Genomic DNA, 57,671 nt, shown 5'->3' on the forward strand with positions numbered 1-57,671 from the left:
GGGTTTCTTGCTTCCCCTGCTCGTCTGGATCGCCTCCATGATCAGGTCTACCGGCGATACTGCTTCAAAAAGTCGACCGCGAGCTTGATGTCCCGCTCGGGGCTCGCGCCGACTTCGCGCTCGATCGTCAGGAAGCCCTCGTAGCCGATATCCTGCAGCGCCTGCAGGTAAGCGGGCCAATCCACGCCGCCTTCGCCCAGCGGCACCTCGCGGAAGTACTCGCCCGACTCGCCCTGCTCCGCCAGCTTCTCGTGCGACATCGCTTCGTAGCCGAGCGCCCCGTAGATGTTGCGCGGGTCGGTCTCCTGCAGCCGGATGCCGTCCTTCGCATGCGTGTGCACGATATACTCGCGCAGGTTGTAGACGCCCTGCACCGGGTCGTCGCCCGTCACCATCACCATGTTGGCCGGGTCGAAGTTGACCGAGACGCCCTTGGTGCTCATCTTGTCCAGGAAGCCCTTGAGGCGCGCCGAAGTCTCGGGACCGGTCTCGATCGCGAAGTAGGCGCCCCGCTCGCTCGCGTAGCGGCCAAGCTCTTCGACCGCGTCGCGCATCGCGGCATACACGTCGCTGGATTCGTCCTCGGGCACGATGCCGATATGCGTCGTGACCACGCCGGTGCCGAGATCGAGCGCCAGGTCGAGGATCCGCTTGGACTTCTCGACCTTCCAGCCGTTCTCCCGCCGATCCTGAAAGCCGTGTCCCGCAAGATCCCCGACCAGCGCGGAGATGCGCAGGCCGAGCGAGTCCACGTAAGCGCGAAGCTCGGCTCTGGCGGCCGCGTCCAGCTTGTCCGGATCCATCTCGCCTTCCACCGCGTAGATCTGCACCCCTTCGGCGCCAATCTCCTTGGCCTTCAGCAGTCCGGCGCGCACGCCGACCCGGAAGCTGTCCACGATCACGCCGATTGGGTTCGCTATTTGTACCATGCGGATGTCCCCCTTTCCGATCGCCAAGTTTACTTATACCTCCGACCAGATGCGCCGCGCGTTAGCCAATCCGATGCGCGAGCCCTGCTTGCATTCTTCCATGCCCTCGAATTCCAGCGAGAGATAACCGTCGTAGCCCGAAGCCTTCACGACGCGCAGCACCTCGCGCACGTCGATGTCGCCCTGGCCGAAGATCGCGCCGCGCAGATAGTTGCCCGCCGCCGTATTGAACCAGCCTTCGCCCGGATCGCGGTCGCCGCGACGCAGATAGAAGTCCTTCAGGTGCACGATCGAAGCCTCCCCGACCGAACGCCCGACTGCGGCCGCAGGATCCTCGTCCAGGCACATGAAATTGCCGACGTCCAGCGTGAGGCGGAAGTTCGGATGGTTCGTCTCCGCCAGCAGCCCTAGTACCCGCTCGCTCGACTGCATGTAGTAGCCGTGATTCTCCACGCTGGTCACGACGCCTTGGGACGCCGCATATTCCGCTACGCGGCGGCAAGCCTCCGCCAGCCGCGGCAGCTCGCGCCAGAATTGCGCGACCGAAGCGCCCTGCCGGGAAGCGACGTCATGGCGCATCTTCTTCACGCCGAGCGCGCGCGCGATGTCGACCTCGCCCTTGACGCGCTCGATCTCCGCCTCCAGCGCCTCGTCGTCGTCGACCGCGAAGTTCGCGCCCACCGCGTAGTTCGAGATCTCGAGCCCCGCTGCCGCGGCGCGGCTGACGATCTCTTCGATTAATCCGGGCGTCCGGATGTCGAAGCCGATCGGCACGATCTCGATATGCTCGCAGCCCTGCTCCGCCACCCAGTCGATCGCGCCGGGCACGGTCAACTCGCCCGACTCGATCGCGCGATACAAACTATACGTGCTGAGTCCCAGCTTCATGATAACGTTCGCTCCTTTATGTGCCTTGCGCGTATGTTACAGCTCGATCTCTTTGCCTTGCTCCGCCGACTCGTAGATCGCGCGCAGGATGCGCATCATCGTCAATCCGTCCTCGACGGGGCTCAGCGGCTCGGTGCCGGCGATCGCCGAAGCGACGAAGCTGTCGATCTCGGATTGGAACGCCTGGGCGAACTCGAACTTGCGGCTGTCGACCTGCGGCGTCACGTTCAGGATCGTATCATGACGCTCCGAGACGATCGTCAGCTCCGGATCGATCTCGAAGCCGCCCTTGGTGCCGTACAGCCGGACCGCGGACTCGTCGCTCTTGGCGTGCAGCGCGTAGCTGACGTCGACCAGCAGGGAAGCGCCGTTCTCGAACCGGATCAGCGCGTTGGCCAGATCCTCGACCGTATTGCGCGAGGCGTCGTAGTCCGCAGCCCGGTAGAAGGACAGCCCCTTGACGTTGGAGCGGTTGCCGAGCTTGTTATACACGTTGCCGCTCACCGACTTGACCTTCGGGCGCCCCATCAGGTACCAGGTCAGGTCGATCACGTGCACGCCGATATCGATCAGCGGGCCGCCGCCGGAACGGTCCTTGTCCGCGAACCAGCCGCCCGGATTGCCGAGGCGCCGGATCAGCGACGCCTTCGCGTAGTACAGCTCGCCGAACTCGCCCTGCTCCGCGAAGCGCCTCGCCAATTGGGCGTTGGCGTCGTAGCGGCGCACGAAGCCCACCTGCAGGATCCGGTCGGTCGCGCGGACCGCGTCCCGCACGGCTTCGGCTTCCTCCACCGTCATGCTGAGGGGCTTTTCCACGAGTACGTGCTTGCCTGCCTTGACCGCCGCGATCGCGATCTCCGCATGCGTGTGGTTCCAAGTGCAGATGCTGACCGCATCGACCTCGGGGTTGGCGAGCAGCTCGCGATAATCCGTATAAATATGCGATGCGCCGTACTTCGCCGCCGCCTTGTCCGCGCGCTCCCGGTTCAGGTCGCAGACCGCGACGATGACCGCGTCGGGGTTGGCCGCGTATGCATTCATGTGCGATTCGGAGATCGAGCCCGTGCCGATGACGCCGATGCTGAGCTTATTCACTGGTGTTGCCTCCCTCTACTCATTTGTCTACCTGTACTATAAAATGAATGGAGAATGCCAGCCATGAATAGCTATGCTCGCGATTTGTAATATTGTGCGATATGGAGGTGCCGCCGCATGGACCGCAATCCCGATCTGCTCGAGCCGATGGATATGCCGGATCCCCAATTCCCGCTCAAGCTCCATTACTGCCGATACGAGCGAGTGGGCACGCCCACTTTTTATCCGCATTGGCACGAGCACATGGAATTTCTATATATCGTCGAAGGCCGCGCCCGCATCTCTTGCAACGCCGACAGCTACGATGTCGGTCCCGGAGACCTGATCGTCGTGAACTGCGCCGATCTGCATCACGGCGTATGCCTGTCGGATCGTTTGTTTTATTATGCGGTGATCTTCGACCCGGATCTGCTGCACAGTCATCGGATCGACTCCGCCGAAGCCAAGTTCATCACGCCGATCGTCCGCTCCCGCATCCGCTTCGCGAACAGGGTCACGGGAGACGCCGCTATCAAGGACAGCCTCGACGAGTTGATCCGCGAGTATGAAAAGAAGGACTTCGCCTACGAGCTGTCCGTGAAGTCCTGCCTGTACCGGCTGCTCGCGGCCATGCTGCGCGGGCACGTCGCGGAGAGCATGCCCGAGGGCGAGCTGGCCTCGCGCATCAGACGGCTGACCCGCATCGAGCCCGTGCTGCAGCATATCGAGGCCAACTACGCCAAGCGCCTCGACGTGGAGACGCTGGCGGGGATCGCCGGCATGAGCCGCTACCATTTCAGCCGCGTCTTCAAGGAGCTCACGAGCCGCTCGGTCACCGACTACGTGAACTTCGTACGGATCGGCCGCTGCGAGCAGGAGCTGCGATATACGAACAAGACGATCTCGGAGATCGCGCTCGACCACGGGTTCAGCGACATTTACTATTTCAGCCGCCTGTTCAAGAGTTACCGAGGAGTCTCCCCTTCGTCCCTCCGACGCCGGACGTCGCCCGCCTGAAGGTCCCCTTATCGAGGATGCCGACGATCCGAATCGAGTTTGCCAACCGATCCAAGCCGGAAACGGAGCCGTTTAAATAACGGCCGTTCCGGCTTTTTTGTCGCATGCGGGCGATGTGTCGAAAATCCTGTCGGGCAGCCATTCGCTTTCTAATTTTCCTATATCAACAAAATGTATCATTATGTATACTGTTTGTATCAAAAGATTGAAGGAGGCCGCCCTATGATCAAAAACAGGGCAGCGACGGCGCAGCTCGACACGGTCCCCGACCTGCTGCAGCGCCGCGCCAGGCGATCGCCGAACGACATCGTATACAGCTTTCCTGGGTTCGATCAGCATTACTCTTGGCGCATGATCTGGGAGGAAGTCCGTCAGCTGTCCGAAGGGCTGCTGGCGCTCGGTATTCGGAAGGGGGACCGCGTCGCCCTGCTCATGCAAGGCCGTATCGAGCTCGTGCTCCTCATCTACGCCGCCGCGTGCATCGGGGCCGTCGCGGTCCCGCTTAATACTTACAGCAAAAAGGACGAGCTGCGCGCCCTCCTGCGGGACTGCAAGCCCGCCGCCTTGTTTCTGGACAAAGAAGGGCAGCGGCAGTCGTATCTCGCGATGGTCGCCGAGCTGCTGGCGGAGACCGGCGGTCCGGATCCGACCGCGGACGGCCCGGATGAGACAGCGGACGGCTCGGACGCCGATGGCCGATTGCCGGCCCATCTGTTCGTGCTGGCCGACCCGGCCGAGACGCGCGCCCCGTTCCGCCCCTTCGCCGAGCTCGCAGGCGAGGCGGCGAAGGCAGAACCGCATGCGTTCCGGGACGCCGCCGCCGCGCTTAACCTTCGCGATCCGCTCGTGCTGCTCTACACGTCCGGCACCTCCGGCAAACCCAAAGGCGTGCTGCGCTCTACCGCCTCCTTCTTGTCCGCCGCCCGCGCGCCCAAGCGGACAGGCTTCGCCTCGGGCGCGCTGCTGCGACTGACGGATCGCCTCACGCGCAGGCTGTCCATCATGAGCCTGCTGCCGCTGTACCACATGGGCGGGTTCGCGACGATCTTCACCGCCCTGAAAGCCTGCTCGATCCGTATCGTCATGCTCAGCCACTACAGCCCGAACAACGCTCTCGCCTTCATTGAACGGTTCAAATGCCGGGTGCTCGTGGGCACCCCGTTCATGATCGAGCAGATGCTGTCAGCCGAAGCGAGAGACCGGTACGATCTTCGCAGCCTCCTCGGACTCGTCTTCACCTCGTCGGCCGTCGACCGCCGCATCCTCGAGCGCATCACGCGAGAGCTGCACATTTATTTTTTCATGGTCAGCTACGGATCGACCGAAGCCGGCGCCGTCGCGAACGGCATCTGCGTGACCGACCGCAAGCCGCATCCGCTGCTGTCGCCGCTCTACGGGCTCCTCATGCAGTCGCGCCTGGTGAGCGGGTTCATCGGCTTGCAGCAGTTTTTGGAATGCGAGTACAGCCTGGCAGGCAAGGTGGACCCGCATGTCGAGGTGGGGATCGTAGACGCCGCGACCGGCAGCCGCCTGCCTCCCGGAGAGCAGGGCGAGATCTGCATCCGGAGCCACCGGGTCATGCGCTACGCCGGACAGACGGACGCTGCGGATGCGGGGCCATCCGCGGACGGCTGGTTCCGCTCCGGCGACCTCGGCTATGTGGACGCGCGCGGACATCTGGTCGTCACCGGCAGGATCAAGCGCATCATCTCCCGAGGCGGCGAGAAAATCTCGCCGGTCGAGATCGAGCGCGCCCTGCTGAAGCTGTCCGGCGTCGAGTCCGCGTTCGTCGTAGGCGTGCCGGACGAGAGATACGGAGAACAGGTCTGCGCCTGTATCGTGCCCCGCCGGGACGCGGCGCTCATCGCCGAGAAGATCCGGCTGGACCTCGCCGGCAGCCTCTCCGCCTTCAAGATCCCCGCGCATATTCTGTTCGTGCCGTACTTGCCGATGTCCCCGACGGGCAAGATCTCGGTCGCGGACGTCAGAGAACTGGCGCTTGGGCAGCTCGCGCAGGCAGGGGAGAACAGGCTGAATGCGTAACTATTATCCGGGGATCACGCTGTTCAAGGCGCTCGGCTGCGTACTCGTCGTCTTTTCCCACGAGTTGTTCATCCCGCTGATGGCGACGATGGAGAACCGGCAGTTGTCCTTCGTCGGCCTTCCCTTGAGCACCGTGGTGCCGGGGTTCTATCTGGTCGCCGGCTTTCTGGCTTATCAGGGCTGGACGCGCGCGGACGACCCGGGGCGGTACGTGCGCAGGTACGTCTGGCGGATCGCGGCGGTATACGGGCTGCTATGCTTGCTCAATATCGGGCGGCAGGTCGCGGGCGCCGTGCTGCACGGGGATACGAGCGCGAGCGGACTGCTCGCGCTGGGCAAGAGAATCGCGCTTCGCGTATTCGTGGAAGGCGCATACCAGCAGCTATGGTTCATACCGCCGCTGATCTTCGGGATGCTCGTATCCTACGCGCTCATCTCCAGGCGGCGCTTGCGGCTGTGGGCCGTCATCGCCTCCCTGTCGTTCGCGGCGGCGCAGAGCGTCGCGGGCACGCCGAGCGGACCGGTCAACGCTGCGTTGTCCGGCCTTTTCGGCGGCGAAGGCATGGATGTCATCTCCGCGGTCGCAGTCAATTACGGCGGCTTCGGCCTCGTGTTCGTCGGCGCGGGCGTTCTCCTGGCCCGACATGAGGAAGCTTTCAAACGACTCCCGGTCCTGCGGCTGCTGGCCTTTACCCTGCTGCTCGCGTCCGCGGAGACCGCTTATCTCATGTCGGCGGTGGACTGGAACGAGGCTTACAGGCTTGCGTTTTCCACGCTGCCCGCGTCTGTCCTGATGTTCTACGGCATTCTGCGCATCCGCTGGGCGGCGGTCAAGCGGCATCACCGCCTGCTCAACCGCTTCAGCCTGGTCACATTCTTCGGCCACACGCTGTTCATCAAGCTCGACCTGCTCGCGCTCGGCTGGACCTACGTCGAGACGGACGCCTGGCAGGGCACGCTCGTGTCCTGCGTCACGCTCCTTCAATGCGCGGCCGTCACGTATGCGTGGATGCGCATCGACGGGCGGCGGCGCAGCCCGCTCGCGTCCACGGGCGCAGAAAAGCCGGCCGCGGTCTCCCGCGCCGGATAATCGCATTGATCCAGCACGGTTCAAGCCGTCCCCCGGACGACGCCGCCCTCCGCGGATGCTTGCAGGATCGATTACCCTTAACGCTTCGATAGCTTCCGCGCCCCGCTTAGGCATATAATAGAGGCAATCGAAATGGCTGCGAGCGAGCGGAGGGGTTACTCACTTGACCTATCAACCTTTCACCTGGACCTTGTCCGACGGGACGGTCATGGCGGCCGGCGAATGGACCGCCGGCGGAGCGAAGAACGAACGGGGCGCGAGCGAACGGACGAATGAGCGCGGGCCGGCCGCCGTCGTGCTGATCGTCCACGGCATGGGCGAGCACATGGGACGTTACGATCATGTCGCGGACATGCTGAACGAGGCAGGCTACGCGGCGCTGGGCTTCGACCAGCGCGGACATGGCCGCACGCTCGGCAAGCGCGGGCATACGCCGAGCTACGATGGGCTGCTGGAGGGCGTGGACCTGCTGTTCAAGGAGGCCGCGAGGCGTTATCCGGGCTTGCCCGTCATTCTGTACGGGCACAGCATGGGCGGCAACGTGGCGCTGAATTATCTGCTGCGGCGCAAGCCGGACGTCGCCGGCGCGGTGATCGGCAGCCCGTGGCTGAAGCTGGCGTTTGCGCCGCCGCAGGCGCAGGTGGTCATCGGACGGCTGGTCGAGCGCGTGTATCCGGGCTTCACCAACAAGCGTCCGATGAACGTCGACCACCTGACGGCCGATCCCGGGATGGCGGAGCGATATCGCGCCGATCCGCTCGGCCACGGCCACATCACGGCGCGCTTCTTCTTCGGCGTGCAGCGGGCGGGATCGTGGGCGATCCAGCATGCGCATGAGCTGAGCGCTCCCGTGCTGCTCATGCACGGCGACGACGACCGCGTCACCTCGATCGCGGCCAGCAGGCAGTTCGCCGAGCGGGCGGGCAAGTTATGCGAATACAGGGAATGGCACGGCTACAAGCACGAGCTGCACAACGAGCTTGAGCGCGGACCCGTGCTTGCGGTCATGCGGGATTGGATCGCGGCGAGGCTGGCACCGAACGCGGATTAGAACCGCGAATCGTTGAAGGGGGGCTGTCCTATGGCAAATACGTTTTTCATCTCGGACCATCACTTTGGACACCGCCACATCATCGACTTCGAATCCAGGCCCTTCGCGAGCGCCGAAGAGATGGACGAGGCCATGATCGAGCGGTGGAACGCCGTCGTGGGCCGCGACGATTCCGTCTTTCATTTGGGAGATTTTTCGTTTCTGAATATGGAAAAGACGCGGGGGATCGTGAGCCGGCTGAACGGCCGGAAGACGCTGATCCTGGGCAATCACGACCGGGGCCGGTCGCGAAGCTGGTGGCTGGAAGCCGGATTCGAGGAAGTGAGCGTTTATCCGATCATCTACAAGGACTTCTTCTTCCTCTCGCACGAGCCGATGTACATGAACAAGCACATGCCGTACGTTAACGTCCACGGCCATATCCACGGCCAGAAGTACGAGGGCAAGAACTATTTCAACGTCTGCGTGGAGCATTGGGACTACACGCCGCTGACGTTCGAGCAGATCCGGGACGCGGTCGTGGCAAGCGAAGAGCAGGACTGATCGAATCGCTAAGGACGGACGCCAGCGGACCGAGGACTAAAGGCTGACCGAGCAGAGCCGCGCGCGCGCTTACTTGAACCAGCCCTTTTCCCTGAACCGCTTGATCGCTTCGATCCGGTTGCTGACGTCAAGCTTATCGAGGATGACCGAGATGTAGTTGCGGACCGTTCCGTTGGACAGGAACAGCTCGCTTGCGATTTCCTTCGTGTTCTTGCCGTCGGCCATCAGGCCGATGACTTCCTTTTCCCGCTCCGTGAGCGGGTTTTCTTCTTTGTACGCCTCGTCTACGAGCTCGGCCGCGTAGATCCGGCGACCGGACATGATGCTCCGCAGCGAATGGGCGAGCTCCTCGCTCGGGCTGTCCTTCAGCAGATAGCCGTGCGCCCCCGCCTTTACCGCCCGCTCGAAGTAACCGGCCCGCGCGAACGTCGTCAGGATGACGATTTTGCAGCCCGTGCCCTTCAGCTCTTCGGCAGCATCCAGACCGCTCTTGAGCGGCATCTCGATGTCCATGATGCACAGATCCGGCTTGAGCAGCTTGACCAGCTTCAGCGCTTCCTCGCCGTTCTCCGCCTTGCCGACCACTTCCATATCGTCCTCTAGATCGAGCACGGACGCGAGCGCGCCTAGCAGCAGCCGCTGGTCCTCGGCGATCACGATTCGTATCATGTCTGCGCCACCTCCTCCTCATCCGATTGGATCAAGATGTTCGGCACCTTGATGACGATCTCCGTACCCTCGCGGGAGACAACCTCCATCGACCCGTTGACGAATTCCAGCCGCTCCTTCATGCCGCGCAGCCCGTTCCCTCTATAAAGAGGCGGCTGCGCGCCCATTCCGACGCCGTTGTCCTTCACGCGGATCCGCAGCTCCGCGGGCGTCTGTTCGATCTCGATCGCGCAGACGGTCGCCGAGCTGTGCTTCACGACGTTCGTCACGGCTTCCTTCAGGCACATGCTCGCCACGTTCTCGTTGAGCAGCGACGTGTTCGCGAGCCGCGGCTCGCCCTTCAGCGTGAACTCGATGTCCGCCGCCTTCAGAATTTGGCGCAGACGGCCGATCTCGTCCTCCACGTGCGTGCCCCGCATCTGCGTCACCAGCTCGCGGAGTTCCTTGAGCACATTCCTGGCCGTATGCCGGACGTCGTCGATCTCGGCCTCCGCCCGGTCCGGATTCTTGCGGATCAGCTTGGCGACCAGGTCGCTCTTGAGTCCGATCAGGGCGAGCTTCTGGCCAAGCGTGTCGTGGAGGTCCCGGGCGATCCGCTGGCGCTCCTCCAACTTCACCAGCTCCGAGATCCGTTTGTTGGCGTCCTTCAATTCTACCTGCAGCAGCTCGCTTTTGTTGCGGTTGTAGGTCGTGACCGGCAGGAGCGTCACCGCGATCAGGCAGACGAACACGAAAGGCGCCTGCTCGATCAGGACCGAGTTGGCGTGCATGTAGCCGACGTACACCGACAGCAGCGTCACAGCCAGATGAATCGTATATAACGTGATGAAACCGGCCTTCCGCTGCATATTGCCGACAAAAAACGCCGTAAAGATCGAAAAATAGACGTACCCGAACATCAAGGTCATCGCGATCGAAAATAAAATCTGCACGGAGGTCCAAAAATAAACGAGCCAGCCCTTTGAGCTGAACGATAGCAGATAGCAAACAAAAAACGCGACGATCATGAAGATGCCGATCAGCGCGTGGTACATCGTCGAGGAGCGGAATACGAAATAAAAAGGGAGGATGTAGAAGACGACCCATATATAAGGACTGAGGCCCGTGCTTCGTTGGAAAATGTGATACCACTTCTGCACGGAAACCTCTCCCCTCTTAATGTTCGTCTCCCTCCCATTGTAGCCTAATTCAGACGATCGCATAAAGCGATTTACCCGAATGCGTTAACCCTGGCTCTGACCGGCCTTCTTGATCGAGACCCCGGATGCATGCACGCCGACGGACGGACGCTTGACCTTGCGATAGCCGACGAAGGTCTTGTTCGTCTCGTCCCACAGACGGAATCGCAGCGATTCAAGGCTGGTCGCGAGCGTGAGCGTTGCGGCGCGTTGGAGCGGCGGCGTGGCCATGTGCGCCTTCTCGAGATTATAATTGGGCACCTTCGGATTCAGGTGATGGACATGGTGGAAGCCGATGCTGCCGGTGATCCATTGCAGAACGCGGGGAAGCTTGTAGTACGAGCTGCCTTCGACGGCCGCTTGTACGTAGCTCCAATCGGGATCGTTCTCAAAGTAAGAGTCTTCGAATTGATGCTGTACGTAGAAGAGCCAGATGCCGAGCAGTCCCGCCACGAAGAAGATGGGCAGCTGTACGAGGAGGAACGCTTCCCAGCCGATCGCCCAGATCATGCCGGCGTAGAGCGCGACGATGAGGGCATTGACCAGGTACGTATTCATGCGCTCCTTGCGCCTTGCGCCCTTCACGTTGAAACGATATTGGAGCATGAAGACGAAGATCGGTCCGAACCCGAACATGACGACCGGATTGCGGTAGATACGATACGAAACTCGCTTCCACAAGGGAGCCGCCGCATATTCGTCCACCGTGAGGATCCAGATGTCGCCGTCGCCTCTTTTGTCGAGGTTGCCGCTGGTGGCGTGATGCTTGGCATGGCTGTTTTTCCACTGTCTGTAAGGGACCAGCGTCAGGACGCCGAGCAGCGTGCCTGCGATGTCGTTGGCCCGCTTGCTCTTGAAGAACGAGCCGTGGCAGCAGTCGTGAAACAAGATAAAGCTACGTATGACGAATCCCGATGCGACGATCAGGATGGGAAGGGCGAGCCAATAAGATACGGAGAGGCTGGCATAGCCGGCATACCAGAGCAGCGCTAGCGGCCCCAGCGTGTTAATCAGCTGCCGGATGCTGGACTTCGCGTCCGTTTTTTCAAAAGGAAGCATGCTTTTTTTGAGTTCGGCGATTTCGCTTGCGTGTTTCATCTGTGCATTCCCCCTTGATGGGCGTTTAGCGGAAAAGAGCTTCCGCAACGTTATCTCCATTGTAAACGGCCGAAGGATGGCGTTATAAGTCACAAGCGTCATGATCGCATGTGACAAGTGTCATGCCATCGGCGGCGAGCCTGCAAATAAAGAGCGTTCCCGCAGGCATCACCCGAGGAACGCTCTATTCGGTAGACGGTCGGCGCCGATACGGTTCCGGCTCTCCCGCGCTGATTATTCCGTCGCTGCCGCAACCTCTTCGTCCCGCGCCTGCCTGCCCAGTACTTTGACCAGCATGACGGATGGATCCGTCAGCACCTCGACGCCGTCGTGGAGCTCAAGATCGGAGACGAGCAGCTGATCGCCGACGCCCAGCTTGCTGATATCGACCTCGAAGGCCGCGAACAGCTTGTCGGGCATACACCGGATCGCGACCTCGTGAACCTCGATCTGGAGCATGCCGCCCTCGACCAGGCCAGCGGGTTCGCCGGTGAAGTGGATGGTTGCCTTAGTATCGATGCTCGCATCCATATTAATCTGGTGAAAATCCACATGCAGCCACCTGCCCGTCAGCGTGTCCTTCTGGATCGCCTTGACGAGAACGGGAAATTCTCCCCGCTCTCCGATGGTTGCCCGCAGGATCGCCTTGGGATTCTTCTTCAGCGCGGCGGCCAGCTCGTTGCCGTTCACTTCGACGGACAGGTTGGATACGCCTACGCCGTATACGACCCCAGGTATAGATCCTTGCGCTCTCGACTGCTTCACTTGCGAAGAAGAAAAGTTGGAGCGATCCTTTAAATGGATATTCTTGCTCATATACTCAACTCCCTCATGTGCTTCCAGTTAAGCCTAGCACAGTTATCTTTCGATGTACAAGGACCACGCGGATTGACACGATGGCTTTCCGGTGCTAAGGTTAATAGGGAGAACATTTTCCCAAAATATTTTATAATAACATGTTGGAATATTTAAATCAATTACTTTTAGTTGGAAATGTCACTCCAATCTCATATTCCGTTCGTGCCGAGAAATGAAGACCCTCTTTATTTCTTTTTTTGTTGTCCTCATATGGAATTAATTATTAAATCAGGAGGTAATTGTTTGTTAAACAAACCGAACAAAAGAACGAACGTAGCTTTTCTGGGCACCTATCTTCCGCGAGAATGCGGTCTGGCGACCTTCACGCATGACCTCATCCAAGAACTCGGACGACTGGGAGACTTCAATCCGCCGCGGGTCATTGCCGTCAACAACAATTCCGCCTATGCTTACGGAAAAAACGTGATGATGAGCTTCGATCAGGAGAATAAAGGCGAATATATCCGGACCGCGCACGAGCTCAACCGTTCGGACGTCGACTTGCTCGTCATCCAGCATGAATTCGGCATTTATGGCGGCGAATGCGGAGAATACGTGCTAGAGCTGGCCAAGCGGTTAACGATCCCTTTTATCGTCATCTTCCATACCGTGCTGACCGCTCCGAGCCCCTCCCAGCTTCGCATCGTCTCGCTACTGGGCGAGTGGAGCGACCGCTCGGTCACGATGGCGCAGAGCACGGTGGCCGATCTTCATCATATATACGGCATACCCATGGACAAGATCCGCATGCATCACCACGGTGTGCCCCGCCTGTCAGCCGAATCGCGAGATACGCTCAAAAGCCGGTACGGCTATGCCGGAAGACAGGTCGTGTCCACATTCGGTTTTCTGAGTCCCGGCAAGGGCATTGAATACGCCATCGAGGCGATGAGCGGCGTCGTGTCCAGCCATCCGGACGCGCTGTACGTCGTATGGGGCAAGACGCATCCCGTCGTTAAGCAGGAGGTCGGCGAGGTGTACCGCCGACAGCTCGCAGAGCAAGTCGACCGGTTGGGGCTGAACGGGCATGTCCGCTTCGTCGACAAGCTGCTGACGCAAGAGGAGGTCGTCCATTCGCTGGTGCTGTCTGATATTTATATGACGCCTTATCTGGGCCGCGAGCAAGCGGTCAGCGGCACGCTCGCCTACGGCGTCGGCTACGGGAGGGTCATCGTCTCGACGCCTTACCGCTATGCGACCGAGATGCTGGGAGGCGGCCGGGGGCTGCTCGCGGAATTCCGCGACGCCAAGTCGCTGGAGACGCAGCTGCTGGACATTATGGACCATCCGGACAAAAAGCTCCGAATGGAGGGCAGAACTGCCGAGCTCGGACGACAGATGATGTGGGATCAGATCGCCCTGGAGTATGCCGCGCTCATTCGCGATGTCATCGGCATGTCCTATCCCGTGCAAGGGAGCGTGGTCTAATGATGCCAACCCAGGCGAAGGCGCTTAAGGCCGACTACTTGCGCAGCCTGACCGACGATACGGGCATTTTCCAGCATACGAAGTTTGGCGTCCCCGACCGCGGCCGGGGCTACACCTCCGACGACAACGGACGCGCGCTCATCGCGGCCGCCCTGCTGCACCGCAACCACCCCGGCGAGGGTTGGCTCGGCTTGGCAGGCACTTATCTTTCCTTCATCCACCACGCGCAGAACGAGGACGGCAGCTTCCGCAACTTCATGGACTATAACCGCAGCTTCGTCGAACCGGTCGGGTCGGAGGACTGCCTCGGCCGCTGCGTATGGGCGCTCGGCTTCGCGCTCTCCGAGCCGACCTTGCCGGACAATCTTCACAACACCTGCAGGTTCATGATCGACCGGGCGCTCCCGCGCATCGCGGAACTGCGTTCCCCGCGGGCGCTCGCTTATGCGCTGGTCGGCCTCGCCTATATGCTCGAGACCAAGGACTCCCTCCGCTATGCCTTCCCTTACGCCGCTGACGACAAGCGCGAGGTGGCCGTATCGTTCCTGCCGCACAGGAAGATCCGCGAGCTGGTCGAACAGATTGCCGACCGTCTGCTGGCGCAGTACGAGCAATATGCGACGGCCGACTGGCATTGGTTCGAGGATAGCATCACCTACGGCAACGCGATGCTGCCTTGGGCGCTGCTTAAGGCTGCGCGGCTCAGCGGGAGAGCCGACCTGCGGCATACGGCGCAGACGAGTCTCGCCTTCCTGACGTCGCATACCTTCGCGAAGGAGGGCTACTTCAAGTCTGTCGGCAGCGAAGGATGGCTCGTACGCGGCGAGCGGGCAGCCCCGTACGACGAGCAGCCGATCGAGGCTTGCGAGACGCTGCTCGCCATGTACGAAGCCCACGACATGTTCGGCACCCCCTCTTATCTGGATCATGCCAGCCTTTGCCTCGATTGGTTCCATGGACGCAACTCCGCCAATCTCTCCATGATCGACCCGCAGACGGGCGGCTGCTACGACGGTATCCACGCCAGCGGGCTCAATCTTAATCAGGGCTCGGAGAATATCGTGTCCTACTGCATCGCGCATTCGGTGATCCACCATGCATAGGTTCGCGACGATTCTGGCCGGCGGCGGCGGAACCCGCTTCTGGCCGCTGTCCAGGCAGGAGATGCCCAAGCAGCTGATCAACCTGAGCGGCAACGACATCATGCTCAATGATACGATCGACCGGTTCAAGCACGTCATGCCGCTGGAGAACACGATCATCGTGACGAACTCGTCGCAGGCCGTCCAGCTGGAGAGCATCATGCACTTGAGCGTGCCGGCGGCCAACGTGCTGGTCGAGCCGGTGGCGCGCAATACGGCGGCCAGCATCTTGTTCGCGGCCATGCATATCGATCGGCAATTCGGCGACTCCCTGATGGTCGTTTCCCCCTCCGATCACCATATTACGGATGTGGACGAATTCAAGAAGACGCTGACCGAGGCCTGCACGGTCGCCGAAGAGACCGATAAAATGATCACGATCGGCATCAAGCCGACCTTCCCGTCCACGGGCTACGGGTACATCTCCCATGCCTCCAGTCCGATGCGAACCGAGCCTTGCCAGGTCTACGAGGTATCGGAATTCGTGGAAAAGCCAAGCTTTGCCATTGCCCAAAGCTATTTGTCCTCCGGCAATTACCTGTGGAACAGCGGCATTTTCGTCTGGAAAACGTCGGTTATTATCGATAATTTCAAACGTTATCTGCCCCGCTTGTATCATGCGATGCTGCCCTTCGCGACATGCGAGGACGAAGAGCGGCGAATGGACATCATCCAAGCGATCTATCCCGCCCTCCATAGCACCTCGATCGACTATGGCATTCTGGAGCGCAGCGTCGATGTGGCGGTCATCCCGGGCAACTTCGGTTGGAACGACATCGGCAGCTGGGACGCGCTCGGCGCGATCATTCCTCCCGACGAATACGGCAACATCGTCAAGGCGGAGCATCTGGGCATCCAGACGCGCGACTCCATCGTCTACGGGGACGAGCGGCTGATCGCCACCATCGGCATCGAGGGCCTCATCATCGCGGACACCAAGGACGCGCTGTTGATCTGTGCCAAGGACCGCGCGCAGGATGTTAAGGACATCGTCGTGCTGCTTAAGAATAAGGGAATGACGGAGTATGTGTGAGCGGACCTAATCTCCTACCTGAACGGCCTTACCGCATGAGAACGGGACGAAGCGCGTTGCTGCGCTTCGTCCCGTTTTTTTCTGCGTTTTCCCGCACTTCAGTCGATTAACGAGATCCCCGCCAGCTTGGTCGACGCGTCGCCATGATCCATGAGGATCGTCCCATCGGTCTCGACCAGCGTGAATTTATCGAGCATCAACCGGTAGTGGGAGGCGCTCGGATTCTTGTCTTTGGCCGTCAGGCGGAACAGGTAGCTGCCCGGATGGCTGAAGTTAAACGTTCCCAGCGACAAGTCGCGGTAAGTCTCCGATGTCGTCCAATAGCCGTCCCATTCAACGCCTTGATCCGCGCCGTTGATAGACAACTGGTAGATCCCGTTGGAGGTTGCTTTGCCGATCCGCGCGAATACTTCGTACATGCCCGGCTGCGGCACGTCCAGGCTGAACTCCGTATAGTCGCCTACGGCATTGTTGATAAGGCCCAGCTTCTTGGCCCCGCTCGCATTGTTGTCGTTGTAGACCGTGACGCCGTCGGTCATATTCTGAATCGGCAGCGTCTCCGCCTCGTACGCAGCCGGGACCGGGATCGGCGCCGGATTGGCGGCCTGCGTACCCGTCAGGTTGAACTTGACCTTGAAGGACTTACCCGCCGCTTTGTTCACGTCGACCTTGAACTTGATCGTCGGGCTGTACTGCAGCACCGTCACTTGGCTGTCCTTGGAGATCAGATCCTTGGCGCTTTTGGCGACCTCGAAGTAAAGCATACCCGCATTGTCCTGCGTCGGATCGGAGACCGAGAGCTCGAATTCGTCCGCCGTCTCCCGCGTCATGACGGAAGCCTTCGCATACGAGGTGACGAGTCCGGACGTTTTGGGCGCGTCGGTCCAGAAGTTAATGCCGGTTATATTCAGTCCGTTCTCCTTGACCGCCTGCGCCGTTTCCGAATTTTCCAATATCGTAATATCAGGCGAGCCGGCATAGCCGCCGACTTGCGCGCTCGTCTTGTTCGGGAGCAGGACGTAGGCATAGCTGCCGTTCGTCGGACTCACGCCGTGGTCCAGCCACAAAGTCATGTAATTGCGGGTATACGGCGTGTCCGACCATCCTGCCGCCCCGCTCAGCTGCTTCCAATTCCCAGTCCTGGCTTCGCGGAGCGCCTTAACGGTCGCGCCGCCCGGGAAGTAATAACCGACGTCCGAGCCGGGGACATTGCCGGCGAGATGAATATAATTCGTGCCCGCGAGCGTGTCCGACCATCCCAAGGAAGAAGATAGCGCCGCTCCGTTGACCGTCAGCGCATTGTCTCCGGCGGCATCCAGCTTGCGGTTCTCCACGATCGTCTCGGTCGTGATGCCGTCCGTGCTCGTAATGCCGGCCCCGAGCGCGACGATCTCGTCGTCGAACACGAACCATGATTTTTTGGCGCTCAGCGTGCGGGCGGTCGTGGTGCCTCTGTCCTTGGCGGCGACATATTGCATGCCGCTCGTACCGTACAGGCCCAGCATGTCCGAACCGCCGGCCCAGCTGCTCGGGGGCTTCGTATTGGCATCTTGAACGTGATCCTTAAGGACGGTTGTGCCGGGCAGCCGGAAGCTGTTCACGGTCGGCCAGAAGTTATCGTTGAATTGCGTGAGATCGGCCGTGTACAGATAATTCATTCCGTCGCCCGTATGATAGCCCTTGTTGTTGTCCGCATTCGACCATTCATAATTGCCGATGCGGTCGGAGGACATGCTGATGCCCAGTCCGTATCCGGGCCTGAGCGCCACGGCCCGGTCCATGCCCGCGAACTGCCGATACGCGATCAGTTCGCCCCGCGAGACGATTCCGGTATCGCTGAGCATCTCCTGCGCTTCTAAGACGAGGTCGATGGGGATGCTTTTCAAATAATCTTTTTCCGGATCCTCCTGCAGCCAGTATTTGACCATGCCTTTGAAGTTCGCCGCATGAGGGGCTGGCGCGATATCGGACAGGCGGACGATCGCCGATAGGATCGGCACGCTCGCCACGTTATCCTGGTTCGCCCATCGCGACATCTCTCTGCCCCGCACCATGTCCATCAGATTGCCTTTATAGATGAGCGGCTCGTAAGAATCATAGATCCATTGATAGACATTGCCCATGTTCGGGTCGCTGTAGGACCAGGATGAGCCGTCGAACAAGTACAGGATGTCGGCGAGCGAAGAGATGAGACTTGCGCCGTATCCCCCGGTGTACGCAAAGTGGGTATGCTGGATAAACGAGCCGTCGACGTAATAACCGTCGCCCTTGAGTACGTAGGGCAACAAGGCGTCGATCCCGTCTAGGGCTGCCGAGATTTTGGCGCCGTCCTTCGCATTCATGCCTTCGAGCGCAATGACTTGAATCTCCCACATCCGGTTCGCGCCGGTCATCGCCACGCTCGGCTGCATATAGTTAATGGCCGCCATATAATCGGCGATTTGCGTCCCGGACAGCTCGTCGTACATAAGCGCGACCGCGTCGTTCAGCGCCGTCGGACCGCCGATCTCCCAATGCCACCAGTTCTGATACTTCGATTTGCCGACGTAAAATTGATTCGCGTTCATCCAGGCCAGGGCGTCGAGGATATCCGCCTTCAGAGCGGGATCTCCCTCGAGCGCCGAACCTTCCGTACGGTACGCCAAAGCCATATCGCGGATATGGCGGTACGTGAACGTAATGCCGGCCGAATCGCTGCCGAGCGCGGCGTCCGGCCAGAGGCGGTTGCGCGTCGGCGCCCTGTACATTTTCGTCTGCGCATCCGAGGCCGTAGCCGTAATGTCCGCGATACGCACTGCCACGTCAGGGTCCTCTGCGTCGTACGAGGCCCCGCCTGTCAGCATTTCCACGTACTTTTCTCTTAAATCGTCGTATGCATCCGTTGCGTGCGCTTTCATTTGACCGTGCGGAAAAATTGCCCCCATGCATGCGAGCGCGATCGCGAGACAAACGGTTGCCGTACGTCGAACAGCTTTCTTCCACATATAATTGCCCTCCCGCGATTAAAAAAATCATTTCATAGCCATGCTGCGAACACGATCCACCTCCTCCACATTTCAAGTATAGGTATAAAATAAAGGCAAAACGATGATCTATACTTAACTTATGTGATCTAATCATCTCGGTTTTCGGCGCAGCTCAAACGAGCTGTTCGGCATGCGCAGACCATCGCGCCTTCGCCGATTTCAGCACGTTCAGCACGACCGTGCCTATTCTAGCATTGGCCTCGCGCCGAATGATACAGCTGAGCAAATGCTGCCGGGGATCATCGACCCTTCGTTTCTTGTCGAATTTCCCCGGAAATATCCTCTCAAAAATAAGCCTTTCCACCCCCTATGCCCCGGCAACAAAACGGCTGTTTAAAACGTCTTCTAATTGTCTAAGTATTATTGATACATAACACCTTGTTTTTAACCGGAGAGAGGGGCTGGACCGATGCGCAAACTGTTGTTGTGTGTCGTATTGTTGGGGATCTGCCTGATCCCGCTTAGCGTGTCGGGCTTGAGCGACAAACAGGAGACCGCCGTCGCCGAGGAGAATGGCGTAAAGGCGGTCGATTATGCATCGGCCCCTTCTTATCCCGCTTATATTAGCAAGATGACTACAATGGACGGCGTCACTTACGTGACCGTCGACTACATTCAGTTCTTGCAGGGCGCGGAGGCCGACCGGGTGTTCCGTCAGCAGGAGCCGGATGCAGGCATGGATGAGGCGCCGGACGGCTACTATATCCTCAACGAGGAAAAGAAGGCGTACACGCTGCCCGTCGCGGCCGACGCGCAGGTCCTGATGCAGATCTACAATCGTTCGGGCAGCTGGGACGATGCCGATATCGTGGAAAACGAGCCGATCAGCATCGGCAAGCTCCGCTCGCTGTTCAGCGGCGACAATGAAGAGCAGATGGCGAACTTCCCGTACTACGTCACGGTAGCGGATGGCAAGATCGTGCGCATCGTGCAGCAGTTCGTGCCTTGACCGTCTTTTAGCTCAGTCCCCTCTCATCAGATAATGCAAAGAGCCGGCTTCCCTTGGGAACCGGCTCTTTTTGCTTCGCGTCATGCCCTGACGGCCGCCTCCAGCAAGGTCAACGTCCCCGCGTCTGCATCCAATCGCGCGTACGCCCCGATCGGCACCGCCGCCTTGAAGACGTCATGCCCGCTGGCGAACCCGGCGACGAGCGGCTTGCCCAGCGGCACGAGCACGTCGCGGATCAGGTCCGCGTAGGTCCTGCCGTAAGCGTCGGGGCATTCGTGGCAGCCGCCCATGACGATGCCTGCGCATGCGTCGAACTTGCCGGCGAGCCGCAGCTGCTCCACGTAGCGGTACACGGTGTTCACCGGCTCATGCGTCTCCTCGAGCAGCAGGATCTTGCCGCGCGTATCGATCTCGTACGGCGTGCCGAGCGAGCCGGTGAGCGACGTGAGGTTGCCGCCGGCCAGCGGTCCCGAGACCGAGCCGGACACGAGCGGCCGGATCGGCAGTTCCGGTGGATTGGCGATGGGCCGCGGGACGACGAGAGACGAGGTAGCGGCGTAGAACTGCTCGAAGTTGTACGCCGGCGTCTCCGGCTTGAAGTCGATGAGCAGCAGGCTGTGCAGCGTGACGACATCGGCCAGTTGCGCCAGCGCATTGAGCAGGACCGTAATGTCGCTGTAGCCGGATACGATCTTAGGGTGAGCGCGGATATAGCCGTAGTCCAGGTAAGGCAGGATGCCCTCGACCCCCACGCCGCCCCGCGACGGCAGGATCAACCGGACCCGCTCGTCCTCGAACATCGCCATCAGGTCGGCCGCCCGCTCCTCGTCCGTACCCGCCAGATAGCCGTCAGCGTCGTATACATGGCGGCCGATGATGACATTCAACCCCATTTGCCTCAGATAGCCGATGCGGGCGTCGATCGTCTCCCGCGCGAGCGGGCTGCCCAGCGTGACGACGCCCACCGTGTCTCCCCGTACCAGCGCGCGTGGCTTGATCGCCATCTCCCCTCCCCCTCTCCTTCTTACAGCTTATGAACGAATCACTTGGGGCATCGTATCTTTTTTCGGTTAAAAAGAAATGATGAGGATAAAACGCACCACCCGAGGAGGAATTCGCCATGCAGCTGCCTGAATATCCCGAATCTTATTGGCGCCGGACCGCGGAGCTTCCCGTTTTCCCGAAGCTGACGCAGAACCTTGAGACCGAGTTCGCCGTCGTCGGCGGCGGCATCACGGGGCTCACGACCGCCTATCTGCTGGCCAAGGAGGGCCGCCGCGTCGCGCTGCTGACGGCGGACCGCCTGCTGAGCGGCACGACGGGCTATACGACCGCCAAAATCACGGCGCAGCATGACCTGATCTATGACGAGCTGATCTCGAATTTTGGCGAGGATAAGGCCCGGATGTACTACGAGGCCAATGCAGGCGCGCTCTCGTTCATGCGCATTCTGGTCGCGGGACAAGGCATCGCCTGCGACTTCGTCGACGAGGATGCCGTCGTGTACGCGACGGGCGAACAAGGGCTGCACAAGCTCGAGAAGGAATACGAGGCTTATCGGAAGCTCGGCATCGAGGGCGAGCGCTACGATACGCTGTCGCTGCCGTTCGGCGCTATAGCGGCCCTATCTATGAAGCGCCAGGCCAGGTTCCATCCGGTGCCTTACGCGGCTTTTCTCGCCAGCGAGATCGTGCGGATGGGCGGGGAGATCTTCGAGGAGACGACCGTGGACAAATTTCACGATGGCGAGCCCGCCAAGTTGACCACCAAGGACGGCGATACCGTGACCTGCGACGCCGTGGCGTCCTGCTCGCATTTCCCGTTCTTCGACAACGGCTTCTACTTTGCCCGGCTGCACGCCGAGACTTCGTACGTCATCGCGGTCAAGTCGCCCTACGACTATCCGGGGGGCATGTATATCAACGCGGACGAACCCAAGCGTTCGGTACGCGCCGTGACCTACAACGGCGAGCAACTGCTCCTGATCGGCGGCGAGTCGCACAAGACCGGACAGAGCGATTGCACGATCGAGCATTATGAAGCGCTCAAGCGATTCGCGGAGGATGCCTTCGGCGTGGACGAGATTCGCTATCGCTGGTCGACGCACGATCTCGTGACGCTCGACAAGATGCCGTATATCGGACTCGCGCGCGAGGGCACGCCCAACCTGCTCGTCGCGACAGGTTACCGCAAGTGGGGCATGACGACGAGCGCGCTCGCGGCTAGACTGCTGGCGGATACGCTGCTAGAACGCGATAATCCGTACAAGGAGCTGTTCGGCCCGTCGCGGTTCCATGCGAGTCCGGACGTGGGCACGCTGGCGAAGGAGACGGCGGACGTCGCCTACCACTTCGTCAAGGGCAAGCTGGAGTGGTTGAGAAAAGACCCCGAGGAACTGGGGCTCGACGAAGGCGCCGCGGTCCGTATCCACGGCCGGCGCTGCGGCGCGTACCGCGACCACGAGGGCAAGCTGCATAAGGTGGACACGACCTGCACGCACATGGGCTGCGAAACGGAATGGAACGCGGGCGACCGTACCTGGGACTGCCCGTGCCACGGCTCGCGGTTTACGTTTTCCGGCGAGGTGCTGAACGGTCCGGCGAAAAAGCCGCTTCAACGCTTGTAGCCGAGCGCCTATAGAAGGGCTGCTCTTCTTTGCGCATCATACTCTCCTTTGTTTCAATCCGGCGGGCGAAGGGGAAATGTCCGCATACGCAAAGGAGGAGATTCGCATGAACGAATTCGAGCGGCCGCCGGATCTGGACGAGAAGGGCGCCGGCCCGCAGGGCGAGCGCGATCATCCCGAGCAATATCCGACGGACAAGAAAAGCTTGTTCGACAGCTTCCTCAGCGAACGCAACGTCGATGCGATCCCCGTGGAGGACGTCGGCATCGAGAACCGGGACGAAGCGGACAAGTCCGACAGCAAGGACGACTCTTCGAGCGAGCGGAAATATCCAGATTAATGCGGAAGGCCGTCCGGCAGGGACGGCTTTTTGTTTGCACGAATACCATCCCCTCCATCGCGGCTTTCCTGCATTCCGATCCGGACGATGTTCGTGCGGGCGGCATATGCTGCTATGCGAAGGGGGATTGGTCATGGCATACCGAATCATCGTCGATCTGTCGGACCGTATGTTATACCTGCTGGAAGAGAATACGGTCGTCAACGGGTACCCGGTCGGCATCGGCCGGATGGTGACGCAGACGCCGACGGGAGATTTTCGCATCATCAACAAGCAGGCGCATCCCGGCGGACCGTTCGGCGCGTTCTGGATGGGGTTGTCCAAGCCGCACTACGGCATTCACGGCACGAACGATCCGGCCTCGATCGGTCATCTCGTGTCGCACGGATGCATCCGGATGCACAACGAAGACGTCGTTGCGCTATCGCGCATCGTCCCGATCGGTACGCGGGTGACGATACGTCCATAGCAGGCGCCGGCATCCCGCAGATTAACATTTCCTGAGAAACTCGAAACCGCGCCCGATCTTTGGTAGGATAGGAGGAATTCGAGTGTAAAGGTTGGGATGACATGACGGAAGCTGCCGGCACGGAAGAACTCGATCTTCAGGAAGCGGCCGAATTGTTCAGATTGATTTATCCCGCTTTTGCGGCGCTTCTCGACAAGGCGGAGGCCGCGAGAGGGCCGCTCAAGGAATTCCATCTGGCGATGGCCGCCGAGCATGCCAAGAGCGGGGTGCGCATCCTCGGATGGGACAGCCGCAGGGCGATCAATGCGATATTCGAGCTGTACAAGGAACATTACCTGGCGGAGGGGCGCATCGCGGCGGATCTTTGGGCTGCCGACAGTTTCGGCTGCGACCTCGAGGCCGCCATCGTCGAGTCCGAGGACGTCCGGGAGCTCGAAGAGCGGATTAAAGCCGTCGTGCTGCAAATTCGGCAGCGCGAGGCCGAGATGCAGCGGCTCCGCCGCGAATTGAGCCAGTTGGAGGAGCAGCGTGCCGAGCTTAGCCGGCCGGTCGTCCTGCACGGCTCGATCGCAGGCGCCGCCTGTGGCACCGAATCCGGCGATGCTTCAGAGACGGGCGGTCCCGGCGGGCAGCATGGCACGGGGGCTCAGGATGACGCTCGTGACAGCGATTCAAGTTCATTAGTCAGATCACGCGGGCAAGCCAGCCAGTCGGATGCTGCCTCCTCACCGGCGTTGCCGCAATTATGAGATTATAAATGGGACAAACGGCGGGTCGGTCAAGTTGTGACCGCCCGCCTTTTGATTGTCCAGTTGGTTTGCGCCCTGCCGTTGAGCTTCCATATTTATACATATGAACCTCCCCATACACCTCTTTCGCCCGTTTTAACAAAATCCCCTTCGATCAGGAACAAGAACGCCGGCCACCAGATTGCCTCGCCTCCTCCCCCCTCGATTTTCATATAAAAGTCGTGCACAAGAACCCAAAATCTGCTATAATGAGAACAAACGTTCTGTTCGGAGGGATCGTTATGCCCAATCGCTTCTCGATTCGGGATTCTGTGCCCGACTTCAATAAGGAAGATTGCGAGCAAGCGCTGTTTGCCGCCAAGTGGCCGCACGGCTTCCGCTGTCCCCGCTGCGCGCATACGCAATATTACGATGTGTCGACGCGCAGGCGCCCGCTGATGGAGTGCCGCTCTTGCTCTCATCAGACCTCGCTTACGGCCGGCACGGTGCTCGAGGGCTCGCGTACGCCGTTGACCAAGTGGTTTCAGGCGATGTTTTTGATGCAGATCGGCATTAGCGCCCGCCTGCTGGCCGAGCTCATTGGGGTTACGTATAAGACCGCCTGGCTGATGAATCACAAGCTCCGCCATGCCATCGGAGCCTGGGATCGCGAACGGCCGCTGGATGGCGACCTGCAGCTGCTCGGCGAATATTACGGCTATGAGTACCACCGCTATCTCGGCAGCCCGATCATTCAGGAGGCACTGAAGCCACAGCCCGTCGTCATCGGCGCTTCTTTGGACGGAGCCGGCGATATTGTCCATTTGAAAATGAAGGCCGTCGACGGGCCGGAAGGCGACGGTCGGGCAAGGCGCGGAGTGACGGACGGCGAGGAAGCCGTGGAGCGTTTTGTACAAAAACACGTCGCTGGCGGGGAAGCAACCGGCAACGTGGAGCATCTTGCGCGCGGCCGCCGCGGGCGGAAGGCACCGCATATGGCCTGGCGGGAGGCCGTACAGTGGTTGACCTGGACGTTCGGCGGGATCGGCCCCAAGCATCTTCAGGCCTACCTGAACGAATTCTGCTTCCGCCGCTTATTCCGCAATGACATGCTCGCCGAACTCATCGCTTGCTGCGGAACGACGGAGACCATCACCTATCGGAGTTTGGTCGGTGCCCGCTCCGGTGTCCGGCCGATTCCCTGGGCATTCCGGCGTCCGGCGCTCAGCCATCGGCGGACGGGGTAGGTTCGAGCGATCGATATTAAATCGAAGCCTTCAGACTATCTAAAATTCATGATTGTACGAGTTTTGATTCGAGAACTTTCCTGACTGAAGGGGATATCGTTAAAACGGGATGAAGAGTAGTTAGCCTAGTACAGTCATCCACATATTGGAATTTGTTTCGATTAAACAAGGTGGATTCGCTTGATGCGAGTCTACCTTGCGGTTGTCCGGCTCAGCGTATGCCGACTTGCTCAGACGGACAGCTCCGATCTGCGCGCGGCGGTCTCATCCAGCGGCAGCAGGATGACCAGCCTGCAGCCGACGCCGGACTCGGCCTCGCCGATGGATACGGTGCCGCTCAGCAGATGGACGCGCTCCATCATGGCGCTGAGCCCGAAGCCCGGCTTAGCGGCGCCGTAAGGCTCGCCGTCGCTGACAAGCTCGAACCGCAGCCAGCCGCCCTGTTCGGCGAGCGAAAAGCGGAAGCGGCTGCACCGGCCGTGACGGAGGCCATTGGTGATTCCCTCCATCAGCGCGTGGTAGACGACCTTCTGCGCCAAAGCCCCCATCGGCGGCAGCGGAACGGGGCGGTATTCGAACAATACGTCCGCCTGGCCCGCGCTATCCCGGATCAGCTCGCGCAGCGCTTCGGGCAGATCGAAGCCCGCTTCGTCGTCTTTCAACATTCGGACCGTCCGCCGGACGTCGTTCAAGCCTTTGCGGATCATCTCGCCCGCTGCATTCATCCGCTCCACGGAACGCGGAAGGTCGCGGTCCGCGAGCTTCTTGGCCGCTTCGATCTGCACGATGGCCGCCGTCAGCGAATGTCCGACCAGATCATGCATGTCGTGCGCGATCCGGTTGCGTTCCTCCAGCACCGACACTTCGGCCAACGCCTCCGCCGTCTCCCGGACCGATCCGGCGAGGTGCCGGTTTGCTGCCTCGAGCTCCTCCGTCCGTTTGCGGACAAGCTCCTCGAGCGAATGATGGAACTGCGCGAGCTTGAGCTGAATATCTACTCTCGCGAGCAGCTCGCCCTGGGAGAACGGCTTGGTCAGATAGTCGTTCGCGCCCGAATCGAAGCCAAGCGTCAGGCGGTCCAGCCGGTTCTGCGCGGATAACAGGATGATCGGCAGCTCGCTCGCGGACCACCGCTCGCGCGCGATGCGGCACACTTCGTAGCCGGTCTTGCCGGGCATCATCGCATCCAATAGCAGCAGGTCAGGCTTCTCCCCCCGCTCCAGCAGCGCCGCGGCGTCCGTACCGTTGGCGGCTTCGATCAGCCTGTATCCGCTGCGCCGCAGATAATGCCGCAGCACCTCCAGATTCACCGGCTCGTCATCGGCCATCAGGATCAGCGGCTGACGACGTTCGAGGCCAGGCATCCACGACTGGCCTTCAGCTTCTGCGTCTGCTTGGAGTTCTCCGTACCGGTGCAGCTGCTCCGGCAGAACGGGAAGCACCTGCCGCCCGATAGCGGCGGATTCGTCGTCGGCGCCCTCGACACCTTCGACACCCTCGACACCCTCCGTGCCGCCAGCCGCCGCGCCGGATCCAGTTACTACTTCTCCGCGCGCCAACGGCAGCACGAAAGACAGCGTCGTCCCGCGCCCTGGAGCCGAGTCGATCGCGAGCTCGCCGCCGTGCAGCCGGACCATGCGGTTCGTGATAGGCAGTCCGAGCCCCATTCCACCGCCATAATCGGATGAAGCGGTCGCGAACGGCTCGAATAGCGCAGACAGGCGGTCCGTCGGAATGCCCGGGCCGCTGTCCGCGACGGCGATCCGGACGCCCTCGTCTTGGCGGGCCACGGATACCCGGACGGAGCCGGACTCGGTATAGCGAATGGCATTGCCGATCAGGTTGTAGAGGATCTGCTCCAGCCGGCCCGAATCGGCCTTGACCGTTAGCCTGCCTGCTGGCCGGCCATCGTCGGCGCGTTCGACCGAGAGCAGCAATCCTTTTCGCTTGGCCAAGGGTGCCAGAGCGGCCGCGACCGTCTCGCAGGCGCCTAATGCGTCCACCGCCGTCAGCTTCAGCTTGATGTCGCCGTGCCTGAGCCTGTCCATGTCCAGAATGTCGTTCACCAGATGCAGCAACCTGTCAGCGCTGCTGCGAACGAGCATTAGATTACGCTCCATCTCTCCGCCTACCGGTCCGGCAGCGCCGTCCAGCAGCGCATCGGCAAGTCCTGCGATGCCGTGAAGCGGCGTGCGCAGCTCGTGAGAGGTATGGCTTAAGAAATCGTCTTTGAGCCGAGACAGCGCCTCCAGCTCTCGGTTGGCGGCCTCCAACTCCGCGGCGCCCCGCTGCAGGTCCCGGTAGACGCCGGAAAAACGCCCGAGAACGACCATCAGCAGGCATACGACGAAGATGAGCAGACCGATTTCCAACGCGAACGTAAGCCCGTAATACAGCCAAGTGGGGATTTCCCCCTCCAGGCTCGTACCGAATAGACGCAAGGAATTCGCGGAGAAGTAGTAGCAGGACATGCCGACCGTCAGCGCGCCGAACCCGGTCGACAGCCACCTGAACTCCTCCGCGTCCTTCATCGCCAGCATATGCCTGCTGCGGACAAGCGAGTAGGTCATCAGAATAAAAATAGGCAGCACGAGCAGCATGGACCACTCGAAAATCGCCAACTCATAGAGATGGCTGTCCGCGAACGACAAGCAGCCGACGAACACGGCGTAGATCAATACGCCGGCGGACAGCGCCCGATACAGTCGGCTGTACAAGCCGCGAAGCGCCCTGCCGTAAAATCGGACGAAGCCCAGGATGCCGAGCGGAATGAGCAGATCCCTGAAATATTGAAAGTGCGCGACGGGCAGATCCAGAAAAAGGCGCAGGGACATCAGCATGGAAAAGAAGCCGATGCCCGCGCAGCCGGTGATCACGGCGAACCAGACATACAAGGTCTCCGACCTTCTCCGCAGGAATACGAGCAGAGAGACGGCCGATGCGGCGGTCAGCAGCACGCCGAACACCGCGGGCACCCAGTCGTTCTGGACAACCAGCCGGTCCAGCATGCGGCGGTCGCCGACGATGTGCCAATCCGTCGGCATGGCGTTCTTGTTCCATAATAACTTGAAGGCAAGGCTCCGGGGCTGGTCGCCGTGCGTCAGCTTCGCGATTCTCGCCGGGATATAATGGTTCACGTAAGGATCCGGATCGGTCATATTGTAGCTGAGCCTAAGCCTGCCGTCCTCGTACACCTCGTACGAACGACCATACAGCAGCATTACGTGCGGATCGGCGGTCAGCATCTTGGGCATGTCGCGCCGCAGCCAGACGACGCCCTTGTAAGCGGAAAAGCGCGCCAGCTGCTCCGAATCCAGCGCTTGCCACCCCTCCTTGCCAAGGGCGTCTCCATCCCCCCATCGCACCAGCCAATTTCCCCGGTAAGATGCCAGTACCGAGCCCTCTGACTCCGCGTGGGAGCCTTTGAGGAATAGCGGCACGAAAAGCGCCAGCAGCACAAGCGCGCATAAAAGGAATGCCTTCAGCCCAAAAGGAAGCTTGCGTTCAGCGGTAGTCACTCTGCAGCAGCTCCTTCATGATGCCGACGGCAGCGCGCCGGTCGTTGGTTCCGATCTTGCCGTAGATGACGCTGACATAGTTACGGACGGTGCCTTCGCTCATGAACAGCGTGACGGCGATCTGCTTGTTCGAATAGCCCTCGATCAGAAGCAGAATAATCCTGCGTTCGCGCTCGGTGAAAAAGAGGCCCATCTTGTGCAGCTTCGCCTCGTCGAAGTCGTACGTGTCGGTCGCCGTCAGCCTCGACGCCAGCTTGGCCGCGATGACCGGGGGCAGGAGGAGCTCGCCCTCCATCGCCTCCCGCACCGTCTGGACGACGCGCTCCGCCGCGATGTCCTTGAGCAAGAATCCGTCGGCGCCGCCCGCCATGGCGCCTACGATATATTTGTCCTCCGCGAACGTCGTGAGAATAAGCACGATGGTCTTCGGATATTCGCTCTTGATCAGCTTCATCGACTCGATGCCGTCCATAACGGGCATCTTGATGTCCATCAGCACGATGTGCGGCCGGTAGATGCCTGTCGCCTCGTAAGCCTCCCGCCCGTTCTCCGCCGTGGTGACGACTTCCATGTCGTCCTCCAGCTGCAGAATGGTCTGCAAGCCCTCGCGCATCAGCCGCTGATCGTCCGCGATGACGATTCGGACCATGATGTATGCCCCCGTTCTCTCGTTAAGCGCCCCGTTCTCACCCTGATTCTAGCAGACGTCCCGGCTGACAGGATATAGCCGCGGGCAAAGCAGTGACCGATGCATGACCGATTGCGCCGCGTCATAGGCCTAACGGTCCATGTCATGTGACCGCCATGACGAATAGTGGTGACAGACCGTCACTGGCGGGATTACGGCCCCTTTTTTTAAGCTGGAACGGAATCCATATATTTGGCATTCGGGAGGAGAAGGAATAACGATGGAAACGACAAAAACGGGGCCGTCCTGGCGCAGGCCGCTAATGGCGGTCCTGGCCTCGACCCTGCTGCTCGGGCAGTTGGCAGTCGGTCCGGCCAAAACTTACGGAGACACGGAGCGCACGCTGACGGTCTACGACGACGCGCTGTCCGCGGAGTTCGCCGACTACGGCTGGGCGCAATCGGATCTGGCGGAGGCGGGCATCGTGCACGCAGGCGCGCATTCGATCAAGCTGGACGCGGGGGACGGTCAGGCGCTTTACTTCTATAAGGACCGCATCATGAGCGCGGACGAGTACGGCCGGTTCAGCTTCTGGGTGAACGGCGGCGAGGCCGGCGGCCAGGCGTTCAAGCTCGTATTCTCGCTGGGCGGGCAGGCGGTCGCCGAGATTCCGTCCGCGGAGCTGCTGCCGGCCGGCGTACCGGGCGGTATGTGGACGAAGGCATCGGTGAAGCTGTCGGACTATGGCGTGTCCGGCATCATCGACGGCATCTGGATCTGGGGCGCGGGCGAGCAGCAGCCGTTCTACCTGGACGACATGCGCTTCGAAGGCGAAGGCGCCGGTCCGGGCGAGGAGCCTGGCGAAGGCGGTCCGGGCGAGGAGGATCCGAGCGAAGCAGAGGTAACGGGAATCGTCTTTTCGCAAAATGTGTTGACGCTTCGCGAGGGCGGCCTTCGTCCTGCCGGACTGAACGCGGTGCGCTCGGACGGGTCGTCCGTCCCCGTGACCGCCGGGGTCGCATGGTCGACCGACGACGCCACCGTCGCCACGGTAGCGAACGGCCTCGTATCCGGTCTGCGGCCCGGAACGACGGCGCTTCGCGCTTCCTACGAAGGCTTCGAGGCGCAGATCGACGTTACGGTCGTCGAAGGCGCGCCGGTCGGCCCGATTGAGGAGATCGACGGCGACTACGTCTATGCGGACGCGCTGAGCGGCGACTTCGCGGACTACAGCGGGATCGCGCACGACTTGGCCGAGACGGACACCGTCCATACCGGACAGTCGTCGATCCGGCTCGAGCCGGACGGAGACAAGGGCTTGTACCTGTACAGCGGCTTCCCGGTTAACGCCAGAACCTATGACAGGCTGCGCCTGTGGGTGAACGGCGGCGAGACGGGCGGCCAACAATTCAGCCTGAAGCTGACGCAGGGCGGCGCGCCGGTGGCGGATCTGGACCTGGACGCGCTCGTGCCTGGCGGCATCGCGGCCGGGACGTGGAGCGAGGTCGAGATCAACCTCGCGGACCTCAAGCTGCCGGGCGCCATCTTCGACGGCATCCTGCTGCAGGGCGCGACGGACGGCATCCAGCCCGCCGCTTATATCGACGACATCGCGCTGCTCAAGAAGTTCGTCGCCTCGGCGCAGATCGCGGAGCTTCGTATCGACAAGCCGCGCAGCGTGCTGCTCCCGGGCGAGAGCAATATGCTTGCGGCAGAGGCCTATTATGCCGGAGGCGACACCAAGACGATGACGGAAGGCGTGACCTGGACCGTCGACCGTCCGGACGTGCTGCAGGTGAACGGCGGTGCCGTCACGGGCCTCGCGCCGGGTATCGCCAAGGTCACGGCGACGTACAAGACGTTCTCGACCGAAGCGTACGTGCAGGTGACGGAAGTCGCCGCCGAGCCGGTCTACGGCGACGCGCTGGCGGACGGCTACCGCAACTACAGCTGGCACGACAAAGACCTGGCGAACGCGGAGCAGGTTCACGGCGGCACCGCGGCGATCAAGTTCGACCCGAGCGGCTGGGACGGCGTCTGGCTGTCGCATGACGGCAAGTTCGACATCGAGCAGTACTACGGGCTGCGATTCTGGATCCACGGCGGCGCGGCCGGCGGGCAGCAGCTTCTCGTCCATGCGTACGACGGCGACGCCGGCATCGGCGCGATCGACCTGAACGACTACCTGCCCGAAGGCGGCCTGCCTGCCGGACAATGGACCGAAGTGACGGTCAGCATGGCGGACCTCGGCTTGTCCGCGGGCAGCTTCGACGGCCTTATTTTCCAAGCGGCTACCGACCGGGACCAGGGCGTCGTCTACATCGACGACGTGTCTCTGCTGCGCAACCTGCATGCAGGCGAGCTGCCCGAGCCGCAGCTCCCGCAACTGACCGTCGACGTCGACACGACGGCGGACCGCAAGCCCATCAATCCCGAGATCTACGGCATCAACTACGACGACATGCACCCGACGCAGTCGACGCTGCCGTTCCCCGTACAGCGCTGGGGCGGCAACAATACGACGCGCTACAACTGGCAGCTCAACGTGGCCAACCGCGCGAACGACTGGTACTACATCAATTATCCTTATGAAAACGATCCGCGCCAGGAGCCGGGCAGCTCCGTGACGGACCAGCTCATCTCAAGCGTGAACGATCAGGGCGGCAAGGTGCTGCTGACCGTCCCGACGATCGGCTGGACGCCGAAGGACCGCGAGATCCGCTACGGCTTCTCCGTGAAGAAGTACGGCGCCCAGGAGAGCGTCGCGGACGACGTCAAGGACGCCGGCAACGGCGTGAAGAAGGATGGCTCCTACGTCACCGGCAACGATCCGGCGGACACCTCCAAGCCGATCGGTCCGTCGTTCGTGACCGACTGGATGCAGCATATCAAGGACACCGGCGAGAGCGTGAACTATTACGCGCTGGACAATGAACCGGAGATCTGGAACTCGACGCACCGCGACGTTCATCCGGCTGCGCCGACCTACGACGAGATCTGGGACTTCACGCAGGAATACGGCGCGGCGATCAAGGCCAAGGATCCTGCGGCCAAGGTGTTCGGTCCGACGTCCTGGGGCTGGTGCGCGTACTTCTACTCTTCCGCGGACGTCTGCGCCGAAGGTCCGGACCGCGCGGCGCACGGCAATACGCCGTTCCTGGAGTGGTACCTCCAGCAGGTCGCCGACTACGCGGACGCGCATAACGGATTGCGGCTGGTCGACTATCTGGATATCCACTACTACTCGCAATCGGCAGGCGTGCCGGACGCGGACGAAGGCCCCGGCACGGTCAAGCGCAGATTCCAGGGGCTCAAGGCGCTGTACGATCCGGACTACGTGGACGACTCGTGGATCCAGGAGCCGATCCGGCTCATCCCTCGCATGAAGGAGATCATCGACAGCAGGCTGCCGGGCACCAAGCTCGCGCTGACCGAGTATAACTTCGGCAACGGTAACGGCATCAGCTCGGGCATCGCGCAGGCCGAGGCGCTCGCGATCTTCGGCCGCGAGGGGCTCGACCTCGCCACCCGCTTCGGCACGCTGCCGGCGGGCACGGCGCTCGAGGACGCGTTCAAGCTGTACCTCGATTACGACGGCAACGGCTCCCAAATTTGCGGCGACTCGGTACGCGCCGTATCGAGCCTGCCGGACGCCGTAGGCTCCTACGCCATCGACGGCTCCGACGGCAAGCTTTACGTGCTGCTGTTCAACAAGGACACCGTCACCCGCGAAGTCAACGTCGGCCTCGGCGAAGCCCATGGCTCAGGCTCGGCCGAGCTGTACCGCTTCGACGCCGGTACCCGGCTCTCCGCGGCTGGCGCGAAGGCGATCGGCGAGGACGGCAAGCTGAGCCTCCGCCTAGCGGCGCGCTCCGCGACGCTGGTCGTCGTGCCGCAGTAAGGCAAGCATTTCCATTTAAAAAGGCGATTCCGAAGGCCTCGGCCTTCGGAATCGCCTTTTACGGTTGCCTGCGACGGTTCAGCCCAAAATGACGCAGACGGGCTTCGCCATCTTGTACTCGCTGTCCGTCGGCTGCGGGAACCCGTCTTCGTCGATGCGCAAGACGGCGACGTTGTCCGAGTTCTGGTGAGCCGCGAGCAGCCAGCGGCCGCCCGGCAGCACTTGGAAGTGACGCGGCGAATGACCGCCGCTCGGGGTATGGCCGATCAGCGACAGGCCGCCGTCCGCGCCGATGCGGAAGGAGACGATGCTGTCGTGGCCGCGGTTGGAGCCGTATAGGTACAGGCCGTCCGGCGACACCGCGATCTCGGCGCAGCTGCTCTCCCCGCCATAAGCCTCCGGCAGCGCGGAGACCGTCTGCAGCGGCTCGAGTGTCCCCTCCGCCGCGTCCAGCTTGAACGCGGTGATCCTGTTCATCAGCTCGTCGATGAGGTAGACGTACGGCTGCGTCGGATGCAGCGCCAGATGGCGAGGCCCCGAGCCCGGCGTCACGTTCGTCTCCAATGCGAGCGCCAGGCGACTGCCGGCCGTGTCCAGGCGGTATGTGTAGATCTTATCCGTGCCCAGATCGCAGGAGAGGAAGTAGGAGGTGCCGGGCACCGGATAAATGGCGTGCGGATGCGGCCCTTCCTGGCGCTCCGGATTGACGCTGCCGCCTTCATGCGCGACGGACTGCACGGGCTGGCCGAGCGCCCCTCCTTCCCCGATCGGGTAGAGGCTGAGGTTGCCGCCCGCGTAGTTCGCCAGCGCGAGCCAACTGCCCGTCGGGTCGACCGACAGATGGCACGGCGCGCCGCCCTGCGAAGGCTGGCGGTTGATCTCGGTCAACGTATGCGCGGACGCGTCGTACGCATAAGCGACGACGGCGCCGTCCTCGTCCGTCTCGCCGACCGCGTACAGCACGCCGGCCGGCTCATGATAGACGAGGAACGAGGGATTCTCGATGCCGGAGACGCCGCCGATCTTCGACAGCCCGCCGGATTCGGCGTCGAACCGCAGGATGTGGATGCCTTCTTCGTTAGCCGACTGATACGATCCGACGAATAACGGTGCGAATGATTCCGACATAATAGCCTCCCTATAAAGTGCGATGATTGGATGCTCCGCGAGTGCCGCTTCGTTCCTTAGATCCTGTACCCATTTACGGGTCCGCCCGCAACCCCCCGTCACTCGAGCAGCGATAGCATCTGGACGACGGGCCGGCCGTCTCCCGTCAGAGAGGCTTCCCGGCCGCGAAGCTGCGAGGACCCGTCTCCGTCCAGGAAAATGCCGTCCGCCAAACGAGGCCGGCCTTCGCCTCCAATCGCCTCGAGGATCGCGCTCCGAAAGTCGTCCAGCGTCCCGCGGTTCGAGCTGACGACGAGGTACAACCGGCCGTCTTCGTCGTAGACGGCGCCCGAGCGCAGCCTGGGCTCGTCCATGAACGGGGCGTGCTCGGCGACCGCCTGCGCGCGCCAGGTCGGATCGCTGCCCAGGCTCATGGAGATTCCGCCCTGCGCCCAGTAAGCCGCACGGTCCGCGACGTCGAGCTCCTCCGCCTTGCTCGCGACCTGCACGCTGAGCCGTTCGGTCTTGCGGTCCCATACCAGGGTGCCCCGGGCGTACTTCACGTTCTCGGCTCCCGAGCCGAAGCCGCCCGACGGGCTGCCGTCGCCGGCGACCGGCGCGCCGTCGACGACCGCCATGCTTAGCAGCGAGCCGTCGTAGAAAAATCCGCCGTTGATGCCGTAGTACGGCGCTAGCGCGACGTTGTCGCGCACGACGGTCAGCGTCACGTTGGATGGCGCCGTCCGCAAGTAATGCAGCTTCATGCCGTTCGCGGCCGTAGCCGCGCCGTACGCGTAGCGCGAGGGCGGATGCGCGATCGGCTTGGCATGAAGCCCTGCGCCGCCCCCGTCCGTGCGCAGCATAAGGAAGGCCAGCAGAGATAGCGCGGCGACAAACGCGAGCAGAATCGCGCCGATGCGCACGATGCGCCTGCCGCGCGCGCCGTCCGGCCGCTCAGCCGGTGCGGCGACGCTGCCGGGCAGCTCCGCAGGCTCGGCGCCGACAGACCGGGGCGCCGTGTCCATGCGCGCCGCTCCCTTAGCGGCCCAGCGCGCGCAGGCCCAGCGCCAGCGCGCCGGTCAGGCCGGCGTTGTCGCCGAGGCCCGGCGGCACGATGTACGTATCGATGCCGGCGGCCAGCGCGTCAGAGCTGACATAACCGTTGAGCGCCTTGATCACCTCCGCGCGCACGAGCGGGAACAGCTGCGGCTGATGCATCACGCCGCCGCCGAGGATGACGCGCTTGGGCGACAGCATCAGCACCGCGTTCGCCACCGCCTGGCCCAGATAATAGGCCTCCATCGCCCAGGCGGGGTGGTCCGGCGGCAGCTCGCTGCCCGGCACCTTCCATCTGCCCTGGAGCGCAGGCCCCGCGGCGAGTCCCTCCAGGCAATCGCCGTGGTACGGACAGAAGCCCTGGTATTCGTCGTCCGGATGACGACGTACCAGCACGTGCCCGCCCTCCGGATGCACGAGACCGTGCACGAGCTTGCCCTCGGCGTAGACGCCGACGCCGACGCCCGTGCCGATCGTATAGTAGACGCAGCTGTCGAGTCCCGCCGCGGCGCCCCAGGTCGCTTCGCCGAGCGCCGCCGCGTTGACGTCCGTATCCCAGCCCATCGGCACGTCGAACTGCTGCTTCATCGCCGGCAGGAACGGATAGCCCGACCAGCCCGGCTTGGGCGTCGTCGTCACGTATCCGTAGGCGGGGCTGGATTGGTCGATATTGATCGGGCCGAAGGAGCCGATGCCGATCGACTCCACCGCCTTGTCCTTGAAGTATTCGAACACCTGCGCGAGCGTCTTCTCCGGATGCTCGGTCGGGAAGCTCACCCGCTCTTCGATCGTGCCCCGCTCATTGCCGATGCCGCAGACGAACTTCGTGCCGCCCGCTTCGATTGCCCCAATACGCATGAAAAAAAAGCCTCCTATGTATCTGCAAGTACACCCATTTTACTCCGAACCGGAGGTTCAGCACAATGAACGCGGCGATGCGCGCCGCTTCCAATTCGCTCCTCGCGTACGCATATGCCAAAAAAGCCCCGTACGCCGGGGCTTCGATGTTCCTGTCGCGAGCGACAACCGCCGCCCGATCCTTAGCGCATCGCGGTTGCCAGCACAGCCTCCCTGCGCTCGGCCCTGCCGTTCGGCGGCGCAAGCGTCGCGGAAGCGAACCCGGCCGCGCGGGGACGCCCCCTTTTCCGGTACACCAGCTTGCAGCCGATCCATCTGTCGTCGATCTCGCAAGTCTTGACGCCGGAGAGTCCCCAAGCCGCCCCGATCTCCCGCACGGCGTCCCCGTCCATGCCGGTAACGTCCGACTGCCTGCCGGGCCAGGACACCCATAGCATCCCTCGCGGCGACAGCTGCTTCGCCAGGAGCGGCAGCCGCGCCTCCAGCGTATGCCGCTCCCGGACGAACAGGTGGATGAAGTCGATCGGGCCGTCCGGCTTCTCCAGGAACCGAATGCCCGCGGGCGACGGCCCGAGCGCATCCAGATAGAGGAGCGGCGCGTCTTCAAAATATAGGCGTTGGAAGGGCTTCAGGCCCAACCTCTCGGCAAGCGGCTTGTTCGAATAACGGGGCACGGTTGTTCCTCCTTCTCGCTCTCCCCCTATCATAGTCGAATCGGACGGCGCCTTCAGTCACTCTATCGCGGCTTCGGTCATGGATTCTGCGTGACTCCGGTCACGGTCCGTCATGACCCCGTGTCATGTGCTCCGCGTCATGTAACCCGCTTCTTGGCCGGCTTTAGCAGCCCCATCTCCAGGCATACCTGCGTGAGCAGCTTCTTGTCCCCTTCGGCGAACGACACGCGGATCGCCTCCGCGTCGGCCGACAGCACGATGCCCGGCCCGAACGTCCGATGCGACACGCGCGTGCCGGCCTTCAGGTAGCCGGGCAGCTCGCCCTCCCAAGATGCCTCGGCAGGCCGGGCAACGAACGTCGCGGGACGCGCGATCGCGCCCGCGTCCGCATCGCGTTCCGCCGCCCCGAAGCTGCGGACCGCCGTCATGAACCGCGACTCCTTCACGGCGGCGCCGTCCTTCTTCTGGTACGCGACCAGCTCCAGCTGCCGCTTCGCCCGCGTCATTCCCACGTAGAACAGGCGCACGGCCTCCTCCATGTCGGCGGCGTCGCCCTTGTCGTACTTCTTGATGTCGTCGTTGGAGGGGATGACGCCCTCCGCGAGATCGATCATGTACACGCGGTCGAACTCCAGCCCCTTGGCGCTGTGAAAGGTCGAGAGCGTAACCGCGTCCGGATCGCGGCTGCGGGACTTGGCGCTGCGTAGCAGCGTCTCCAGATACTTGAGCCGCTCGGCGAAGTCGGTCATCGACTCGAGGCCGTCGGCGATGTCCTCGAGCGTGTTCAGCACGCCGAGCAGCATCTCCTGCCGGAAGCCGAACCGCTCGCACAGCCGCTCGATCGCCCGCTCGTAGCCGAGGTTATAGCGGATCGTGCGGATCGCCTGCCGCGCGCTCATCGCCTGCATCCGGCCGAACGTGTCTTTGTTTTCCCGCAGCTGCTTGACCTGATATTCCTTGAGCGGCACCCGCTCGATCAGCGTGTCGAACACGGACGACGCCCCGGGGCCGATGCGCAGCAGCGCGCTCATCTGCTCCCGCGTGATGTAGCCGGCGAGCTTCGGGTAGATCTTCTCCAGCAGGTCGGGGCGGCGGTCCGTATACGCCATCCGCATGAAGTTGAGCACGTCCTCGACCACCCAGTGCGAAAAGAAGCGCTTGTCCCCGTCCTTCAGGTTGAAGGCGATGCCGGCGCGGTCGAGCGCGTTCACGAGGACGAGGGCGGACGTATGGTTCCTGTAAAGAACGGCCGTCGTCACGCCGGTCGGCGTCCCCGCCAGCGCCGTCGTCACGTACTTGGCCTGCGCCTTGTAGTCGGCGAGCATGCGCAGGGAGACGCGGCCGCCGGCCGGATTTTGCGTGTACATCGCCTTGTCGTAGCGGTTTTTGTTGCGCCGGATGAAGCGCGCCGCCGTCTGTACGATCTCGGGCGCGGACCGGTAGTTGCGCTCCATCTTCAGCAGCTCGGCCTTCGGGTAGTGCGACCTGAAGTCGAGCAAGTACCCCGGCTCCGCCCCGCGCCAGCCGTAAATGCTCTGATCGTCGTCGGCGACCACGCACAGGTTGCCGTGCGCGGCGGCCAGCAGGCCGACGATGCCGAACTGGACCAGCGAGGTGTCCTGGCTCTCGTCGGTCATGAGGTAGTCGTACCGCTGCTGGTAACGGCGCAGCAGGCGCGGGTCCTCCGACAGCGCGAGATGGCAGACCGTCAGCATGTCGTCGAAGTCCAGCAGCAGCCGGTCGGTCCCCTCCCGCTTGTAGCGCTCGTAGGCGCGGAGCAGCTTGTCCGCGTCCTTCAGCTCGCATTTGGCCTCGCTCCAGCGGTTCTCGGGCAGCATTTTATTTTTGATATAGCTGATATAAGTCGTCAGGTCCTCCATCTGGTCCTCGGTCAGGCTCCCGCCGCCCGTCATCGTCCGGTAGAGCTGGCGGAGGATCGGCTTCTTGTGCAGCACCGGCAGGTCGGCCGCGCGCAGCTCGTCCTCTTGCTCCTGCTCGATCTCGCCCTCGATCAGCTGGTAGGCTTCGCCCCTCGCCCGGTAATAGGCGCGCACCACCTCGAAGGCGAAGCTGTGGATGGTGGAGAAGCCGACGCGCGCGCCTGCAAGCTCGGGGAACAGCGCCGCGAACCGCTCCGACATGTCCCGCGCCGAAGCCCGGCTGAACGTGACCGCCTTGATGCGCGCGGGGTTCACGCCCCGCTCCGCGATGAGATACCCCGTCCGCATCATCAGCGTCGTCGTCTTGCCAGAGCCGGGGGACGCCAGCAGAAGAAGCGGCCCCTCGGTATGAAGGACCGCCTGCTTCTGGACTCCGTTCAGTTGGACGCCGGCTTCCCGGCGCTTGCGTTCGAAAAATCGATCGTGGCTCGTCATCGTATTCATAATTCCGATTATAGCACGACGGGCGGAAGACCAGAACGTCTGATCGTAAAAAAGAGGCTGCCTGAAGCTGGGAAACCGGCCGGATCCGGCCTCCGGATCGCCGAACCGCCCGCGCGATGCCGTCTCTCCAAGGCAAGGGATCCGGCAGGCGCCGCTCGTTCCGCTATTCTACGGCGAACGCCGCGAAGCGCACGCACACCGGCTTGGACACGCGCAGCTCGCTGCCGGTCGGCAGGAGCTTGCCGGTGTCGGCGTCGCGGCCGAAGGTCACGATATGGTGGCCGTCGCGGTTGGCGACGAGCACGAACCGGCCGTCCGGGGAGACGGCGAAGTTGCGGGGATGCCCGCCGAGCGTCGGCGCGTATTCGACCGGCGCGAGCAGTCCGCTCTCCTGGCCGACGCCGTACACGGCGAGGCTGTCGTGACCGCGATTGGAGCCGTACAGGAACCTGCCGTCCGGAGACAGGTGGATATCCGCGCAGGCATTGTCCCCCTCGAAGTCGTCGGGCAGCGTCGAGACCGTCTGGACGACCTCCAGCTTGCCGTCGTCCGCATCGTACGCGTACACGGTGATGGTGCTGTTCAATTCGTTGATCCCGTAGCCGAACGGCAGGTTGGGGTGGAACGCGAAGTGGCGCGGTCCGGAGCCGGGCGCGACGTCCGTCTCGCTGTGACGCGTCAGGCTGCGGTTCGCCGCGTCCAGCTTGTACAGGAATACCTTGTCGAGTCCGAGATCGGAGACGGCGGCATAGCGGTTGTCCCGGTCCGCGATGACCGAATGCACCCGCGCCTGGCTCTGCACGGGCAGCGCGCTCGCGCCCTCGTGCCGATGAATCTCGAGCGTCCGACCGACGCGTCCTTCGTCCTCAATAGCGGATACGCCGAACAGCCCGCCGTGATAGCTTGCGGTCAACGCGAGCCGGCTCGTCCGGTCCAGCGCGACGTGGCAGGCCGTCGCCGGAATCGTATTCGCCTCGCCCTGCCGCAGCAGCTTCCCGGAGGCGGGGTCGAAGAGATACGTCGCGACAGCGCCGCAGCGCTTGCCCTCCGCGTCTTTGCCTTCCGTGAGCGAATAAATCATCCGGCTCTCCTCGTCGATGTCGAGGAACGTCGGATTCTGCAATCCGTCGGCCTGGTCGAGCAGCGTCAGGCTCCCGGTCCGCGCATCGTATGCGCAGGCATACAGCCCGGGTCCGTCCGCGTCCGCGTAGGAGCCGATAAAGGCAAATGTTCGAATCGCCGTCAAGGCAAGGCACCTCCAAATGTTGCGGAACTAGTCGCGCATGGCCTGCATTTTAACACGATTCGCTAGAGAACGCACGCAGAGAGATGGCGCGAAGAGAGGGAGCGGAGAGTCGCGGGTTTGTTCATCGGGAACGCCCCGTGCCTCCCCGCCGCCTACCGCTACAGCGCGCTGCTCTTGCCCGCGGCGGGCGCTCGGCGTCCCGGGCGGCTCCCCGCCCAGTAGATGAACGAGGACAGCAGCACGACGACCGCCATCGCCGCGAACATCGTCTTGCCGCCGTACTCGCCGAGAATCCAGCCGCCTGCCCAGGGCCCGATGAACTGGCCGAGATTGGTGAACGTCTGCGCGCCGTAATAAGCGCCTCGCAGCCGCTCCGGAGCCAGCTTGTCCAGCAGCATCGTGGCCGCCGGATAATTCAGGATCTCGCCGACGGTGAACAGGATCATCGCGACGACCTGCAGCGCGAACGTCTCGGCATAGCCGATGCCCGCGAGGCCGACCGCGAAGAACAGGTTGCCCGCATGGATCGCGAACAGCGGCGGACGCTTGTCCGCCAGCCAGCCGAGCGGGATCTGGAGCGCGATGACGGTAATCGCGTTGATCGTCAGCAGGTAGCCGAACATGCGGTCGCCATGGCCGAACACGCGCTCGAGATGAGGCGCCATGTTGCCGAACAGCTGGCTGTACCCGATGCCGACGACGATCCCGCCCAGCAGGAACATCTGCAGCGCGCCGTCCCGCGCGACGACGCGCCCCGCATCGGCGATCGTCGCCTTGGCCGCCGGCTTGCCCTCCTCGATATCCTTGATGCCGAAGGCGATCATCATCATGTAGAGCGTGACAGCGTAAACGAAATAAATGGCGCCCGTGATGATAAAAGCAAGACCGCCGTTGCCGAGACCGAGCCAGACGCCGAGCACGGGACCGATCGCCACGCCGACGTTCGCCATCAGGTAGCGCATGGAGAATACTTTCATCCGGCGGTCCTTGGGCGTGAGGTCGGCCATGAGCACCTGGGACACCGGTTCGAACCAGGAGCGGCACAAGCCGTTCATCAGGCTGAGCAGGAGCAGAACGAGCGGCGAATCTGTCAGCGCGAAGCCGACGAACACCCCGCTCCATACGAACAGCGAGGTGAACATGACCAGCCGCCGGCTGTACCGGTCGGACAGCGCGCCGCCGAGGAAGCCGCCGAACGTCGCGGCCAGCGCGCCAGCGCCGACGATGAAGCCGATCCCGCTCGGGCCCATGTCGGTATGCGCGGCCAGATACAGCGCGAGGAACGGCATGCTCATGGAGGTGGCGATGCGCGAGATCATATGACCGAACAGCAGCGAGAAAACGATAGGGTGGTAGGAGGCGATAAATCCGCGAAGTCTATTCAAGCTGCACCACGATTCTGCGAAGATTAGGCTTCTATCATACCGGATCGCCGCAGCATTGTGGATAGGGAGAATGTTCCATTTTTGAACGATTGATTAATTATTAAACGTATGGTTAATCCAAGTGCAGCGCCAGCAAATGATGCTCCAGATGACGTACGTAATCGTCCGCCCACAGCTCGAGCGTGACCGTCGTGCCGTCCGGACGCAAGAACGTCCACGACGCGGATCCCTCCGGCAGGCCTTCCCATATGTCGGCGATGCGCGCATTCAGCGCCAGCCACAGATTCAGCACATGGTCGTACGACGCTGCCTGATAGCGCTGGCCGCTCACCCAGTCGTCCTGCGCGTACGGCGACAGCGGCACCGGCTGCGGTTCGATCCGGATCCGCACGAACCGCATCAGATTATGCAGCGCCGAGTCGCACAGATGTCCGAGGATCTCGAGCTGGGACCACTTGCCCGGACCCGGCCGCGCCTTCAGCTCCTCCTCGGACCGGTCGGCCAATAGCGGCGGCAGCTCCCGGACCCACCTGCGCAGCCGCGCTTCCGCCTCGCGCACCGTCATCGTTGTCGTCATTCAAGTTCGCCCCTCTTCCACGAGAATATGAACTTGATTGTAGCGAATCCGGCGGCGGCGCAGGATGAATATTATCGATGGCCGCCATCGGCGGAGCCGATGCGGCGCGTACGGGGCGGCCATGCATCGATAACCATTTACGCTCAGGCGGACGCCGGGTTCGGCGCTGCCAAGATGACGTACTGATACGCCGTCGCCTCGCGCTCGAGGAAGCCGCAGAGCCGGTGCTTGGCGCAGAGCCCGAGCAGATCGGCCAGAAGCGGCGCATAGGCGTCCATCCGGACTTCCGCTCGCTCGACCGTCGTTACCTCGTACCCGCAATCCACGAACATCCGCACGATCTCGCCGAGCGTGAAGAAACGCAGATGCGTCTTGTCCAACAGCATGCGGTCCTCATAGGCGAAGCTCCCGGCGAGCAGCGGACCGAGCACGCCGATATGCGCCAGATTCGGCAGGCTCGCGAGGATGGTGCCACGCGCGGCCAGATAGGGCTTGATTTTGCGCAGCACGGTTCGCGGATCGGCCAGATGCTCCAGCACGTCGCCGAATACGATACAGTCGAACTGACCGGCGCGATAAGGCAGCTCGAGCGTAGCGATATCGCCGGCCAGTACATGGTCGAGCTTGGTCCGCGCAGTCGCCGCCGCATCCGGATAAGCCTCGATGCCGCTCACCCGTATGCCTTTTTCCTTGATGAGCGCGCCGAGATCGCCCTCCGAGCAGCCGACGTCGAGCACCTCCCGCCAGTCGTCCCGCACATGCTTGAGCAGATGGGGGTTCGCGCCCCCGCGATCGCCGGCCGGCTTTTGCGCGCACTTCTTCATCGTGCCTTCTTGCGTCGCGCGGCTCATGTGCATTCCTTCTTTCCGTCGTTAAATAGATCTGGATCACGGTATTCACCATGATATGAGCGAGGCCGGCCAGCCTATTCTTCCTGCGGCGAATTCCTGCGCTTGCAAGCGCGCGCGGCCGCACAGGCGCTGCCAAGTGAAAAAGCCCCCTCGGCAGGCAGGTTACGTCACCTGTCTGCCGGGGAGGCTTTGCATGATCTTGCTTGGAGCGCGCCTACGCGGAGTCCATGCCCGTTTTTCCGCTACCCCTAGAACATCCTCAGCGCAAGTACGAGACCTGCGTGACGTCGCCTTCCATTCCGTCGGGCAGCGTTACGTTCACCTCTACGTCGTCGGGAGCCTCGATCCTCAGCTTCAGCTTGCCGGCGGACGCGACCTCCCAGCTCACCGCGATATGCCCGCCCTGCGGCAGCGGCACGACGCCCTCGGCCCAGTCGAGATCGCACGGCTGCGGCGCGACTTCGACTTTCCGCCATCCGTCCGCGCCCTTTTTCACGCCGAGAATGCTCGATCCCAGGAAGTAGGCCGGAGCCGCAGACCACGCGTGGCAGTGACTGCGGGTCAGCATGTCGGGATTGCTCCGGTTTTCGCTGAAGTTCGGGTACATCTCCCAGCAGGTCGTCGCGCCGTATCTCAGCATTTGACCGTAGTTGCGGCGAATATCGTCCAGCATCTGTCCCTGCCGGCCGGCCTGCTCGAGCGCTTCGTAGTAGAAGAACGACATGAACGGGCTGCCGATCTGCACGAACGCCGGCGGCGGCGAGATCAGATAACGTTCGATGACGGCATGTCGATCGCCCTGCGCGACGCCGCATAGATAGGCGACGACCTGCGTCTGCATGCTGTAAATGTCGGATCGGCGTCCGTCCGCGTGGATACAGTCGATATAAGCCTGTCTGCCTTCGTCCCACAGGTGCGCGTTGATCGCGGCCTCGAGACGGCCGGCGCTCTCCGCGAACGCGTCCGCTTCCTGCGCGGCGCCTGCCGCGGCGGCCAGGGCGCGAGACTCGCGCAGCGCCTTCGCGAGGAACATGTTCTGGTGCGTGACGATCCCTTCGTTCGGCTGATCGATCGGCGCCCAGTCCAGCAGGTTCCAACCCGCCATATTCAGCAGACCGCTATCGTCGATATGCTGAAGGTAATGCGTCAGCGTATGCCTCACCGAGGGCCAGATGCGGGCGGCGAAGGCGGCGTCGCCCGTATGCGCGGCGTATTCCCGGCAGGCGGTGATCCAGAAGAAGGTCCAGTTCGGGATGACGCTGCTCCAGGCGCTCGGCACCTGATCGAGATACAGCGGCGTCTCGTCCGCCGATCCCGGCACGAGATTGAGGCAGCGCTCCACGATATCGGTCGCCCCGAACACGTAGTAGTTCACCAGCGCCTCGTTGCGGCTGTCGCCTACCCAGAATACCTGCTCGTAGGCCGGGCAATCGACGAACGTGTCCTCCATGCACAAGCGGGTCGTGTGCCGGCTAATCTCCCAAGCCTCGTTCAGCAGCGAGTCCGAACAGCTGAAGCTGCCGAGATTCGCGACCGGATAGGTGCTCTGATGGATGAATATCTCGTGGAGCTTCACCGGCTCGCGGTTGCCCCGCACGGTCAGGTATAAGTAACGGAATCCGCGCCGGACGGGCGACAGGTACGATTGCCGGCCTTCTTTGCAGACGTAGCGGAACGTGTTCTCCAGCCCGTAGGTGTGCTGGGTGTAGCCCTCCCGCATGTATTCCACGCCGTAAGCGTCGATGATCGTGCCCGCCGGCGCTTCGAGCTCAAAGCCGACGAATCCGGAACTCTCGGCGCCCAGATCGATCACGAGCTCGCAGTCTCCATCCTCGAAAACGGGCAGCACGCCCGGCTCGGGCACCGGCAGGATCGCGTTCTGGACGGCCGGCGGCACGGCCCTGCGCTCGGCAAGCGTGCGCCAGACGTGCGCGCCGAAGACATCCTCTTCCGTATAGAGCTCCGGCTCGAACGGCTTGATCCAGGAGGCGTACGCCTGAAGCCCGGCGGCGTTCGTCGCGGCCTCGGGCAGCGCCAGGTAGTCGGGGTGATCCGTCCGCATCCGCCTGCCGGGACTGTGATCGAGAAGCTCCGCCCAGTCGAACGATCCGATCGCCGCGAGCGGCGTGCCTCCGTCCCCGGCCGGCGATCGCAGGGTAAACGCAACCTCGCCGTCGATCGCGAAGTGGTAGCTGCCGCCATGATCGCTGCTCGTGACATCGATCAGGACCAGATGCTCGCCAGCCGTCAGGTTGAGCCGGTAATACCGCTCCGGCTGGACGCCCGTCCATTCGGTCAGCTGGATGCCGTCGACCCATACGCCGTCGTTGCGTACGCCTACGGGGAATCCGAGCGTTAATTCGCCGCCCTGCTCCAGCGCGACGATCGTTGCCACGTAGCCGCAGTACTCCACCCGGTTGGCATGGTCGACGCTGGCTGGCACCATCTGATTGCGCAGATCCAGCGCGGCCGCGTACTTCGGCGCCTTTACCCGGCTGAGCGAACGGATCGCGGCCGGATACAGCTTTTCTTCCGTCAGAAAAGGAATGTCCCGCTCCACGAGCGACGTCCAAGGCGCCATGCCCGCCTGGCCGATCGCCTGCGCCTGCGGCCACGCGCTGTCGTCGAATCCCGCTTCGGTCCAGCCTTCCTGGAGCTCCCTCGCGTCTACGACCTCCGCGAACGCCTGCTGGCACGCCATTCTCGGCGAATTCGACCGCTGCCCCCCGAGCCGCTCGGTCCGCCAGCCGCCGTCCGTCGTCGCCAGCACGCGCCCTCCGGCTTCAACCTCCGCGATCAGTCCCCCGCGTCCGCGCAGGTAATAGAAGTTCGACACGCCGAAATGCAGCACGAGCACCGCGATCGAATTGCTCGCGCCTGGGCGCAGATAACCGCCGATATCGTAAGAATCGTAAAACTGCTCCTTCGGCCAGGAGCGCACCGGTCCGCGTCCGACGCGCTCGCCGTTCACGTACAATACGTACCGCGAATCCGCCGTGAGATGCAGCATCACCGGGCCTTCGACCGACGCGGGCGCGTCGAAGCTCCCCCTGAAGCACCGCCACTCGTTGCGCGGACTCTCCTTTTCTCCTCCCCAGATCCACGAAGCGTTCCAAGTTCTGCCTGCTGCCATCGCGCTGCCTCCATCCCCGGCCTTCGGCCGAATGTCTTCATACCCTTCATTGTAGCGGCGCGTCCGCTCAAGAAAAGGGTTGATCCTGCCATCAAGACGGTGTATCCTGCCAACAGGAGGAGCGATGGGAAAGAATCGCGTGCGGGGCTTGGCGATGCTGGGGCGCGTGGCGCCATCGCCTTCACTACGAGAGGCGATTCGGCTCGCGCAGCCGCTGTCGGCGCCATCGCCTTCACTACGAGAGGCGATTCACCACGCTGAGCCCCTGTTGGCGGCATCGCCCTCACTACGAGAGGCGATTCGGCTCGCGCAGCCGCTGTTGGCGGGATTGCCTTCACTACGAGAGGCGATTCGGCTCGCGCAGCCGCTGTCGGCGCCATCGCCTTCACTACGAGAGGCGATTCACCACGCTGAGCCCCTGTTGGCGGCATCGCCCTCACTACGAGAGGCGATTCGGCTCGCGCAGCCGCTGTTGGCTTAATCGCCTTCAATACGAGAGGCGATTAAGTCTGCGGGCTCCGCGCGGAGATCATATAGGTAGGAGTGACGCCGAGATGATTAAGCGAAGAATCGAAGTAACGCCGTCGCATCTCTTTTTCGACGAGGAGCTGCCGTTCTACATTAATCGCGTGACCGAATCGTACGAGCTCGGTTATCATACGCACGAGTTCACGGAGATCAGCTACGTCGGCGAGGGCGACGGGTACCAATATATCGGCGACGAACGGCTGCATGTCCGCAAGGGCGACCTGTTCACGCTGCCGATCGGCGCGAGTCACGTCTTCCGCCCGAGATCGGCCGACGGCGGACGTCCGCTGGTCGTCTATAACTTTCTATACGACGCGGAGCGGATGTCCGCGGCGATCGGGGGCTTTCCCGGCGTCGATCGGCTGCGGCTGGCGTTGCCGTGCGTAAATCTGGCTGCGGGAGACGGCGGCTGGCGAAAGATGCAGGACCGGACGGGCGCCTTCGAAGCCTTTTTCGCGGCGGCCTATTCGGAATTCGCCGGGCGGCGGGCCGGTTACCGGACGCGCATCTACGCGTTGTTCGTGGTGCTGCTGACCGAGATGGAACGCAGGCTCGCGGACGAACGAGACGAGACAAGCGCAGGTCATGCGGGCGGGCTGGAGGATGCGCTTGCCTTCATCCGCGCCTCCCTCGGTTCGCCAATTACGGCAGCGCAAGCCGCCGAGGCTGCCGGCATGAGCGAGCGGCATTTCTACCGGTTGTTCGCCAAGGCGACCGGACTCACCTTCGGACGTTACGTCCAGCGGCTGCGGATCGAGCGGAGCTGCGAGCTGCTGCGGCGCACGCGCCTCTCCGTCCAGGAGGTGGCGGAGGCGGTGGGCTATCAGGATCGCGGACATTTTCTGAATGTGTTCAAAAAAATAACGGGGCTCGCGCCCCGTGCGTACCGTTCTTCCGATGATGCGAGGCTGGAGGATGGGGTGGCCGGGGCGAAGTAAGAGCGGTCGAGGTTATTCCGCCGATCTGACGCCGGACAAGCCGGCCCGCTCCGCCGATCAGCGCCTCCGATCCGCCCGCAGCCGCGCCTAGAAGCTCCGGAATGCCAGCTCCGGCAGCTCGTCCTCCGCTCCCGCGTCGCCGGCCAGAAATCCGCCCGCGCGCTTGCGCCAGCACGTGACCTCGATCTCGCGGCTCTCGCCGGGCAGCAGCGTGAAGTACAAGTCGTCGGCCGCCATCCACCAGCCGTTCGTCATCTCCTCCGCTTGCACGTGCAGCGCGGCAAGATCGCCCCCGTTGGAGAGTTTATAACGCCGCGTCACGGCTTGAAGCCACCCGCCGTTCTTCCCACCGGCCGCGTCGCCGTCCGTACCGCTGTCTATCCCGCAGTCCGCATCGCAGGCGGCCCCCCCTGCGTTCCCACCCGACACATCGCCCGCTTCCGCCCACTCGCCAAGCGGCGTCGCCGACAGCCTCGCTCCCGCCGATCCCGCCAGCGCGGGCGCATAGACCTCCCGCTCCAGCGTCGAGAAGAAATAGTCGTTCGCGTGCAGCGCCTCGCCGCCCGCATCGAGCAGCTCGAGCCGCAGCAGGAACAGCTCGCCGAAGGCCTCCGTCACCAGCGTATGCAGCTCGCCCGCCTGCGCCGTATGCTCGCCGTCCACGTACACGGCGTCCGACTGCTCGTGCAGCAGCGCGCCGTCCATTCCGAGCAGCCGGCTCCGCACCGTCAGCCCTTCCGCCGCCGCATGGGCGCCCGCGAACAGCTTGACCTCGAACGTTTCCCCCGTGCGAAAGTTCAGCCGCTTGTACTCCGCCGACGCGAAGAAAGGGCTGAACGCCCGGCGCGTCCAATAATAGGCCATCTTGCCCTCGCCATAATAATCGACGAGACTCGTGCTCGACGCGTTCGGGTACGGCTCGTTCAGCTGCCAGATGACGCTGCCGCTGTTCTTGAACTGACGCCGACGGTTCGCCTCCAGCACGAAGCGCAGCCCCTCGGCCTGGATCCACTGGCTGGCGCGGCTGTAGACGCCGAGCTCTGCCACCGCTCCCTCGCCGAACAGCTCAAGATCCCGCTCGTACGTATCCCACCATTCGCCGTGATGCCGCCAGACGATGCTGTCGTTCATCGAGACCGGGCGCAGCTCGGATTCCGGCAGGAACTTGCGCAGGCTCTTGACCGCGCTCGCGCCGTCGACCCCGAACTCGCTGTGGAACAGATTGTCCACGTCCGCATACAGCTCGTAGTGGTCCGGATTGCCCTGGTATTTCCAATGTCCGTGCACGTCGTGACTGACGCCTTTCTCCGGCGTGATGTACTGCACCGGCCCCGAAGCCGACGTCGGCAGGAACAGCCGCCGAGGGTCATGCTCGCGCACGAGCGCCTGCAGCATCGCGAGGTTCTCGTCCTCGTAGGTCGAAGGCACGTTCGGCGCGCTCATCAGCTCGTTGCCGCCGCTCCAGACGGTCAGCGAGACGTGGTTGCGCTTCGCCTTCAGGGCGCTGACTGCGGTGAACCGTATCAGCTCGAGGAACTCCGGCCGCTTGGACGGCTCGTTGTCGATACCCGAGCTCGACTGGATGAACTCCTGCCAGACGAGGATACCGTGGCGGTCGCACAGGTCGTAGAACAGCTCCTTTTCGATAATGCCGCCGCCCCAGACGCGCACCATGTTCACGCCCGCGCGCTTCATGAGCAGTACGTAATATTCGTATTGCTCCGGCCTGACGTTGCCGTACAGATGATCGAGCGGCGTCATGTTGACGCCACGGACGTAGATCCGTTTGCCGTTGACGACAAACGTATAAGGCAGCGCCTCTGCGGGACTCTCTTCGTTCTGCCCGTACGACAGCGAGCGTAGGCCCGTCCGCAGGACGCGCTCGTCCATGATGGCGCCGTCTGCCAGCAGCGTGAGCCGCACGCCGTACAGCGGCTGGTCGCCGTAGCCGTTCGGCTGCCAGAGCCGCGCCTGCGCGATCGGAATGCGCAGCTCTCCCGTCCCGCCGTCCGCCCCGATCGGCGTCTCGACCCGCGCGGCCTGCGCGCCGTCAGGTCCGGACACGTCGACGCGCAGCGTCAGGCCATGGAGTCGCCCCGCTTTTCCGCCTGCGCGATCCTCGTCCGTATCTCGCTTTTCGCCGTTTGCCGCCGCATCCGCCATCCCGAACGCCCGCGCCGTCGCCGACGCGAGGATTTCTCCCGTACCGCCCGCAGGATCCGCGTCCGTCGTCACGGAGACGTCGTCCAGCGTCCATGCTTCGTGCATGCGCAGCAATACGTCGTCCCAGATGCCGATATTAACGAGCCGCGTGGAAAAATCCCATTTATAGTTGAACCTGCTTTTTTGCGTATGCGTATGCGAGGTCAGCCCAATCTGCGCCATCTCGTCCGGCGCGTGCTTGAACATGACGGTCACTTCCAGCCGGTCCCGCGTCCGCGCCGCCTCGGTCACGTCGAAGACGGCCTCGTGGTACATGCCCTTGTGCTCGCCGAGCAGTTTGCCGTCCACGTAGACCTGCGCCTCGTAATCCAGCCCTCTGAACACGAGCTCCGTCCTGCCGCTCCCCGTGTCTGGGCATGCGAACGAAGCGCGGTACACCCACCACCGGTTCTCGACCCACTCGCACTTCCAGCTGTTCAGGCCGTACCACGGGTCCTCTATCAGCCCCGCGCGCAGCAGGTCCGCATGAACGCCCCCCGGCACGGTCGCGGGCAGCCAGTCGGTCACGCCGAGCAGCTCCTGTCCGATCTCCATGCTGCTGACCTTCAGCGGCACCCAGGGCCAATACCCCTTAACCTCCCAACGTTCCCCGTTCAACGACCGTTCCTTCATCTCTCGATCCGCCCCGTTCTTGACCCAATATGATGATCTATCGCACATCATAGAGCATTGCCATCCTTGCATCAATTGACAAACCGCTTGACAAACTTCAGAGTGTAAAGCAGCAAGAAGACAACGACGAACGCGAGGCGGACGGCAGATGGGCGACAAAGTATCCATGCAGCGGATCGCGGACGAGCTGGGCATCTCCAAAAATGCCGTATCCCTGGCCCTGGGCGGCAGGCCCGGCGTGAGCGGACCGCTGCGGGACCGCATATTCGAGACGGCGAACCGGCTCGGATACCGGGCGAGGGCGGACAAGGAAGGCCGGCGCACCCGCAATTTGCTGGTACTCATTCCGAAGTATATCCGGCATGACCAGGGCTTTTACCGGGAGATCTACTGGGCAATCGATAGGCGGGCGAAAGAAACCGGGTGCACGGCGGTGCTATGCGAGATTACGGAGGGGATGGAGGAGGCCGACAGACTGCCCGAAGAGTGGTATCAAGCCGTCTGCGAAGGGCTGCTGCTCATCGGCGTGTTCCGCGAATCCTATGTGCGGCATCTGCTGGATCTCGGCGCGCCGCTCGTGATCGTCGATCACGAATACGACACGCTGAAGATGGACGCCGTCGTGACGGCGAACACGACCGAAGCTTACCGGATCGTATCGTACCTGATCGGTCTCGGCCACCGGCGGATCGGCTTCATCGGCGCGATCGGCATGACCCGAAGCTTCATGGAGCGCTGGCTCGGGTACTGCCAGGCGATGAGCGAGGCCGGGCTCGCCATTCCGGAGGCGTATTGCTTGACAGGAGCCGCCCCGCTCGCGACGCTTCATTCGCAGCCCTCCGAGGTACAGGCATGGCTGGAAGGGCTGGACGGCTACCCGACCGCCTGGTTTTGCGCCAACGACCGCATCGCCGTCAACCTGATCGAGATGCTGTCGGCGATGGGCGTGCGAATCCCCGAGGCGCTCTCCGTGGCGGGCTTCGACGATATCGAAGAAGCCGCGCGGTCCGTGCCGCCGCTAACGACCGTGCAGGTGCAGCGCGAGCAGCTCGGTTACGAGGCCGTGGACTTCCTCATCCGCAAGATCGACTACGGCGGCAATCCGACCAAGTTGTCCATCTACGGCGCGTTTATCGAGCGGGCATCCTGCGCCCGAGTTGGCGGCGAAACGTAAAGTAGGGTTGGTCTCCCCCGTTATCGGGTACGATAATCGGAGACTAATCTGGACAGGAGTGGATGCCAATGAGCGATCTGGAGAAGAAAATCGCCGAAGCGTTGGAGAAATACAAGTTCGGGGCGTTCGCCACCGTCCATGACGGCCAGCCTTCGCTGCGTTACATGCGCGTGTTCAGCGACGGCCTGACGATCCTGCTCGCGACGCACCGCGACACGCACAAGGTCGACGAGCTTGAAGCGAATCCCAAGGCGTCCCTGCTGCTCGGTCTTGAGGGCCGGCTGTGGCCGGGCACGATCATCGAGGTGCAGGGCGAAGTGTCGATCTCGACGGACGAGGAGCTCAAGTCGGACGTGTGGAAAGGCTACTTCGAAAAGTGGCTCGACGGGCCGCAGGACCCGGACTACGTCATCCTGAAGCTGAAGCCGACCTTGATCCTGTTCACGGAAAAGGATGGGGAACAGCAGGCTTGGCGACCGGCGTAAGCCGACGTTCAAAAGGCGAGGCCGAAGCCGCGGAAACGCGACTTCGACCCCGCCTTTTTTCGTGCGCATCCGGTCAGCATTCCGCCGCCCTGGATCTTCTTATCGGTTACCGCCGACAGTAACGCTGCTTTTCGAGGTAACTCCGGTTTAAACCCCGTCAACGCTGGCAGTTACGCTGCTTTTCGAGGTAACTCCGCCGCAAGACCTGTCACCGCCGGCAGTTGCGCTGTTTTTCGAGGTAACTCCGTCGCAAACCGGGTCCCCGCCGGCAGTTACGCTGTTTTTCGAGGTAACTCCGGTTTAAACCCCGTCACCGCAGGCAGTTACGCTGTTTTTCGAGGTAACTCCGGTTTAAATCCCGTCACCGCAGGTAGTTGCGCTGTTTTTCGAGGTAACTCCGGCTTAAACCCCGCCAACGCACGCTGTTACGCTGTTTCCCGAGGTAACTCCGGCTTGAACCCCGCCAACGCACGCTGTTACGCTGTTTCCCGAGGTAACTCCGCCGCCAACACCTTCGAATGCTGATAGTTACGCTGTTTTTCGAAGAAACTCCGCCGCAAAGCCCGTCACCGCCGGCAGTTACGCTGTTTTTCGAGGTAACTCCGGTTTAAACCCCGTCACCGCAGGTAGTTACGCTGTTTTTCGAGGTAACTCCACCGCAAACTCCCGTCACCCCACGCAGTTACGCTGTTTTTCGAGGTAACTCCTCCCGCAAATCCCATCACCGCCGGCAGTTACGCTGTTTCCCGAGGTAACTCCACGTTATACTCCCGCCAACGCCGGCCGAGCCACCCTCAGCACCTGAACAGCCCGTACCCGGGCAGCGGCACGATCGGCGCTTCGTCGACGGCCAGGCCCGCGGACGTACCTCGCTTCATGGCCACGTCGACGAGCCAGCGCGTGAACGGCGCGACGTTCATGGTCTCCATCTCCTCCAGCGAGTAGAAGCCCGCCACGTCCACCTCGACGCCGTCCGGCACCGGCTCGCCGCCGACGTAAGCCATCGTGAAGGCCACGTACAGATTGTGCACGGCCCGCGGCTGGTCGCGCAACGCGGCGATGCCCGTGACGGTCGCCTCGATGCCGGTCTCCTCGAGCACCTCGCGCCTCACCGTCTCGTGGATCTGCTCCAACTGCTCCGCGTACCCGCCCGGATTCGTCCAGTACCCTTTGCCCGGCTCCTGCGCCCGCCGCACCAGCAGCAGCTTGCCTTCCCGCTCCACGAGCGCGCCGACGCCGATGCTGTAGTTGCCCCAATGCACGAAGCTGCACGCGGTACAGGCGCGCCGCGGCGTGCCGTCGATCTCGCGCGTCTCCATCGCGGAGCCGCACGACGAACAAAACTTCACCTCGCTGCTCATACCGTCGCCTCCTTGCCTTCCTTGATACAGCCCGCATAGACCAGCCCTTGACGGATGCCGCCTTCGTCCGCGCGCGCCGTCACATAATCCGCGTGCGCCAGCAGCTCCGGGTGGCTGTTGCCCATCGCGATGCCGAGGCCGACGAGCTCCAGCATCTCCTTGTCGTTCAGCCCGTCGCCGAGGGCAACCGCCTCCGCCGCCGGAATGTCGAGCGCGTCCAGCATCGCCTGGATGCCCTCGGCCTTGGAGCCCGTATGCGGTAGCACGTCCAGCGCATTCGGGTGCCAACGGATGAACCGCAGGCCCGGCAGCTCCGGCAGATAAGCAGACTCTTCGCCGTCCCCGCAGTGGAGGAACACCTGATAGATGCCCTCTCCCCGCCAGAAGTCGGCATTGAAGCCCGGCCGCTCCACCTTCAGCGTATCGACGGCCGTCCACACGCCGGCATCGTCCTCGCGATTCGTATTGTAGGCCGCCTTGCCCTGGAATACGAGCGGATGCCCGGCGCGTCCTGAGAGCTCGACGAGCTTCTCCAGATCCCCAATCGGAATCTTCCTGTCGTATATTTCCTTGCCCTTGTACACGACGTAGCCGCCGTTCAAGCTGACGAAGGATTCGATATCGAGCTCCTCCAGCAGCCATTTAAAAAAGTACGGCGCGCGCCCGGTCGCGATGACCGGTTCGATGCCGTTCGCCTTAAGCTCGTCGATCGCCAGGCGCGTATCCTCGGGAATTCGCTTTTCCTCGTCCAGCAGCGTCCCGTCGATGTCGAAAAACACGATTTTGCGGCTCATGATCGCTCTCCATCCTGCCTCTGTCTATTGAGAATCCATTCTTCCTATCATCTAACAAAATCGTCCCCGCGTAAACGGAAATCTCGCGGTTACTGACAGACTGTTGTCAACGACGCTCCCATACAATGAGTACAGACAGCGAGATCAGACAGAACCAATTCAGCGCAAAGGAATGATTCAAGTGGCACGGAACACGCAAAACACCGGCATCGTCATCGCAGGGCTGCTGCTCTCCATCCTGATGGCCTCGATGGACAACTCCATCACCGCGACCGCCATGGGCTCGATCATCGGCGAACTGGGCGGACTGGACAAATTCGTTTGGGTCACGTCGGCCTACATGGTCGCGGAAATGGCGGGCATGCCGATCTTCGGCAAGCTCTCGGATATGTACGGACGCAAACGCTTCTTCGTCTTCGGCATCGTCTGCTTCATGCTCGGCTCGGCGCTGTGCGGGACGGCGGATTCGATCCTGCAGCTCAGCTTGTACCGCGCCGTTCAAGGCATCGGAGCTGGCGCGCTCGTGCCGATCGCCTTCACGATTATGTTCGACGCGGTTCCTCCGGAGAGCCGCGGCAAGCTCGGCGGCCTGTTCGGGGCGGTGTTCGGCCTGTCGAGCATCTTCGGCCCGCTGCTCGGCGCTTATATTACCGATCACATCAGCTGGCAATGGATCTTCTACATCAATCTGCCGCTCGGGCTGATCGCCTTCGCGATGATCGCGCTCTTCTATAAGGAGTCCGCGCAGCACGCCCGGCAGGTCATCGACTGGACCGGCGCCGCCTCGCTCGTCGGTACGATCGTCTGCCTCGTGTTCGCCATGGAGCTCGGCGGCAAGACCTTCGCCTGGGACTCCGCTCCGATCCTGGGCCTGTTCGGCGGATCGGCCGCGCTGGCGCTGCTGTTCGTATGGGCGGAGCGGCGCGCGGCCGAGCCGATCATCTCGTTCGCGATGTTCCGCAGCAGGCTGTATGCGACCAGCAACGCACTGGCCATGCTGAGCGGCGCCGCCTTCATCACGGCGTCCGTGTATATCCCGATCTATATGCAAGGCGTGCTGGGCGGCTCCGCCACGAACTCGGGCATGGTCCTGCTGCCGATGATGCTCGGCACGGTCGTGACGGCGACGCTGGGCGGCAGCCTGCTGAATAAGTTGTCCTACCGCACGATCCTCATCCCCAACGTCGTCATCCTCGTCGCCGGCATCGCGCTCCTCACGACGCTCACGGCCGATACGTCACGCTGGATCGTCACGATCTACATGGTGCTCGTCGGACTGGGCGTCGGCGCGACGTTCTCGGTGCTGGGCAACGCCGCGATCCATGCCCTGCCGGCGAACAAGCGCGGCTCCGCCAGCTCCACGCTGAACTTCCTGCGGTCGCTCGGCATGACGCTCGGCATCACGGTGTTCGGCATCATCCAGAGCCATGCGATGGCCCGCAGGCTGTCGGACGCGATGGGGAGCGGCTCCGCGAACGGCAGCGCAGGCACGGGCGAATCGGGTGGAGCGCCCGCGGCAGGCCTGGATCTGAGCGACCCGCATGCGCTCATGGAGCCGGCGGCCCGTTCGCTTATCCCGCATGATCTGCTGGGCAAGGTGGCGGACGGACTCTCCTCCTCGATCTCGCTCACCTTCATGTGGAGCCTGATTCCCGCCGTGCTGGCGCTGGCCGCGGCCCTCCTTATGAGTCGCGAGCGCATGGATCCCGCCGCAGAGGCGGAAGCGAACGCGGCTGCGCAGCACTAGTCCGCACGGCAAAGAGCCCGTATACGCCAAGCAGGCGCATACGGGCTTCTTTTTGCGAGAATGGCGGCAATAGACCGGCAATCAGGGCTTCCTCGTGAACCGCCGTGGACGTGCGGAAAAAGGCAGCCATCGCCATCTCCTTGTAACTTCATCCGTTATCCGTTATTTAAGCGGGGCAATATTCAACAACCCCAACAATTCGCCCCACGAATGAATGCGCGGCGCGTCCAGATGGCGGTTGTAAGGCTGATCGCGGATGTATACGTTCATGGCGAGCTCGGCGAGAGTATCGAGAACCGCGGGCTTGTCGTCGAAGTAATAGTCGAGCGCCAGCTCTCGGATGACGTCCACCTTTTCCGCGTCCCCCATGCCGCAGTAGAATCTGCCCGGGCCTACGGGGAAACCGGCCGCAGTCAGCCATTCCAGCGTCTGATCGCAGTGTCCGGCGCTTCGGGCCGTGATGTAATAAATCTCGTGTCCCTGCCGATCGAGCTCGCGCAGCGCCTCTACCGCGTCTGGATAGGTCGGGCAATCGCTGAAGTATATCTCCTCGCGAAGCTCGCCCCACATCCGCCTGCCCTCCTCCGCGGTCATGCCGAAGGCCTCATGGATCGGTATGCAGTTCAGCTCGCGCATGCGCGCGATATCGACCTGCGTGCCGAGCTTCTTGTTGTACAGCTGAAAGGCGTGCTCGCGCAGGTTGATCAGCGTGTCGTCGATGTCGAAGCCGAGTCTCATGAGCGTTCTCTCCGTCTGTATGGATTTATCTGCTCATTTTATCAAATAGACGCGCGTCTTCCTAATGAGGAAGCGGACAGAGGCGGACGCGGTCAGCGAGCGAAGTGCTGCCTTGGGGAAGCACAGGCAGCATGGAAAAGAACCCCGACCATAAAGGCTCGGGGTTCGCTTGCTTGCGTTTTAGGACTTTTTGGCGATGCGTCCGAGCGCATCCAGCGCGCGAAGCACGACGGTCGCGGATTCGCCGCGCGTAGCCGTAGCGCCTGGGTTGAGCTTGCCGCCGCTGCCCTTGAGCAGCCCGCTCTGAACAGCGTAGGCGACCTGCAT

The 57,671-nt window shown here is 62.5% G+C and carries 46 protein-coding genes (2 of these 46 cut by a window edge); 20 read left to right on the forward strand and 26 right to left on the reverse strand.

Annotated features, from left to right (window positions below; all coding sequences use genetic code 11):
• Positions 1 to 88: the final stretch of a GerAB/ArcD/ProY family transporter gene (locus tag PQG80_RS20150; protein WP_271753307.1), read on the forward strand. It extends 1,031 nt beyond the left edge of the window; 88 of the gene's 1,119 nt are visible here — the last part of the coding sequence; its start codon lies off the left edge, out of view; its stop codon occupies positions 86 to 88.
• Here the strand turns inward: PQG80_RS20150 and PQG80_RS20155 are convergent.
• Genes PQG80_RS20155 through PQG80_RS20165 form a run of 3 tightly spaced genes read right to left on the reverse strand, consistent with a single transcriptional unit; the run spans position 48 to position 2,912 of the window.
• A complete protein-coding gene (locus tag PQG80_RS20155; protein ID WP_271753308.1) occupies positions 48 to 929 on the reverse strand; it encodes a sugar phosphate isomerase/epimerase family protein in 882 nt (293 codons plus the stop codon). The genes PQG80_RS20150 and PQG80_RS20155 overlap by 41 nt on opposite strands.
• A 33-nt stretch (positions 930 to 962) precedes the next feature.
• Positions 963 to 1,817, reverse strand: coding sequence for a sugar phosphate isomerase/epimerase family protein (locus tag PQG80_RS20160; RefSeq protein ID WP_271753309.1), 855 nt, complete (start codon positions 1,815 to 1,817; stop codon positions 963 to 965).
• Between the two features lie 36 nt (positions 1,818 to 1,853).
• The gene (locus PQG80_RS20165; RefSeq protein WP_271753310.1) at positions 1,854 to 2,912 is read right to left on the reverse strand and encodes a Gfo/Idh/MocA family protein; all 1,059 of its coding nucleotides are present in this window, start codon (positions 2,910 to 2,912) and stop codon (positions 1,854 to 1,856) included.
• A 117-nt stretch (positions 2,913 to 3,029) separates the two neighbouring features.
• On the opposite strand from PQG80_RS20165, the gene PQG80_RS20170 reads away from it, so the two are divergent.
• From PQG80_RS20170 to PQG80_RS20190, 5 genes are all read left to right on the forward strand, one after another.
• A complete protein-coding gene (locus tag PQG80_RS20170) occupies positions 3,030 to 3,908 on the forward strand; it encodes an AraC family transcriptional regulator (protein ID WP_271753311.1) in 879 nt (292 codons plus the stop codon).
• Positions 3,909 to 4,130: 222 nt separating this feature from the next.
• On the forward strand, positions 4,131 to 5,951 hold the full coding sequence (locus PQG80_RS20175) for a class I adenylate-forming enzyme family protein (RefSeq protein WP_271753312.1): 1,821 nt from the start codon (positions 4,131 to 4,133) through the stop codon (positions 5,949 to 5,951).
• Positions 5,944 to 7,041 (forward strand): acyltransferase family protein, encoded by a 1,098-nt coding sequence (locus tag PQG80_RS20180; protein WP_271753313.1) that lies wholly within the window; start codon positions 5,944 to 5,946, stop codon positions 7,039 to 7,041. The genes PQG80_RS20175 and PQG80_RS20180 overlap by 8 nt, the downstream gene beginning before the upstream one ends.
• 163 nt (positions 7,042 to 7,204) lie before the next feature.
• Positions 7,205 to 8,092, forward strand: coding sequence for an alpha/beta hydrolase (locus PQG80_RS20185; RefSeq protein ID WP_271753314.1), 888 nt, complete (start codon positions 7,205 to 7,207; stop codon positions 8,090 to 8,092).
• Positions 8,093 to 8,122: 30 nt separating this feature from the next.
• Entirely contained in the window at positions 8,123 to 8,635 is a 513-nt protein-coding gene (locus PQG80_RS20190) for a phosphoesterase (RefSeq protein ID WP_271753315.1), read from the forward strand.
• Positions 8,636 to 8,704: 69 nt separating this feature from the next.
• On the opposite strand, the gene PQG80_RS20195 is transcribed toward PQG80_RS20190, so the two are convergent.
• From PQG80_RS20195 to PQG80_RS20210, 4 genes are all read right to left on the reverse strand, one after another.
• A complete protein-coding gene (locus PQG80_RS20195) occupies positions 8,705 to 9,304 on the reverse strand; it encodes a response regulator transcription factor (protein WP_271753317.1) in 600 nt (199 codons plus the stop codon).
• Positions 9,301 to 10,443 carry a sensor histidine kinase gene (locus PQG80_RS20200; RefSeq protein WP_271753318.1) on the reverse strand — a complete coding sequence of 381 codons (1,143 nt, stop codon included), beginning with the start codon at positions 10,441 to 10,443 and terminating at the stop codon, positions 9,301 to 9,303. Before PQG80_RS20200 ends, PQG80_RS20195 begins: the two co-directional genes overlap by 4 nt.
• An 84-nt stretch (positions 10,444 to 10,527) precedes the next feature.
• Entirely contained in the window at positions 10,528 to 11,580 is a 1,053-nt protein-coding gene (gene desA, locus PQG80_RS20205) for a Delta(5) desaturase DesA (protein ID WP_271753319.1), read from the reverse strand.
• A 234-nt stretch (positions 11,581 to 11,814) separates the two neighbouring features.
• Complete coding sequence (locus PQG80_RS20210; protein WP_271753321.1) at positions 11,815 to 12,396, reverse strand: 50S ribosomal protein L25; 582 nt, start codon at positions 12,394 to 12,396, stop codon at positions 11,815 to 11,817.
• A 285-nt stretch (positions 12,397 to 12,681) separates the two neighbouring features.
• Here PQG80_RS20210 and PQG80_RS20215 point away from each other — a divergent pair, with 285 nt between their 5' ends.
• The 3 genes from PQG80_RS20215 to PQG80_RS20225 are packed head-to-tail and all read left to right on the forward strand — an operon-like array spanning position 12,682 to position 16,041.
• Entirely contained in the window at positions 12,682 to 13,866 is a 1,185-nt protein-coding gene (locus PQG80_RS20215; RefSeq protein ID WP_271753322.1) for a glycosyltransferase family 4 protein, read from the forward strand.
• Positions 13,866 to 14,969 carry a glycosyltransferase gene (locus PQG80_RS20220; RefSeq protein WP_271753324.1) on the forward strand — a complete coding sequence of 368 codons (1,104 nt, stop codon included), beginning with the start codon at positions 13,866 to 13,868 and terminating at the stop codon, positions 14,967 to 14,969. The genes PQG80_RS20215 and PQG80_RS20220 overlap by 1 nt, the downstream gene beginning before the upstream one ends.
• The gene (locus PQG80_RS20225; protein ID WP_271753325.1) at positions 14,962 to 16,041 is read left to right on the forward strand and encodes a mannose-1-phosphate guanylyltransferase; all 1,080 of its coding nucleotides are present in this window, start codon (positions 14,962 to 14,964) and stop codon (positions 16,039 to 16,041) included. Before PQG80_RS20220 ends, PQG80_RS20225 begins: the two co-directional genes overlap by 8 nt.
• 98 nt (positions 16,042 to 16,139) lie before the next feature.
• Here the strand turns inward: PQG80_RS20225 and PQG80_RS20230 are convergent, their stop codons facing one another.
• On the reverse strand, positions 16,140 to 18,884 hold the full coding sequence (locus PQG80_RS20230) for a polysaccharide lyase family 8 super-sandwich domain-containing protein (protein WP_271753382.1): 2,745 nt from the start codon (positions 18,882 to 18,884) through the stop codon (positions 16,140 to 16,142).
• A 592-nt stretch (positions 18,885 to 19,476) separates the two neighbouring features.
• On the opposite strand from PQG80_RS20230, the gene PQG80_RS20235 reads away from it, so the two are divergent.
• A complete protein-coding gene (locus tag PQG80_RS20235) occupies positions 19,477 to 20,016 on the forward strand; it encodes a hypothetical protein (RefSeq protein WP_271753326.1) in 540 nt (179 codons plus the stop codon).
• An 80-nt stretch (positions 20,017 to 20,096) separates the two neighbouring features.
• On the opposite strand, the gene PQG80_RS20240 is transcribed toward PQG80_RS20235, so the two are convergent.
• Positions 20,097 to 21,020: a S66 peptidase family protein gene (locus tag PQG80_RS20240; protein WP_271753328.1), complete on the reverse strand. Its 924-nt coding sequence runs from the start codon at positions 21,018 to 21,020 to the stop codon at positions 20,097 to 20,099.
• A 116-nt stretch (positions 21,021 to 21,136) separates the two neighbouring features.
• On the opposite strand from PQG80_RS20240, the gene PQG80_RS20245 reads away from it, so the two are divergent.
• From PQG80_RS20245 to PQG80_RS20265, 5 genes are all read left to right on the forward strand, one after another.
• Positions 21,137 to 22,642 carry an FAD-dependent oxidoreductase gene (locus PQG80_RS20245; protein ID WP_271753329.1) on the forward strand — a complete coding sequence of 502 codons (1,506 nt, stop codon included), beginning with the start codon at positions 21,137 to 21,139 and terminating at the stop codon, positions 22,640 to 22,642.
• Positions 22,643 to 22,748: 106 nt separating this feature from the next.
• Positions 22,749 to 22,982 (forward strand): hypothetical protein, encoded by a 234-nt coding sequence (locus tag PQG80_RS20250; RefSeq protein WP_271753330.1) that lies wholly within the window; start codon positions 22,749 to 22,751, stop codon positions 22,980 to 22,982.
• Positions 22,983 to 23,115: 133 nt separating this feature from the next.
• Complete coding sequence (locus PQG80_RS20255) at positions 23,116 to 23,451, forward strand: L,D-transpeptidase (protein WP_271753331.1); 336 nt, start codon at positions 23,116 to 23,118, stop codon at positions 23,449 to 23,451.
• 101 nt (positions 23,452 to 23,552) lie between these two features.
• Positions 23,553 to 24,200, forward strand: coding sequence for a hypothetical protein (locus PQG80_RS20260; RefSeq protein WP_271753332.1), 648 nt, complete (start codon positions 23,553 to 23,555; stop codon positions 24,198 to 24,200).
• 281 nt (positions 24,201 to 24,481) lie between these two features.
• On the forward strand, positions 24,482 to 25,426 hold the full coding sequence (locus tag PQG80_RS20265; protein ID WP_271753333.1) for a transposase: 945 nt from the start codon (positions 24,482 to 24,484) through the stop codon (positions 25,424 to 25,426).
• Between the two features lie 230 nt (positions 25,427 to 25,656).
• On the opposite strand, the gene PQG80_RS20270 is transcribed toward PQG80_RS20265, so the two are convergent.
• Both PQG80_RS20270 and PQG80_RS20275 read right to left on the reverse strand, forming a co-directional pair.
• Positions 25,657 to 28,944, reverse strand: coding sequence for an ATP-binding protein (locus PQG80_RS20270; RefSeq protein WP_271753334.1), 3,288 nt, complete (start codon positions 28,942 to 28,944; stop codon positions 25,657 to 25,659).
• A complete protein-coding gene (locus PQG80_RS20275; protein WP_271753336.1) occupies positions 28,931 to 29,593 on the reverse strand; it encodes a response regulator transcription factor in 663 nt (220 codons plus the stop codon). Before PQG80_RS20275 ends, PQG80_RS20270 begins: the two co-directional genes overlap by 14 nt.
• A 259-nt stretch (positions 29,594 to 29,852) precedes the next feature.
• On the opposite strand from PQG80_RS20275, the gene PQG80_RS20280 reads away from it, so the two are divergent.
• Positions 29,853 to 33,473 carry a glycoside hydrolase family 44 protein gene (locus PQG80_RS20280; protein ID WP_271753337.1) on the forward strand — a complete coding sequence of 1,207 codons (3,621 nt, stop codon included), beginning with the start codon at positions 29,853 to 29,855 and terminating at the stop codon, positions 33,471 to 33,473.
• Between the two features lie 78 nt (positions 33,474 to 33,551).
• On the opposite strand, the gene PQG80_RS20285 is transcribed toward PQG80_RS20280, so the two are convergent.
• The 10 genes from PQG80_RS20285 to PQG80_RS20330 form a co-directional block, all read right to left on the reverse strand.
• Positions 33,552 to 34,601 (reverse strand): lactonase family protein, encoded by a 1,050-nt coding sequence (locus PQG80_RS20285; RefSeq protein WP_271753339.1) that lies wholly within the window; start codon positions 34,599 to 34,601, stop codon positions 33,552 to 33,554.
• Positions 34,602 to 34,699: 98 nt separating this feature from the next.
• Positions 34,700 to 35,605: a hypothetical protein gene (locus PQG80_RS20290; protein WP_271753341.1), complete on the reverse strand. Its 906-nt coding sequence runs from the start codon at positions 35,603 to 35,605 to the stop codon at positions 34,700 to 34,702.
• Positions 35,606 to 35,618: 13 nt separating this feature from the next.
• Positions 35,619 to 36,494: an ROK family protein gene (locus PQG80_RS20295; RefSeq protein ID WP_271753342.1), complete on the reverse strand. Its 876-nt coding sequence runs from the start codon at positions 36,492 to 36,494 to the stop codon at positions 35,619 to 35,621.
• A 182-nt stretch (positions 36,495 to 36,676) separates the two neighbouring features.
• A complete protein-coding gene (locus PQG80_RS20300; protein ID WP_271753343.1) occupies positions 36,677 to 37,168 on the reverse strand; it encodes a hypothetical protein in 492 nt (163 codons plus the stop codon).
• Positions 37,169 to 37,305: 137 nt separating this feature from the next.
• Positions 37,306 to 39,543, reverse strand: coding sequence for an ATP-dependent helicase (locus tag PQG80_RS20305; RefSeq protein ID WP_271753344.1), 2,238 nt, complete (start codon positions 39,541 to 39,543; stop codon positions 37,306 to 37,308).
• Between the two features lie 172 nt (positions 39,544 to 39,715).
• A complete protein-coding gene (locus tag PQG80_RS20310; protein ID WP_271753345.1) occupies positions 39,716 to 40,798 on the reverse strand; it encodes a lactonase family protein in 1,083 nt (360 codons plus the stop codon).
• 158 nt (positions 40,799 to 40,956) lie between these two features.
• Entirely contained in the window at positions 40,957 to 42,183 is a 1,227-nt protein-coding gene (locus PQG80_RS20315) for an MDR family MFS transporter (protein ID WP_271753347.1), read from the reverse strand.
• Between the two features lie 112 nt (positions 42,184 to 42,295).
• Positions 42,296 to 42,760 carry a DinB family protein gene (locus tag PQG80_RS20320; protein WP_271753349.1) on the reverse strand — a complete coding sequence of 155 codons (465 nt, stop codon included), beginning with the start codon at positions 42,758 to 42,760 and terminating at the stop codon, positions 42,296 to 42,298.
• A 143-nt stretch (positions 42,761 to 42,903) separates the two neighbouring features.
• Positions 42,904 to 43,584, reverse strand: a complete 681-nt coding sequence (locus PQG80_RS20325; protein ID WP_432432786.1) for a class I SAM-dependent methyltransferase — start codon at positions 43,582 to 43,584, stop codon at positions 42,904 to 42,906.
• A gap of 286 nt (positions 43,585 to 43,870) precedes the next feature.
• Complete coding sequence (locus tag PQG80_RS20330; protein WP_271753351.1) at positions 43,871 to 46,744, reverse strand: family 78 glycoside hydrolase catalytic domain; 2,874 nt, start codon at positions 46,742 to 46,744, stop codon at positions 43,871 to 43,873.
• Between the two features lie 554 nt (positions 46,745 to 47,298).
• Here PQG80_RS20330 and PQG80_RS20335 point away from each other — a divergent pair.
• On the forward strand, positions 47,299 to 48,210 hold the full coding sequence (locus PQG80_RS20335; protein WP_271753352.1) for an AraC family transcriptional regulator: 912 nt from the start codon (positions 47,299 to 47,301) through the stop codon (positions 48,208 to 48,210).
• Positions 48,211 to 48,297: 87 nt separating this feature from the next.
• On the opposite strand, the gene PQG80_RS20340 is transcribed toward PQG80_RS20335, so the two are convergent.
• Positions 48,298 to 51,045, reverse strand: coding sequence for a glycoside hydrolase family 2 protein (locus PQG80_RS20340; RefSeq protein WP_271753353.1), 2,748 nt, complete (start codon positions 51,043 to 51,045; stop codon positions 48,298 to 48,300).
• Between the two features lie 148 nt (positions 51,046 to 51,193).
• On the opposite strand from PQG80_RS20340, the gene PQG80_RS20345 reads away from it, so the two are divergent.
• Together PQG80_RS20345 and PQG80_RS20350 are read left to right on the forward strand one after the other, a co-directional pair.
• A complete protein-coding gene (locus PQG80_RS20345; RefSeq protein ID WP_271753355.1) occupies positions 51,194 to 52,219 on the forward strand; it encodes a substrate-binding domain-containing protein in 1,026 nt (341 codons plus the stop codon).
• A 68-nt stretch (positions 52,220 to 52,287) separates the two neighbouring features.
• On the forward strand, positions 52,288 to 52,704 hold the full coding sequence (locus PQG80_RS20350) for a pyridoxamine 5'-phosphate oxidase family protein (protein WP_271753356.1): 417 nt from the start codon (positions 52,288 to 52,290) through the stop codon (positions 52,702 to 52,704).
• A gap of 794 nt (positions 52,705 to 53,498) precedes the next feature.
• Here PQG80_RS20350 and PQG80_RS20355 read toward each other — a convergent pair.
• Entirely contained in the window at positions 53,499 to 54,065 is a 567-nt protein-coding gene (locus PQG80_RS20355) for an NUDIX hydrolase (RefSeq protein ID WP_271753358.1), read from the reverse strand.
• Positions 54,062 to 54,859: a Cof-type HAD-IIB family hydrolase gene (locus tag PQG80_RS20360; RefSeq protein WP_271753360.1), complete on the reverse strand. Its 798-nt coding sequence runs from the start codon at positions 54,857 to 54,859 to the stop codon at positions 54,062 to 54,064. Before PQG80_RS20360 ends, PQG80_RS20355 begins: the two co-directional genes overlap by 4 nt.
• A gap of 172 nt (positions 54,860 to 55,031) precedes the next feature.
• On the opposite strand from PQG80_RS20360, the gene PQG80_RS20365 reads away from it, so the two are divergent.
• Positions 55,032 to 56,606, forward strand: coding sequence for an MDR family MFS transporter (locus PQG80_RS20365; RefSeq protein ID WP_432432784.1), 1,575 nt, complete (start codon positions 55,032 to 55,034; stop codon positions 56,604 to 56,606).
• 162 nt (positions 56,607 to 56,768) lie between these two features.
• Here the strand turns inward: PQG80_RS20365 and PQG80_RS20370 are convergent, their stop codons facing one another.
• Both PQG80_RS20370 and PQG80_RS20375 read right to left on the reverse strand, forming a co-directional pair.
• The gene (locus tag PQG80_RS20370) at positions 56,769 to 57,344 is read right to left on the reverse strand and encodes a 5' nucleotidase, NT5C type (protein ID WP_271753363.1); all 576 of its coding nucleotides are present in this window, start codon (positions 57,342 to 57,344) and stop codon (positions 56,769 to 56,771) included.
• Positions 57,345 to 57,524: 180 nt separating this feature from the next.
• Positions 57,525 to 57,671 carry the 3' end of a fibronectin type III domain-containing protein gene (locus PQG80_RS20375; protein ID WP_271753364.1) on the reverse strand. The gene runs 9,504 nt beyond the window's last position, so only the last 147 of its 9,651 coding nucleotides appear in the window; its start codon lies off the right edge, out of view; it ends in the stop codon at positions 57,525 to 57,527.

This window comes from Cohnella rhizoplanae (genome assembly GCF_948329515.1).
Lineage (GTDB): Bacteria > Bacillota > Bacilli > Paenibacillales > Paenibacillaceae > Cohnella > Cohnella rhizoplanae.

What these genes read in the sequence shown, in the direction of transcription:
- PQG80_RS20160 (WP_271753309.1), bottom strand. Translation starts at nt 1,817, where the DNA reads ATGAAGCTGGGACTCAGCACGTATAGTTTGTATCGCGCGATCGAGTCG.
- PQG80_RS20340 (WP_271753353.1), bottom strand. Translation starts at nt 51,045, where the DNA reads ATGAAGGAACGGTCGTTGAACGGGGAACGTTGGGAGGTTAAGGGGTAT.
- PQG80_RS20180 (WP_271753313.1), top strand. Translation starts at nt 5,944, where the DNA reads ATGCGTAACTATTATCCGGGGATCACGCTGTTCAAGGCGCTCGGCTGC.
- PQG80_RS20305 (WP_271753344.1), bottom strand. Translation starts at nt 39,543, where the DNA reads ATGACGAGCCACGATCGATTTTTCGAACGCAAGCGCCGGGAAGCCGGC.
- PQG80_RS20265 (WP_271753333.1), top strand. Translation starts at nt 24,482, where the DNA reads ATGCCCAATCGCTTCTCGATTCGGGATTCTGTGCCCGACTTCAATAAG.
- PQG80_RS20175 (WP_271753312.1), top strand. Translation starts at nt 4,131, where the DNA reads ATGATCAAAAACAGGGCAGCGACGGCGCAGCTCGACACGGTCCCCGAC.
- PQG80_RS20195 (WP_271753317.1), bottom strand. Translation starts at nt 9,304, where the DNA reads ATGATACGAATCGTGATCGCCGAGGACCAGCGGCTGCTGCTAGGCGCG.
- PQG80_RS20370 (WP_271753363.1), bottom strand. Translation starts at nt 57,344, where the DNA reads ATGAGACTCGGCTTCGACATCGACGACACGCTGATCAACCTGCGCGAG.
- PQG80_RS20170 (WP_271753311.1), top strand. Translation starts at nt 3,030, where the DNA reads ATGGACCGCAATCCCGATCTGCTCGAGCCGATGGATATGCCGGATCCC.
- PQG80_RS20295 (WP_271753342.1), bottom strand. Translation starts at nt 36,494, where the DNA reads ATGCGTATTGGGGCAATCGAAGCGGGCGGCACGAAGTTCGTCTGCGGC.
- PQG80_RS20360 (WP_271753360.1), bottom strand. Translation starts at nt 54,859, where the DNA reads ATGAGCCGCAAAATCGTGTTTTTCGACATCGACGGGACGCTGCTGGAC.
- PQG80_RS20230 (WP_271753382.1), bottom strand. Translation starts at nt 18,884, where the DNA reads ATGCTGACAGGCGGGGCCTCGTACGACGCAGAGGACCCTGACGTGGCA.
- PQG80_RS20275 (WP_271753336.1), bottom strand. Translation starts at nt 29,593, where the DNA reads ATGGTCCGAATCGTCATCGCGGACGATCAGCGGCTGATGCGCGAGGGC.
- PQG80_RS20330 (WP_271753351.1), bottom strand. Translation starts at nt 46,744, where the DNA reads ATGGCAGCAGGCAGAACTTGGAACGCTTCGTGGATCTGGGGAGGAGAA.
- PQG80_RS20320 (WP_271753349.1), bottom strand. Translation starts at nt 42,760, where the DNA reads ATGACGACAACGATGACGGTGCGCGAGGCGGAAGCGCGGCTGCGCAGG.
- PQG80_RS20365 (WP_432432784.1), top strand. Translation starts at nt 55,032, where the DNA reads ATGATTCAAGTGGCACGGAACACGCAAAACACCGGCATCGTCATCGCA.
- PQG80_RS20245 (WP_271753329.1), top strand. Translation starts at nt 21,137, where the DNA reads ATGCAGCTGCCTGAATATCCCGAATCTTATTGGCGCCGGACCGCGGAG.
- PQG80_RS20350 (WP_271753356.1), top strand. Translation starts at nt 52,288, where the DNA reads ATGAGCGATCTGGAGAAGAAAATCGCCGAAGCGTTGGAGAAATACAAG.
- PQG80_RS20285 (WP_271753339.1), bottom strand. Translation starts at nt 34,601, where the DNA reads ATGTCGGAATCATTCGCACCGTTATTCGTCGGATCGTATCAGTCGGCT.
- PQG80_RS20280 (WP_271753337.1), top strand. Translation starts at nt 29,853, where the DNA reads ATGGAAACGACAAAAACGGGGCCGTCCTGGCGCAGGCCGCTAATGGCG.
- PQG80_RS20250 (WP_271753330.1), top strand. Translation starts at nt 22,749, where the DNA reads ATGAACGAATTCGAGCGGCCGCCGGATCTGGACGAGAAGGGCGCCGGC.
- PQG80_RS20290 (WP_271753341.1), bottom strand. Translation starts at nt 35,605, where the DNA reads ATGGACACGGCGCCCCGGTCTGTCGGCGCCGAGCCTGCGGAGCTGCCC.
- PQG80_RS20240 (WP_271753328.1), bottom strand. Translation starts at nt 21,020, where the DNA reads ATGGCGATCAAGCCACGCGCGCTGGTACGGGGAGACACGGTGGGCGTC.
- PQG80_RS20335 (WP_271753352.1), top strand. Translation starts at nt 47,299, where the DNA reads ATGATTAAGCGAAGAATCGAAGTAACGCCGTCGCATCTCTTTTTCGAC.
- PQG80_RS20325 (WP_432432786.1), bottom strand. Translation starts at nt 43,584, where the DNA reads ATGAAGAAGTGCGCGCAAAAGCCGGCCGGCGATCGCGGGGGCGCGAAC.
- PQG80_RS20345 (WP_271753355.1), top strand. Translation starts at nt 51,194, where the DNA reads ATGGGCGACAAAGTATCCATGCAGCGGATCGCGGACGAGCTGGGCATC.
- PQG80_RS20255 (WP_271753331.1), top strand. Translation starts at nt 23,116, where the DNA reads ATGGCATACCGAATCATCGTCGATCTGTCGGACCGTATGTTATACCTG.
- PQG80_RS20355 (WP_271753358.1), bottom strand. Translation starts at nt 54,065, where the DNA reads ATGAGCAGCGAGGTGAAGTTTTGTTCGTCGTGCGGCTCCGCGATGGAG.
- PQG80_RS20210 (WP_271753321.1), bottom strand. Translation starts at nt 12,396, where the DNA reads ATGAGCAAGAATATCCATTTAAAGGATCGCTCCAACTTTTCTTCTTCG.
- PQG80_RS20235 (WP_271753326.1), top strand. Translation starts at nt 19,477, where the DNA reads ATGCGCAAACTGTTGTTGTGTGTCGTATTGTTGGGGATCTGCCTGATC.
- PQG80_RS20225 (WP_271753325.1), top strand. Translation starts at nt 14,962, where the DNA reads ATGCATAGGTTCGCGACGATTCTGGCCGGCGGCGGCGGAACCCGCTTC.
- desA (WP_271753319.1), bottom strand. Translation starts at nt 11,580, where the DNA reads ATGAAACACGCAAGCGAAATCGCCGAACTCAAAAAAAGCATGCTTCCT.
- PQG80_RS20260 (WP_271753332.1), top strand. Translation starts at nt 23,553, where the DNA reads ATGACGGAAGCTGCCGGCACGGAAGAACTCGATCTTCAGGAAGCGGCC.
- PQG80_RS20220 (WP_271753324.1), top strand. Translation starts at nt 13,866, where the DNA reads ATGATGCCAACCCAGGCGAAGGCGCTTAAGGCCGACTACTTGCGCAGC.
- PQG80_RS20155 (WP_271753308.1), bottom strand. Translation starts at nt 929, where the DNA reads ATGGTACAAATAGCGAACCCAATCGGCGTGATCGTGGACAGCTTCCGG.
- PQG80_RS20190 (WP_271753315.1), top strand. Translation starts at nt 8,123, where the DNA reads ATGGCAAATACGTTTTTCATCTCGGACCATCACTTTGGACACCGCCAC.